Consider the following 57,272-nt stretch of genomic DNA (forward strand, 5'->3'; position numbering starts at 1 on the left):
GGTCTCCCCATGCGAGAGTAGGGAACTGCCAGGCATTAATTAAGTGAAGAGGCCATCCTGAGGGATGGCCTTTTTGCGTTCATGCGCCCGGGCGCAGCCGGATGACGCTGCGCTTATCCTGCCTGCAAAAAACCTGTGCTGCCCGTGTACTATCGTCCCAGCCAACGCAAAACAAATGTAGCGATCTGTGGTATATCATTGATATCTAATAGCGGGACATCCAGGGAAAGCGGAATGTCGCTGGCGACGGCGATCACATGTTCATCAATGGTCAGCTCATCCACTTCATGCCCACACCCCTGTCGGAATAATAAGATCTTCGCCACCGCTTCGTGTTTAAAACCTTCAACAAGCACTATATCCAGCTTAGAAGCATCCATTCGACTCACCAGATACGTTAAATCCAGCTCAGGTTCTTCCGGTGTTTCTGTCATCAGCGCCCAACGTTGCCGACTGGCGACAAGCGTTTGTGCTGCGCCTGCCTTGCGTAACTCGTAACTGTCTTTGCCGGGCTTATCTACGTCCATATTGTGATGGGTATGTTTAATTAATCCTGGGCAAACCCCTCTGGCGCATAACGCTGGAATCAATTTCTTGAGCAGCGTAGTCTTACCGGTGCCGCTCCATGCGGCTATGCCGAGTAGTGGGATCATGATTTCTCCTGCCATCTGGCGAGTTCTTCCGGCGTGTTCACATTCACAAATGCCTGCTTAAAATCACTGAAATCAACAGCATGACCACCGGCCTGGCGCATAAAGACCATGACCCGCCGTTCACCTGACCGGAGATACTCCTGTAAGAAAGGTGCTACGGATCGATTAACCAGTGCAATTGTCGGGTGGTCCCGCTCGCCGTCGTGAACCCATACGACAGGCGCGTTATTACGCTGAGCTTTTAAACGCGCAACCAGATCGCGGGGAATGTAAGGCGTGTCGCAAGGGCAAAACAGAAACCAGTCTCCCTTCTCTTGCTGTAAAACAGACAACATACCCGCCAGAGGACCCGGAAAATCGGCCAGTGAATCGGGGATCACTTTCAGACCGCTTTGTTGATAAATATCCTGATGACGATTCGCGTTAATCACGACGGTTTCAAGCTGAGACGCCAGCGTATCAGCAACATGCTTCCAGAGTGGTTTGCCATCCAGCTCAAGCAGACCCTTATCTGCCCCCCCCATTCGCCTGGCCTTACCGCCTGCCAGCACAACCCCCGTTATTGCACTCTCCAGATTCACTGATATCGCCTCTTTTATTGTGGGATTGACCCTGCTAACGTATCTACATCAAATTAAGGAGCACAGCCATGAAATGTAAACGCCTGAATGAAGTCATTGAACTCCTGCAACCAGCCTGGCAGAAAGAGCCCGATCTTAATCTGCTGCAATTTTTACAGAAACTGGCGAAAGAGTCAGGTTTTGACGGTGAACTGGCGGATTTAACCGACGACATTCTGATCTATCACCTGAAAATGCGTGACTCCGCAAAAAATGCGGTGATTCCTGGCATTCAGAAAGATTATGAAGAAGATTTCAAAACAGCGCTATTACGCGCACGCGGCGTGATTAAAGAGTAAAACCTTGTAAGCGGCGCCACCGAAATCGCCACAAAATGATATCCTGAATCATTCGTAGTATTTTCCGGATGATGGGATGAACGATAACGCTTTTACTTTCCAGACATTACACCCGGATACCATCATGGATGCGCTGTTTGAACAGGGAATCCGGGTGGATTCCGGTCTTACCCCGCTCAACAGCTATGAAAACCGCGTCTATCAGTTTCAGGACGAAGACCGTCGGCGCTTTGTCGTTAAGTTTTATCGCCCTGAGCGTTGGTCTGCCGATCAAATACGGGAAGAGCATCAGTTTGCACTGGAACTGGTAAAAGATGAGGTGCCGGTTGCGGCGCCGCTTGTCCTCAATGGGCAGACGCTACTGAACCACCAGGGATTCCACTACGCGATTTTCCCAAGCGTCGGTGGGCGACAGTTCGAAGCGGATAATATCGATCAGATGGAAGCGGTAGGACGCTATCTGGGTCGCCTGCATCAGACTGGGCGTAAACACCCTTTTGCCTTCCGGCCGACAATGGGCCTGGAAGAGTATCTCATTGAACCTCGTAAACTTTTCGAAGGCGCATCACTGATTCCCTCGGGGCAAAAAGCGGCTTTCCTGAACGCGACGGACACTCTTATTGCCGCCGTTACCGAACGTTGGCATACCCGTTTTGAGACGCTGCGTTTACACGGGGATTGTCATGCCGGAAATATCCTCTGGCGTGATGACCCGCTGTTTGTTGATTTAGATGATGCCCGCAATGGCCCTGCCGTTCAGGATCTGTGGATGCTGCTGAATGGCGATAAAGCCGAGCAGCGGATGCAGCTTGAAACGATTATCGAGGCTTATGAAGAAGTTAGCGAGTTCGATACTGCTGAAATAGAACTTATTGAGCCTTTACGCGCGATGCGTTTGGTTTATTATCTTGCCTGGCTGATGCGTCGCTGGGCTGATCCTGCGTTTCCTAAAAATTTCCCGTGGTTAACCGGGGAAGATTACTGGCAACGGCAGACTGCGACATTTCTTGAGCAGGCAAAAGTGCTGCAAGAACCCCCTTTACAATTAACGCCAATGTATTAAACGGACACATCAGGAGAGAGTTGATCATGAAAAAGATTTGGCTGGCGCTGGCTGGTATGATTTTAGCTTTTAGCGCATCGGCAGCGCAGTTCAGTGATGGTAAGCAATACATCACACTGGATAAGCCCGTTGCTGGCGAGCCTCAGGTTCTGGAGTTTTTCTCCTTCTACTGCCCGCACTGCTATCAGTTTGAAGAAGTGCTGCACGTTTCTGATAACGTGAAGAAAAAGCTGCCTGAAGGCACCAAAATGACCAAATACCACGTTGAGTTCCTGGGCCCATTGGGTAAGGACCTGACGCAGGCATGGGCTGTGGCGATGGCACTGGGCGTAGAGGATAAAATCACTGCGCCGATGTTTGAAGCAGTACAGAAAAACCAGACCGTTCAGTCTGCTGCCGATATTCGCAAAGTATTCGTTGATGCGGGTGTGAAAGGTGAAGACTACGATGCGGCATGGAACAGCTTCGTGGTGAAATCACTGGTTGCACAGCAAGAAAAAGCGGCCGCTGATCTCCAGCTTCAGGGTGTACCGGCGATGTTTGTAAACGGCAAATATCAGGTTAACCCGCAAGGGATGGATACCAGCAGCATGGACATCTTCGTACAACAGTACGCCGATACCGTGAAACATCTGGTTGAAAAGAAATAAAAAAATCGCCGGTCATTGACCGGCGTTTTTGTTTTCCGCTTTAATCTTTTCTATCTGTTCGTCTTTTTCATTCCAGAGTGCATTCAACCAAAGCTGGAAACGGCGTTTGAATCCTTTGTCATTCACATAGTCACCGTGCAGCTCTTCTTTAATCGGCTCCAGATCGATACGTACCACGATGCGCGTCAGTTTACCGCTCAACATATCGTAGAATGGTTTCCGATCGTTTTCCGGGTAGCAGAGGGTAACGTTGAGCAGCTTATCGAACTGAGACCCTAATACGTTTAGCGCCATCGCGATCCCCGCCGCTTTTGGTGGGAGAAGGTTTTTATATGGCGAGCGAGTTTGCCGACGTTTCTCTTCGGTAAAACGCGAACCTTCGACAAAATTTACGATCGTTGTGGGATGCGCGCGAAATTTCTCGCAAGAACGGCGGGTTGTTTCTACATCTTTACCGCGTTGTTCGGGATGACGGAGCAAATAAGCGCGCGAGTAGCGTTTCATAAACGGCATATCCAGCGCCCAGCAGGCCAGGCCGATAAACGGCACCCAGGCCAGCTGCTGCTTAAGAAAGTATTTGTTCATTGGAATGTGCTTACGGAACAGAACGCAAAGCACCACGATATCGGCCCAACTGTGATGGTTACAAATAAGCAGATACCAGTTTTTCTTGTTCAGGCCTTCCAGCCCTTCCACGTCCCATTTAAGCCACGGATTGAGATGCAGCAGCAGCGCCAACCCTTCACACCAGCAGTACATCATGAAATTACAAAAAACGGATACCTTGCGCCAGACGACAGGAATGGGCAAAAGGAGCTTCACGATCCCGGCAAGGATGATCGGCACAGAACAAAAAATAGTGACCAAAATGGTCAATACGATACTCAGCAACAGCGTTATCGCAGCGAGTATTCTTGTCATAATTAAATTATTCAACGGGTTAGCCATAAATAGTGCGCGAAAGAGACGCAAGGGGCTGATTTTATCAGAAAACGCATCAAATGACGGGTCTTAGCGAAACAGAAAAAATATTGATATCTATCCACACACTGAGATAACGCTGAATAATGGGATAAAGTTCTGGTGATTTAATTAACATATTGAAAAATATGATTAAGTTTAATGAAAATTAAATCATCAGAATGAAATTAAATGAAATGTAATAATTTATGCACAAAGTTATCCACAGCGCGCTTTGCGAGCGATCCAGAAGATCTACAAAACTTTTTCGACAAATGCGGCGAAAAACTCATGTTTTCATCCTGTCTGTGGCATCCTTTACCCATAATCTGATAAACAGGCACGGACATTATGGTTCAGATCCCAGAAAACCCACTTATCCTTGTAGATGGCTCATCTTATCTCTATCGCGCGTATCACGCCTTTCCTCCTCTGACGAACAGCGCAGGGGAGCCTACAGGGGCGATGTACGGTGTTCTCAACATGCTGCGCAGCCTGATTATGCAGTATCAGCCGACGCATGCCGCAGTGGTATTTGATGCCAAGGGTAAAACCTTCCGTGATGAGTTATTCGAACATTACAAATCGCATCGCCCGCCGATGCCTGATGACCTGCGTGCGCAGATTGAACCGCTGCATGCGATGGTAAAAGCGATGGGCCTGCCGCTGCTGGCCGTTTCGGGCGTGGAAGCGGACGACGTTATCGGTACGCTGGCGCGTGAAGCCGAGAAGGTGGGCCGTCCGGTGCTGATCAGCACCGGTGACAAAGATATGGCCCAGCTGGTGACGCCAAATATCACGCTGATTAATACCATGACCAATACGATTCTGGGCCCGGATGAAGTCGTGAACAAGTACGGTGTTCCACCCGAATTGATCATCGATTTCCTGGCGCTGATGGGCGACTCTTCCGATAACATTCCTGGCGTGCCGGGCGTGGGTGAAAAAACCGCTCAGGCGCTCCTTCAGGGGTTAGGCGGGCTGGATACCCTGTATGCCGAATCAGATAAAATTGCGGGCTTAACCTTCCGTGGCGCGAAAACCATGGCCGGGAAGCTTGAGCAGAATAAAGAGGTGGCTTACCTCTCTTATCAACTGGCTACCATCAAAACGGATGTCGAACTGGAGCTAAGCTGCGATCAGCTTGAAGTACAACAACCAGCGGCTGAAGAGTTGCTTGGCCTGTTTAAGAAATATGAATTTAAGCGCTGGACCACCGATGTGGAAGCGGGTAAATGGCTACAGGCGAAAGGTGCGAAGCCCGCAGCAAAACCGCAGGAATCCATTGTTATTGATGAAACGCCAGACGTGCCTGCGACCGCGCTTTCTTACGATAACTACGTCACTATCCTGGATGAAGCGACGCTGGAAAGCTGGATTGAGACGCTGAAAAAGGCGCCCGTTTTTGCATTTGATACCGAAACGGACAGCCTGGATAACCATGCGGCGAATCTGGTTGGTCTCTCTTTTGCTATTGAACCGGGCGTGGCGGCCTATGTTCCTGTGGCGCATGACTACCTGGATGCGCCCGATCAGATTTCCCGCGAGCGAGCGCTGGAGCTATTGAAGCCGCTGCTGGAAGATGAGAAGGCGCGTAAGGTTGGGCAAAACCTGAAGTACGATCGCGGCGTATTGCAAAACTATGGCATTGAGCTGCGCGGTATTGCTTTTGACACTATGCTCGAATCCTACATCCTGAACAGCGTTGCTGGCCGCCATGATATGGACAGCCTGTCCGAACGCTGGTTGAAGCATAAGACCATCACTTTTGAAGAGATTGCCGGTAAAGGCAAAAATCAGCTGACCTTTAACCAGATTGCCCTGGAAGAGGCCGGACGTTATGCCGCAGAAGATGCGGACGTTACGTTACAGCTGCATTTGAAAATGTGGCCAGAGCTACAGCAGTACAAAGGGCCGCTGAATGTCTTCGAGAATATCGAAATGCCGCTGGTGCCGGTGCTTTCCCGCGTAGAGCGTAACGGTGTAAAAATCGACCCTGCCGTGCTGCACAAGCATTCAGAGGAGATCACGCTGCGTCTGGCGGAGCTGGAGAAGAAGGCGCATGAGATCGCCGGAGAAGAATTTAACCTCTCTTCTACCAAACAGTTGCAAACCATTCTGTTTGAAAAACAGGGTATTAAGCCGCTGAAGAAAACGCCGGGCGGTGCGCCGTCCACCTCGGAAGAGGTGCTGGAAGAGCTGGCGCTGGACTATCCGCTGCCGAAGGTGATTCTGGAATATCGCGGGCTGGCGAAGCTGAAATCGACCTACACCGATAAACTCCCGCTAATGATCAACCCGAAAACCGGGCGAGTGCATACCTCTTATCATCAGGCGGTGACCGCGACGGGGCGTTTATCGTCTACCGATCCTAACCTGCAAAATATTCCGGTACGTAACGAGGAAGGGCGCCGTATTCGTCAGGCGTTTATCGCTCCGCAAGATTATGTCATCGCATCAGCGGACTACTCGCAGATTGAACTGCGTATTATGGCGCACCTTTCCCGCGATAAAGGTCTGTTGACAGCCTTTGCTGAAGGAAAAGATATCCACCGGGCGACGGCTGCTGAAGTGTTTGGACTGCCGCTGGAGAGCGTTACGGCTGAACAGCGCCGCAGCGCCAAAGCGATTAACTTTGGTCTGATCTACGGCATGAGCGCATTCGGTCTGGCGCGTCAGCTCAATATTCCGCGCAAAGAGGCGCAGAAGTACATGGATCTCTACTTCGAACGCTACCCTGGCGTACTGGAATATATGGAACGCACGCGCGCTCAGGCAAAAGAGCGAGGTTATGTTGAAACGCTGGAAGGGCGTCGTCTCTACTTGCCGGATATTAAATCCAGCAATGCTGCACGTCGTGCCGGTGCGGAACGTGCCGCCATCAACGCTCCGATGCAGGGGACGGCAGCAGACATCATCAAGCGCGCTATGATTGCCGTTGATAAATGGCTGCAAGATGAACAGCCGCGCGTGCGTATGATCATGCAGGTACACGATGAACTGGTGTTCGAAGTGCATAAAGATGATCTCGACGTGGTATCGAAAAAGATCCATCAACTGATGGAAAACTGCACGCGTATTGATGTGCCGTTGCTGGTGGAAGTGGGTAGCGGCGAAAACTGGGATCAAGCGCACTAAGGCTTTACTGAATAACGCGCTTTTTTCGTAACTAAGCAACATAAGATAGAACGTTTTGTGATGATCATTAGAATTCCCTATGTAAAGAATGAAAAAAAATTACAAAAAGTGCTTTCTGAGCTGCTCAAAAAAGAGTAAAGTTATTCGCGTAGGGTACAGAGGTAAGATGTTCTATCTTTCAGACCTTTTACTTCACGTAATCGGATTTGGCTGAATATTTTAGCCGCCCCAGTCAGTAATGACTGGGGCGTTTTTTATTTTGCTCGTCATACTTCAAGCTGCATACGCGTTGGCTTCGAATTATTCGGCTCATCCATGAGCCTCACCCTTACGGGCCGCCGCTTCGCGGCGTTCAAATCTGTTCCAGACAGATTTGTCGCTCACCCTAGTCACTTACTTATGTAAGCTCCTGAGGATTTGCTGTGTTGCCGCCTTAGAGCAAGAATAAAGAACTGTAGGCCGGATAAGACGCGCAGCGGCGCCATCCGGCATATCGGTGGGTTATTCCCCGTCCTGCGTCTCTTCTACGGGAGCTAGATCGTTAAACCAGCTATCCAGTTTCTGACGTAATTTATCCACGCCTTGCTTCTTCAGGGAAGAAAACGTTTCTACCTGCACATCGCCGTTAAAGGCCAGTACTGCTTCACGCACCATATTCAGCTGCGCTTTACGTGCGCCGCTGGCCAGTTTGTCCGCTTTGGTGAGTAAAACCAGAACCTGAATGTTGCTCTCTACGGCCCACTGGATCATCTGCTGGTCGAGATCTTTTAACGGGTGACGGATATCCATCAGTACCACCAGGCCTTGCAGACTCTGACGTTTTTCCAGATATTCGCCTAGCGCGCGTTGCCACTTACGCTTCATCTCTTCCGGGACTTCTGCATAGCCATAGCCGGGCAGGTCAACCAGACGTTTGCCTTCAACCACCTCAAACAGGTTGATGAGCTGAGTACGGCCCGGTGTTTTGGATGTACGCGCCAGACTCTTCTGATTCGTAAGCGTGTTCAGCGCGCTGGATTTGCCTGCATTGGAACGGCCAGCAAAAGCCACTTCGATTCCGGTATCGGAAGGTAAATGGCGAATATCAGGCGCACTCATCACAAAGTGCGTCTGTTGATAATTCAAATTAGTCAAAGCGGTCGTCTCCGTCAGTCAAAGCTTTGCAGCGATTATACCTGAACAGCGGCAAAAGACGGATTTTTCAGCATGGGGATGTGTGTAAGCTAAAACCATGCTCTTTGTGAGATATTGCCGATTGTTCTTATGCGAAATTTCAGAGTAAGCGCAGGTCAAAAATTAAGATAAAATAATAAAATCATAACGTTATGTTTCAGGCAATATTCTGAAAAGTGGACATTCGCGTTTCGATTACTTGTGCGTTTATGCCAGAAGAGTAAAGTAGCATCCATAGCGAGGAAGCTGTCAGGATTACGACTCAGGATGAGGGTCAGGAGCGCCAGGAGGCGAAGACGCAGGATTTGTCAGGAAGACAAACGTTCGGAGACGTTAGTAAAAGGAAATGGAAACAACACGGAATGTTTCAGGCTAAGGGAAAAACAGGGCGTGTTGGTAGCCAACAGGGATCGTAGAGCCCGTTAGGGTTGTTAGACAGCAAAAAAGGCGACAGATTACTCTGTCGCCTTTTTTCTTTATAGGGTTTCTGCTAGATTCCGCGGCAAATGAAACTCGTCATACTTCAGGTTGCATGTGCGTTGACTTCCTGCAACTCGAATTATTTAGAGTATATACTGACTAAAACAGCCAAAGACGAATCACTATGAAATCAACTTCTACACCACGCGGTAAAGGTCCCGCAAAAGCGCGTCGTAAAACACGCGAAGAGCTGAATCAGGAAGCGCGCGACCGTAAGCGTCAGAAAAAACACCGTGGTCATGCGGCGGGGAGCCGTGCGACAGGTGACAACGCGGCTTCAGGCGGTAAAAACCAGAACAAGCAGAAAGATCCACGTATTGGCAGTAAAACCCCCATTCCCCTGGGTGTGACCGAAAAAGTCACCAAACAGCACAAACCGAAGAGTGAGAAACCTATGCTTTCACCGCAGGCTGAGTTGGATTTACTGGAAACGGATGAGCGCCTGGATGCGCTGCTGGAACGTCTGGAAGCAGGCGAAACTCTGAGTGCGGAAGACCAAACCTGGGTAGATGCCAAACTGGATCGTATTGATGAGCTGATGCAGAAGTTGGGCCTCTCTTATGATGACGACGAAGAAGAGGAAGAGGACGAAAAGCAGGAAGATATGATGCGCCTGCTCCGGGGCGGCAACTAACGGGTTTACACCGTGGGCCTTCCCGTCCTGCTTATAACCCTTCCGGTTGTATGTTATCTGGTGTGGTTATTCGTTAAACTACAGCGGTTGTCGCGGCGACAGAAGTGGCTGCGCAACCGGTTTATTACCCGTAGTGGGGTAAAGCCGGTACGCCGTACCCGCCAGCGACGCCATCGGAAGGAGTGAGCATGTCTGAACAGTTGATAGACTGGGATCTGGCCCTGATCCAGAAATATAACTATTCCGGGCCACGATATACCTCGTATCCCACAGCGCTGGAGTTTTCGGAAGACTACGGCGAAGAGGCATTTCAGCACGCTGTGGCGCGTTACCCTGAACGTCCGCTGTCTCTGTACGTTCATATCCCGTTTTGCCATAAATTGTGCTACTTCTGCGGTTGCAACAAGATTGTGACCCGCCAGCAGCATAAGGCCGACCAATATCTCGATGCGCTTGAACAAGAAATTATTCATCGCGCGCCGCTGTTTGCCGGACGTCGCGTTAGTCAACTGCACTGGGGCGGCGGAACGCCAACGTACCTGAATAAAGCGCAAATCAGTCGGTTAATGACGCTTCTGCGTGGAAACTTTCATTTTAACGACGACGTCGAAATCTCGATCGAAGTCGATCCCCGTGAAATTGAGCTGGATGTGCTCGATCATTTACGCGCGCAAGGGTTTAACCGCCTGAGTATGGGAGTGCAGGACTTCAATAAAGACGTTCAGCGTCTGGTTAACCGCGAGCAGGATGAAGAGTTTATCTTCTCGCTGCTCAATCATGCGCGCGAGATAGGCTTCACCTCGACGAATATCGATCTGATTTACGGGCTGCCAAAGCAAACGCCGGAAAGCTTCGCCTTTACGCTCAGACGCGTGGCAGAGCTGAGCCCCGATCGCCTGAGCGTCTTTAACTACGCTCATTTGCCCACGTTATTCGCCGCTCAGCGCAAAATCAAAGAGGCTGACCTGCCCAGCGCGCAGCAAAAACTCGATATCCTGCAAGAGACCATCTCGTCGCTGACGGAGACGGGTTATCAGTTCATCGGGATGGATCACTTTGCCCGCCCGGATGACGAACTGGCCGTTGCCCAGCGTGAGGGCGTTCTGCATCGTAACTTCCAGGGCTATACCACTCAGGGCGATACGGACCTGCTGGGGATGGGCGTTTCCGCCATCAGTATGATTGGCGACAGCTACGCGCAGAACCAGAAAGAGCTGAAGCGCTACTATCAGCAGGTGGATGAGCTGGGGAATGCGTTATGGCGTGGCATTGTGCTGACCCGCGATGACTGCATTCGTCGGGATATTATTAAGTCGCTGATCTGCAACTTCCGTCTCGATTACGCAGCGGTTGAACAGCAGTGGGATCTCAACTTCGCGGCGTACTTTGCGGAAGATTTAGCGCTGCTGGCGCCGCTGGCGAAAGATGGGCTGGTGGATGTGGATGATAAGGGGATTCAGGTTACGCCGAAAGGCCGTCTGCTGATCCGTAACATCTGTATGTGCTTTGATGCTTATCTGCGCCAGAAAGCGCGGATGCAGCAGTTCTCACGGGTGATTTAGTGGCGTTGCCCGGTGGTGCTACCGCTTACCGGGCCTACAAGTTAACATCAACCGTAGGTCGGATAAGCGGTAGCGCCATCCGGCACGCATTTAGCTAAACAGCCCAACCAGCGCTGCACACAGCACTGCGGCAACCGCAGTTTGTGGCGTGTGGCTGTCGACCGCTCCGCTCGATACCAGATTGATTAATGATTCCAGCATGATGATTCCCCCTGTTTTCCGGGCATGATCATACTCAACTCATCGGAACAGTAAAGCGCAAAATAACGGCAATTTGCGCTTAAATATTAATCTTTACACAACGACGAATCGTCACTCCATACCCAGCTCTTTTAGCTTGCGAGTCAGGGTGTTACGACCCCATCCCAGCAGCCGTGCCGCTTCCTGTTTGTGCCCCTGGGTATGACGCAGCGCGGTGGTTAACAGCGTACGCTCCAGCTCAGGCTGCGCTTCAGAAAGCAGGTTTTGATGACCGGAACGCAACGCGCGATCCGCCCACTGCGCCAGCAATGTGGCCCAACTGTCTGACTGTATGTGCGACTGGCTGTCTGGCACCGTGGCTTCAAACAGCTCGCCGGGTAAGTCCTGAATTAGAACCTCCTGTCCGGCGGCCATCACCGTTAACCAACGGCAGGTATTCTCCAGTTGACGCACGTTGCCAGGCCAGGCCAGACGCGTCAGCGCCGCTTCTGTTTCCGGGTGGAGCAATTTGGCTTCGACGCCCAGCTCGCGGGCAGCCACTTGCAGGAAATGCCGCGCCAGGCGTGGAATATCTTCCCGGCGCTCGCGCAGCGGCGGCAAATGTACGCGAATCACGTTCAGGCGGTGGAAAAGATCTTCACGGAACTTACCTTCCTGTACGCGTAATTCCAGGTTCTGATGGGTGGCGGCGATAATCCGCACATCAACCTTCACCGGCGCATAGCCACCAACGCGGTAAAACTGCCCATCGGCTAAGACGCGTAGCAAACGCGTCTGCACATCCAGCGGCATATCGCCGATCTCATCGAGAAACAGTGTGCCGCCGTCGGCCTGCTCAAAGCGCCCCTGACGAATGGTATTCGCCCCGGTGAACGCCCCTTTTTCATGACCAAACAGTTCGGACTCGATCAAATCCTTCGGAATAGCCGCCATATTCAGGGCGATAAAGGGAGCTTTAACGCGTGGGCTATGGCGATGCAGCGCATGGGCGACCAGCTCTTTACCGGTCCCGGACTCGCCGTTGATCAGCACGCTGATAGACGAGCGTGAGAGGCGGCCAATAATGCGAAAGACATCCTGCATCGCGGGCGCTTCGCCGATGATATCGGTTGTCGGGCCGTTGATCTGGACATTGCGCGGCTGTTGCTGCTCCTGATAATGGCTGATCGCGCGTTCAACCAGCGCGACCGCTTCGTCAATATCAAAAGGCTTTGGCAGATAATCAAACGCGCCTTGTTGATAAGCGCTGACGGCGGCATCAAGATCGGAATGCGCCGTCATTATGATGACCGGAAGCATGGGGTGACGCTGTTTGATCTGTTTTAACAGCGCCAGTCCGTCCATTCCCGGCATACGGATATCCGACAGCAGGACATCCGGCGTTTTACTCGCCAGCGCGTCCAGCACTTCGTTGCCGCTTTCAAATGTGGTGCAATGTAATCCCGCCCCGGCGAGCGCACGTTCAAGCACCCAACGGATGGAACTATCGTCATCGACTACCCAGACTATCCCTCGTTGCATAAACGTCACCTTTATTTCCTGATAGGCAGGTAAACCGAGAACTCGGTATGACCCGGCCAACTGGTAAATTCAATTTTGCCGGAATGCTGATCAATCAAATTACGGGCAATGGATAAGCCCAGCCCGGTGCCGCCTTCGCGACCGCTGACCATCGGGTAAAACAGCGTGTCCTGTAAATGGGACGGAATACCCGGCCCGTTGTCCTCAACGTCGATGCGCGCCGCCAGGCGATAACGCACGCCATGCAGCGTCAGCTGGAATGCGGTACGGGTACGCAGAATGATTTCACCGCCTTCCGGCCCTAACGCCTGTAAGGCGTTACGCACGATGTTCAGCAGGACCTGTTCAATCTGGTCCGGGTCGTGAGGCAGTTCTGGCAGACTGGGGTCATAATCACGAATCAGCGTGACGTTCTCCGGCAGCTCCATCGACACCAGTGCGACGACGCGTTCTGCGACTTTGTGGATACTCTCCGTGACGTGCATACCCGGCTGTTGCGGCCCCAGCAGTCGGTCAACCAGATTACGCAGCCTGTCGGCCTGCTCAATAATGACTTTGGTGTACTCCAGCAACGCCGGGTCAGGCAGGGCTTTACTGAGCAGCTGGGCCGCGCCGCGTAAACCACCAAGCGGGTTTTTGATCTCATGCGCCAGACCGCGCACCAGGTCGCGGGCGGCGATTTGCTGGGCATGCTGAAGCTGTTCCTGGCTCAGGCGACGCTGGTTATCCATCGGCGCCATTTCCAGCAGGATGAAGTTATCCGGCAGGCGCTGGGCGGTTAACGAGAGAATATGAGAGCGCCCGTCGATCACCAGCGTGACTTCGTTGTCCGTAAATCCCTGACCTGCTTCCAGGCTTTCGCGCATCAGCCCAATATTTAATGAAAAATAGCTCAACAGCTCAGGCAGCGGCGTACCAAACAGCTTGCGGGCGCTTTGGGCGAGCAGCTGTTGTGCGGCCGGGTTGGCGTAATGCACCGCCAGCTCGTCGTCGACCAGTAAAATGCTGTTGATTAAAGAATTGAGGATCTGCCCAGCATCGGGCTGCGTGCCTGTTGCCATTTAGCAGTCTCCTGGAATAGTTTGCACCAATTTAGTGCATTATAGCTTTTTACGTGTAAAAAGCGCGTGGGATCAGAACGTTGGTGGAGAAAAAAGCCCATCGTGTGATGGGCTACAGATGAGTGGCAAACGTTGTGCCGGATGGCGGCTTTGCCTTATCCGGCCTACAAGGTGATGTTACCGGTAGGCCTGATAAGCTTGCGCCATCAGGCGTCTTATCATTCGCCATCAATCTCAAACCTGCCTGAACAGGCTAAAAGTTCCACGGCAACTCAACGATTAAACGCTGTAGTACAGCTCAAACTCTACCGGGTGCGGCGTCATGCGCACGCGGTCATTTTCTTCAATGCGCAGGGCGATGTACGCGTCGATCGCTTCATCAGTGAACACGCCGCCTGCTTTCAGGAATTCGCGGTCAATATCCAGCTCGTTGAGCGCTTCTTCCAGAGAGCCTGCAACCTGTGGGATCTCTTTCGCTTCTTCCGGCGGCAGGTCATACAGGTTTTTGTCCATCGCTTCGCCTGGGTGGATCTTGTTCTTAATACCGTCAAGACCCGCCATCAGCAGAGCGGCAAAGCACAGGTACGGGTTTGCAGCCGGGTCCGGGAAGCGCACTTCGATACGACGCGCTTTCGGAGAGGCCACAACCGGAATACGGATAGAGGCAGAACGGTTACGGGCGGAGTAGGCCAGCATGACCGGTGCTTCATAACCCGGAACCAGACGTTTGTAGGAGTTGGTGGTCGGGTTCGCCAGGGCGTTGATCGCTTTTGCGTGTTTGATTACGCCGCCGATGTAGTACAGCGCCTGCTCAGACAGACCCGCATATTTGTCGCCGGAGAACAGGTTAGTCCCGTTTTTGGACAGGGACATGTGGCAGTGCATACCGGAACCGTTATCGCCGAACATCGGTTTTGGCATAAAGGTCGCAGTTTTACCGAAACGGTGAGCGACATTGTGCACAACGTATTTGTAGATCTGAATTTCGTCCGCTTTTTTGGTCATGGTGTTGAAGCGGGTTGCCACTTCGTTCTGACCTGCGGTTGCCACTTCGTGGTGGTGTGCTTCTACAACCAGACCCATTTGCTCCATAACGGAACACATTTCAGAACGGATGTCCTGAGAAGAGTCTACCGGCGGAACCGGGAAGTAACCGCCTTTTACTGCCGGACGGTGACCTTTGTTGCCACCTTCGTACTGGGTGGAGGAGTTCCATGCGCCTTCGATATCGTCGATAGCGACGTGGGAACCGGAGATAGAAGAACCGAAGCGGATATCGTCAAACAGGAAGAACTCTGGCTCTGGCCCGAACAGAACGGTGTCTGCGATGCCGGTAGAGCGCAGGTACTCTTCCGCGCGCTTGGCGATGGAACGCGGGTCGCGATCGTAACCTTGCAGGGTGCCTGGCTCCAGGATGTCGCAACGAATAATCAGCGTAGAATCAGCGTAGAACGGGTCAATGACCGCAGTGGATGCGTCCGGCATCAGAACCATGTCGGATTCGTTGATACCTTTCCAGCCACCGATCGAGGAGCCGTCAAACATTTTGCCTTCTTCAAAGAATTCGGCATTCACCTGATGAGCAGGAATCGTGACGTGCTGTTCTTTACCTTTGGTATCGGTGAAGCGCAAATCAACAAACTTCACTTCATGCTCATTCAGCATCGTCAAAACGTGTTCAGCGGACATACTTAACTCTCCCGGATTGGTCATTGTCGTCGTGGTAACGAAGTCTTCAATTCTGCAAAAATTGGCCGTGTCGCCGTAAAAAATACAAAGCGAAATCTGTGCCAACTTTTAAATTGCCCCTAAAAGGCGTTATCATGCGCACCATCGTGCAAAAGGGCCGCACCATAGTGGATATGTTGCACCAATATAGTGCTTTAATGTGAACATTAAGCACCATGTTGGTGCAATGGACAGTGAGTGACCCTTTTAACGCTCCGTGAAAGCGATCACAAAGAAACTCTGCAATACTTGTTTGCGGAGGATCTCTGTGATCCTGTTTTGTAGTGCGATTAATCCGTGTACAATAACGCGCTATTTCTAATGCCTGAGGCAAAGTTGTGATCGAAAATTTGCGTAACATCGCCATCATCGCGCACGTTGACCACGGTAAAACTACCCTGGTCGATAAGCTGCTACAGCAATCCGGTACGTTTGATGCGCGTGCCGAAACTCAAGAGCGTGTGATGGACTCCAACGATTTGGAGAAAGAGCGTGGGATTACCATCCTCGCTAAAAACACTGCTATCAAATGGAATGATTACCGTATCAACATCGTTGATACCCCAGGACACGCCGACTTCGGTGGTGAAGTTGAACGTGTAATGTCCATGGTAGACTCCGTGCTGCTGGTGGTTGACGCATTTGACGGCCCGATGCCGCAGACGCGCTTCGTGACCAAAAAAGCCTTTGCTCATGGCCTGAAGCCGATTGTTGTTATCAACAAAGTTGACCGTCCTGGCGCGCGCCCTGACTGGGTTGTAGACCAGGTATTCGACCTGTTCGTTAACCTCGACGCGACCGACGAACAGCTGGACTTCCCGATCATCTACGCTTCGGCGCTGAACGGTATCGCAGGTCTGGATCACGAAGATATGGCGGAAGACATGACCCCGCTGTATCAGGCGATCGTTGACCACGTACCGGCACCGGACGTTGACCTGGACGGCCCGCTCCAGATGCAGATCTCTCAGCTGGACTACAACAACTATGTTGGCGTTATCGGCATTGGTCGTATCAAGCGCGGTAAAGTGAAGCCGAACCAGCAGATCACTATCATCGATAGCGAAGGCAAAACCCGTAACGGTAAAGTGGGCAAAGTGCTGACTCACCTGGGTCTGGAACGTATTGATAGCGACCTGGCGGAAGCGGGCGATATCATTGCAATCACCGGTCTGGGCGAGCTGAACATCTCCGACACCATCTGCGATCCGCAGAATGTTGAAGCGCTGCCAGCGCTGTCTGTTGATGAGCCGACCGTTTCTATGTTCTTCTGCGTAAACACCTCTCCGTTCTGCGGTAAAGAAGGTAAATACGTGACCTCTCGTCAGATCCTTGAGCGTCTGAACAAAGAACTGGTACACAACGTTGCGCTGCGCGTTGAAGAAACCGAAGATGCGGACGCGTTCCGTGTATCCGGTCGTGGTGAACTGCACCTGTCCGTTCTGATTGAAAACATGCGTCGTGAAGGTTTCGAGATGGCGGTTTCCCGTCCGAAAGTTATCTTCCGCGAAATCGACGGCCGTAAACAGGAGCCGTACGAAAACGTCACGCTGGACGTCGAAGAGCAGCACCAGGGTTCTGTGATGCAGGCGCTGGGCGAGCGTAAAGGCGACCTGAAAAACATGAATCCAGATGGCAAAGGCCGCGTACGTCTCGACTACGTGATCCCAAGCCGAGGTCTGATCGGTTTCCGTTCAGAGTTCATGACCATGACCTCCGGTACGGGTCTGCTGTACTCCACCTTCAGCCACTACGACGATATCCGTCCGGGCGAAGTGGGCCAGCGTCAGAACGGCGTACTGATCTCCAACGGTCAGGGTAAAGCGGTTGCGTTCGCACTGTTCGGTTTGCAGGATCGCGGTAAGCTGTTCCTGGGTCACGGCGCGGAAGTTTACGAAGGCCAGATCATCGGTATTCACAGCCGTTCTAACGACCTGACCGTAAACTGCCTGACCGGTAAGAAACTGACCAACATGCGTGCGTCTGGTACTGACGAAGCAACGGTTCTGGTTCCGCCGATCAAGATGACCCTGGAGCAGGCTCTGGAGTTCATCGATGACGACGAACTGGTAGAAGTGACTCCAACCTCTATCCGTATTCGTAAACGTCACCTGACGGAAAACGATCGTCGTCGTGCAATGCGTGGCGCGAAAGAAGAGTAATACGGGCTTACAAAATCGGCCTGATAACTCCGATTCGTAGGCCGGATAAGGCGTTAGCCGCCATCCGGCAACAAAAAGCCGCTGATTTCAGCGGCTTTTTTATTATCCTGTTCAGAAGAAATATTTTACCCCGACACGAATCTGGTTTTGCTCCCGATGGTAGGGCTCCACATTGCGATCCAACCAACGTAACTCTAAGTACGGCAGCCAGTTCTGGTTAATCCGGTATCTGAAAGTATTGGTAATTTCCCAGTGGTGTTTGGTTCCGTTGCTGCTGTTAAAATCATTCACATTATAAAAATAGTGTGGCTCAAAGGTATAAGAAAATTTATCAGTAATGATGAAATTCCAGTAGTTGCCGATTTCATAGCTATCGTTATTATCTAATTCACCATTTAAATCAGTAGAACTGTAGTTATTATGGTTGTAACGGTTACGAACCGTCAGGTTAAACCACGGCGTGAATTTATAATTGACGTCCAGATAAACAGCGCCGCCAGAACCGATGCTTTTATCGTTTATCAGACCACCGGGTTGAATGGTTAACCGGTCCGTCGGTTTAAATAACGGATACCAACCCTCAATTTCATTATAACCATGCTTTAATTCATCATCACGCTGTAGCGTATAGGTGTTGGTCAACATAATTCCAGCCCCCATATCGGAGTTGTAGCCAACGCGCAGCATGAATTCCATTTGATCGGATGCCAGATTATAGGCCTCGCGGTTTTCCACATAAGCGCCCGCAAAAACAGAAGTGGAGATAACAGAGGATAACAGCATTATTGTGTTCAACGTTTTCATAGTAAATCCATTTTTTAAGCGTAGGGAGCCGCTATCCATCGAAATGGATAGAGCGGCAATTATTTTATTTAATTAGAACAGAGGTTTTTTAATGGCTTACAACGCCGGTTTGTATCGATTGTTTCTTTCGTTGGCTAATTTCCTCAATAATAAAAGCAAAACGTTTTTCATTGAGCTTATAAAAAAAGCCCATTGTGAGTGCGGCGATAATCGCCAGGCCGCATGGCCAGAGAAATATCAGCTGACGCAGGCCAAGTAACGTCTCCGCGCTTTGCGCTATGTTCGGCACGTAGCCAATTTGCGTCAGCATAATGCCGGGCAAGAAACCCGCCAGCGCCGCAGAAATTTTTCGTGAGAAGGTATAACCGGTATAGACCGACCCTTCCGCACGAATACCTGTTTTCCATTCGCCGTAATCGACCGTATCAGGAACCAGCGCCCAGTTCAGGCTGTTAACGAACGCGGTGCCGAAAAACGCCATGCAGGAGAAGATCACGAACAGGAAAGAGGTTCCACCCCAGAGAAAGTTCAGCACATCGCCGATAGCCCACAGCGTCAGGCCGCCGAGATAGACCTGCTTTTTCCCAAACCGTTTTACGGTTACGGGCACCAGCAGTACGCCGACCAGAATGCACCCCATACTGAAAAATCCCATCCATGACAGCAAATGGATGTCGTTCAGCACGTACTGGGTGTAATAGACCTGAATCGCCAGTTTGATGTTAAACGCGGCCAGCGTACATAAGTTGGCCACGCAGAGCACCAGCAGCGGCGGATTGCGGAAAATCGCACAGAAGGATTTAAGAATGCTGGGCTTATGGTGAGCCGGAACGATATCGATATACCGTTCTTTCACCCCGCTGAAACACCACCACATACTGAACAGGCCGCAAACGGAGAAAATCAACGCGGCTACCAGATAACCCAGAGAAGATGACTGGGTAAAGAGCGCCTGAATCGGCATAAAGCCAACGGTACACAGCAACAGACCGAGCGTTGCGCCGCCCTGACGCCATGCTGCGAGTTGGGCGCGCTCATGCGGGTTTCTGGTGATAGCGGGCACCATCGCCCCGTATGAGCAATTCATCAGGCTGTAAAACAGGCCAAACAGCATGAACAGTACGGTTGCCAGCGCTGTTTTGACCGTCAGTGTAAAATCGGTGGCGAGAAACTGCGCGCTGGCAACCAGCGCGACAGGAAATGATGCATACAGAATGAAAGGGCGAAACTTACCTTTAGCGCCAATATGACGACGGGAATCCAGCAGCACTCCCGTCAACATATCGGTGAACGCGGTAAAGAACTTCGCCACCAGAAAGATAATCCCACCGTAATATGCGGGCATCCCCAGTTCATCGGTATAAAACTTAAGCAGATACAGCGTACCGATACACAGCATCAAATTTGAGCCGAAGTCACCCATGCCATAGGCATATTTTTCCCGTAGGCTCAGTTTTAGCGTCAGCGGATCATGGTCAGACATAATCGCTCCTCAATAACGCCCCGAAGGGCGCCTTTATTATCATTGTTAAGCCGTTTGTTTACGGGCTTCTATCTCTTCAACGATGCGGACATACATCTTCTCGTTGAGGTTGTAGAAACACCCCATTGCGATGATGGTTATCACCGCCAGCGCGCACGGATAAATAAAGATCAGCTGCCGCAAACCTTCGACAGTACCTGCCGATTGCACCACATTGGGCACGTAGCCGATTTGGGTCAGCATCCAGCCGGGGAAGAAGCCCGCCAGCGCCTGAGACACCTTACGGAAGAAGGTAAAACCGGTGTATACCGTTCCTTCTGAACGCACGCCGGTGCGCCATTCACCGTATTCCACCGTGTCGGAGACCAGCGCCCAGTTCAGGCTGTTCACAAACGCTGAACCGAAAAACGCCAGGCAGGAAAACGCGACAAAACTGACCGAGCCGCCGCCAAAGAAGTAGTTGAGAAGATCGCCGATAACCCAAACCAGCAGGCCGCCGATGTAGACCTTTTTCTTGCCGAAGCGTCTTACCGCGCCGGGCATTAAAAAGACGCCGATAAAAATGCAGCCCATGCTGAAAAAGCCCATCCAGGAGAGGAGGATCGGGTCATTCAGTACGTACTGGGTGTAATACACCTGGATCGCCAGCTTAACGTTGAAAGCGCCCAGGGTGCAGAGATTCGCGATACATAAAATGAACAGCGGACGGTTCCCGGCAATGGCGCGAAACGACTGGAGCAGCCCCGGTTTTTCGGTCGCTTCAACCGGTTTTACCTCCACATAACGCTCTTTGACGCCTGCGTAGCAGAGCCACATAAACAGCAGGCCAAACAGTGAGAACAGCGTGGCGGCGAAAATATAGCTTAGCTGTGCGTTCCCTTCGATCAGATTCATCACCGGAACAAAACCGACGGTGCACAGCAGCAGGCCGAGCGTGGCGCCGCCCTGACGCCAGGCGGCAAGCGAGGCGCGCTCATCCGGGTTTTTGGTAATGGCGGGCACCATCGCGCCATACGAACAGTTCATCATGCTGAAGAACAGGCCGTACAGCATAAACAGCACCGTCGCCATCACCGTCTTACCGGTGATTTCAAACGGCGTGCCGACAAAGTTGGCGATGGCCAGCAGGGTCACCGGAAACGCGGCATAGAGCACGAACGGACGGAACTTGCCTTTCGGGCCGATTTTACGCCGCGAGTCGAGCATAATCCCGGTGCCCATATCGGTGAAGGCGGTAAAGAATTTGGCGATCAGGAAAATAATACCGCCATACGTGCCCGGTAGACCCAGCACATCGGTATAAAACTTAAGTAAATAAAGCGTACCAATATCCAGCAGGATATTGGAGCCTAAATCACCCATCCCATAGGCAAGTTTTTCTTTAAACGGCAAGCGTAGGGTCGCCGGATTTGATGACGTTTGACTCATTATTTTTCTCCATATGCCCGTGAGTTTCCCCACGGGCGAGCCGTATTAGATAGTGCGTAAAGAGGCAAACAGAGATGCCCACTCGCTCTCTGCACGGTAAAAGACCGGAGGCTTGCCGAGCGGCGCGTCCACGGTAATCTCGCCGCCGCGAAGCGTTTCGCCCGTCCACGCGTTGATCCAGTTATCCTCAGGCAGATATAGCGTCCAGTCGCGGCGTCCTTGTTCGTGGACCGGCGCAACCAGCAGGTCGCGACCCAGCAGATACTGATACTTCAGGGTGTAGGTCTGCGCATCGTCCTCGTAGTGCAAGAACAGCGGGCGCATGACCGGCAGACCGGTTCTGGCGTTCTGCGCCACCGCCTGTTTGAGATACGGTTTCAGGGTGGTAAAGACGGTTGTCATACGGGCAAAGTGGGCGATGGTTTCCGCGTCGCCATCAAACTGCCAGTTATCGCCGGGGCGGTTCCCTTCGTGGGTACGCATCATCGGGGTGAAGGCGCTGAAGTCACACCAGCGCAGCAGCAGCTCTTTGCTGCGCTTCATGTCGAACAGGGTGGTATAACCGCCAATATCGCTGTGATGCAGACCGTGACCCGTCATCGCCAGCGACAATGCGGCAGGCACCACGGAGGCGAGACCGTCGTCCAGACTCCAGTCGACGTTCTGATCGCCCGCCCACATCATGGTGGAGTATTTCTGGCTGCCGGTATAACCCGCACGCATAAAGAACAGGATCTCGCCCAGCTTGCCGGTCTCTTGTAGCGCTTCGTAGTTACATTTCGCCCACAGCGCCGGCCAGGCGTTATGCATAATTTCCGCGCTGACGCCGTTATGCAGGTAAGTGTCGGTTGGCAGGTATTCCCCGAAATCCGCCATCCAGCCGCCGCAACCCAGCTCAATCATGTTTTTCTTGATGACATTCTTGAACCAGTCATAGGCTTCAGGATTGGTCAAATCCACGACGCCGCCATAAAACTCGCCGAACTCAACCAGATAGTCATCGCCCGCAGCGTCTTTTGCCAGATAACCGTGTCTGGCTGCTTCGGCGCAAAGATCTTTATCGCTGGCGACGTAAGGATTGATGTAGGAGAGGAACTGCACGCCTTCTTCTTGCCACTGCTTGATACGGGTATCCAGTTGCGGATAGTTGTCGCTGTTCCACTTCCAGTTCCACATCACGCGTTTGCCGAAAGAGGTCATGCGGATGCCGGACCAGTCCTGCGCCCAGATGCCATTCACCTTCACGCCTGCGTTGCGCATGGTGTCCAGCTTCTGCTGGCAGACGTCGGTGCCGCCCTGAATGCCGAGCGTCACGCCGTCGTAAACCCAGTCCGGCAACACCGGCTGGCGGCCTAACAGCGCCGTCAATTTTTCCAGCAGGGCGATGTAGCTGTCGGCGCATTCAAAACGCAGGGTGGCGTTGTCTTCCCATAGCGCCAGTTCATGGTATTCCGGCGCGCTAAAGTCGAAATTCATGTAGCAGCTGTTATCGACGTGGCAGTAGTACTTTTGCGTGCTGACAAAAGTGGGCTGTGGGAAAAAGGTCCAGTAGTAATCCCCGCCCGCGTTTTCTTTGCAGTCCGCCTGCCAGGTGACATAGCTGTTTTTGTTACGCCCGACGCCTTGTTCGCTGGTCCAGAGCGGGAAAGGCTTGCCGCGCAAATCGAAATAAGAGAACTGTTCGCCGCAGCCATAGATGTGATCTTCTGGCTGGGCGGCCAGGCGTAACCAGATGCGGTTATGGGTAAGAGCGCTGTTTTGCAGTTTCAGCGTCAGGCGGCCCGCCTCATCGGTGGCGATGTGTAACGCCGCGCTGATGGCATCGCCGCGATTGAAATGGATCAACCAGCCATCCGGGGACTGGCTTATCGTTGCGTCAGTCAGCGCGATTTTCTCATTCAGCTTATCTTTTATGCTGAAATTACCGCGAAACATGTCGATATCGGCGACGCCGGCGCCGATCCACAGGCAGGGATTTTCTGCGCTGTGGGATAGCAGCAGACGATCTTGCCAGCTCAGGGTGAAGCCGTCATCGGTTGTTGTCAGGGTGATATTGTGTAGGGTATGCATAAGTTTTCTATCCTCAATGTTGCCGGACGGCAGCGCTCTTGCCTACGGTTAGCACGGCGCTCGTCGGCCGGATAAGACGCCTTAACGTCGCCATCCGGCATGTCATATTGTTATTTCGCGTTGCTATCCAGCAGGCCCGCAGCAACGGCGGGTGCCAGCCCCGGCGCCAGCGGCAGGCGCGGGATCACCAGGCAGTGCAGCAGGTGGTAAATATCCTGCTTGCCGTCCCACACTTTGGTGGTCACCTGGTTATTGGTATCCAGCTCCTGCCACCACGAACCGTTCTCGTAGTCCATCAGATAAGTGATGCAGTAATCCCACCACTTCTGATACCAGGCTTCGTATTGGCTATCGCCGGTGAGGGTATACAGGGCGTAAGCGGTGCCCATTGCTTCCACAATCGGCCAGCGCACTCTTTCACGTACAATCGGTTTGCCGTCCCAGTCCACGGAGTAGACGAAGCCGTCTGCGCCATCGGGCGCCCAGGCGTCGCGAAGGGTGGCGTGGAATAACCCTTTGGCATCTTCCAGCAGCCAGGCGGGAGGAGTTTCAAAACGCGCTTCCAGGGCCGCATGCAGGTGCAGCATCAGGCGACCCCACTCGATCCAATGCCCCGGCGTGCCGCCGTAAGCGCGGAAACGGTGGGCAGGGTTATCTTTGTTGTAATCGCGGATGGGGTTCCACTGCGCATCGAAGTGCTCGTTGACGCGGTAGTCGCCGTTGCGGGCCACATCGTGAATAATGACGGAGGCGATGCGCAGCGCGCGGTCGAGCCATTTACGATCGTGGGTCACGTCGTACACGATCAAAAAAGCCTCTACGGCATGCATGTTGGCGTTGCCGCCACGGTAATCTTCGGTCTGGCTGAAGGCTTCGTCCCAGGACTCCAGGCACATTTGCTCCTCTTCGCTCCAGAAGTATTTTTCGATGACCTCGATCGCGTCATCCAGCAGTTTTCTGGCCTGTGGATGGCCCGTGGTGACGGCGCTTGCCGCCCCTAACAGGACGAAGAAATGCTGATATCCCTGTTTGGAGGCGTCCATCACGCCTTCATCGTTTACACAGGCATACCAGCCGCCGTAGCGCCGATCGCGTAACGCGCCGTTCAGCGCGTTAATACCATGGTCGACTAACTGATATGCGCCCGGACGGCCCATCGATGCGGCAACGGAATAAACGTGCAGCATACGGGCGGTAATCCACAGGTGCGTACCCATCTCCGCTCTGATCTGTCCCTGGTTTCCCAGCCAGCCGAAACCGGTAGGTACTGCGGATTTTTTCCCAAAGTCAAAAATGCGATCGGTTTCTTGCTCCAGCCAGCGGTTGTGGCTCAACGTGTTAAACCATTTCATGCTTTCATCCTCACATTAACGACGGCGGGCCATCATTTCGTCGACGATCTCACCCAAACGCTGCAACTTAGGCACAGAAATATCACGCAGCATCAGTTCGGTATCCGGCAGGCCAATCACCGATGACCAGACGGCGCGACCCGCCAGAAAACCGGATGCGCCCGCGGTCATTGCGACTCTGACCGCCCGAGGGAACAATTTTTCATCAATACCGGAGGAGAGGATGACCCACGGCATATTGATATGCTCGTTCAGGCGCTGTGACGCGGCGAGAAGGTCGTGCTGCGCGCCTTTGCCGTACAGCGGCATTTCAACTTTGTAGAGATCCGCGCCGCTGTCGCCCAACTCTTTTGCGGCATCAATGATGGCCTGTTCGCGGTCGAACTTATCGCCACGGCGAGGTGGGCGCACAACCGGTTCGATAATGCTCACCAGACCATTGCTGTGGCACATCTCATTAAATTCTTTGACCATATCAAGACGCTGTTGGGCGTCTTCATCGCTGCGCCAGAGCACCAGCAGTTTTAGCGCTTTACCGCCATCTTGCTTTATCGCTTGTGGATTGATTTTTTTATCAATGACGACGCTATCGACAGGAATGCCATTGCCGGGGATGAACGCATCGGCGGCGACGATCATGGCGCAGTTTTTCGCAATCGCGTTTTGCTCCATCACCTGGCGGTAACAGAACTGTTGGTCAATCAGAATGGCGGAGGCATAAGGAGACAGCACTTTTGCGGCATTCACTTTGAAATCCGTCAGTACGCTGTCGGCAACAGGAGACTTCGCACCAGCAGCTGCAAACATTAAGCGCATCGCTTCACGCTGATCGACCGCCAGCATGGCAAAGCCGCCGGATGCGCGCGTAATGTCTTTGATGGTGTAGTTGTTCATTCAGTTTTCCTTTATTCAGTCGTTACATTTTGAATTTGTTCGGTAATCCGGCGCTGTTACGCACCTGTTCGAGAATGGCTGTCCAGTCTTCCCGGCCACGACCGGCGGCGCGAGCCTGGTTATAAACTTCACGGGATGCGGCGCCGAGCGGCATCGGCACATGCAGTTGGTTGGCAACATCCAGCGCAATCCCCAGGTCTTTGTGCGCCAGATCGATCATGAAGGAGGGAGAAAGGTCGCCTTTCAGCACTTTGTTGGGCCAGGAGGTGGTGAAGTGGCCTTTGCCTGCCGGGGTTCCGCTCATCACTTTTAACGCGACGTCGAAGGAGAGGCCCAGCGCTTCGCATAACGCGGCGGCTTCGGCAGAAAGCGCATTCAGCGCGATGCTCATATAGTTATTGATAAGCTTTACGCGAATCCCCATGCCGGGGCCGCCAGCGTTAATCAATTCATTGCCCATCGCCATCAGTACCGGCGTTGCGCGCTCCACCTGTTCTGCGCTGCCGCCTGCCAGTAATAGCAACGTCCCCGCAATGGCGTGATCGGACGTTCGACCGACCGGGACATCCATCATGCTGAACCCTCTGGCGCGCATATCTGCGATAAGTTTGTCCGTCTGTAGCGGATGGATGGTGGACATATCGATCACCAGCGCGTCCTGTGACAAGCCTTCGCAAACGCCTTGATCGCCGAATAACACGCTGCGAACGAGATCGCCATTAGGCAGCATTGTGATGACAAACTCGGCCTCTTTCGCCGCCTGCGCCGGGCTGCTGGCAGGACGAGCGCCTTTTTCCACCAGGGTCTGTATGGCGTCGGGGTTCACATCAAAGACGCTGAGCTGATGGCCCTGCTTGAGCAAATTACTCGCCATGGGCGAACCCATCTGGCCTAATCCGACAAATGCAATCACTGCCATATCGTTCTCCTGAAACGTGGATGTCATTTTTTGTCACTTGTGTGACGCTGATTTTGTCTGTTTTTGATCGTATTTGTAATTTATGGTCAAAAAATTGACAGCCGTCACTTTTTAAACATTTTGCGAAATTAAAATAATCGCATCCCGAAATGCTTAAGGAATGACCATGATTCGTGTTGCTTGTGTGGGTATCACCGTGATGGATCGCATCTATTACGTTGAAGGTTTACCGACTGAAGGAGGTAAATATGTGGCGAAACGTTATACGGAAGTGGGCGGCGGGCCTGCTGCAACTGCCGCAGTGGCTGCGGCGAAACTGGGGGCGCAGGTGGACTTTATTGGGCGTGTGGGAGATGACGACACCGGAAACAGCCTGCTGGCGGAGCTGGAATCCCTGGGGGTAAATACCCGCTATACCCGGCGTTACGCGGGGGCGAAGTCCTCACAGTCTGCGGTCATCGTCGATGCGAAAGGGGAGCGGATTATCGTCAATTATCCCAGCCCGGATTTATTGCATGACGCTGACTGGCTTAATGAGATCGACTTTTCTCAATGGGATGTGGTGCTGGCGGATGTTCGCTGGCATGAAGGGGCGAAACGGGCGTTCACGCTGGCGCGCCGGGCCGGAGTCATGACGGTTCTGGATGGAGATGTGACGCCACAGGACATCAGCGAGCTGGTGGCGTTAAGCGATCATGCCGCCTTCTCTGAACCGGGTCTGACGCGCCTGACGGGAATACAGGATACCGTAAGCGCGTTAAAAAAATCACAAATGCTCACAAATGGACATGTCTATGTCACGCGCGGCAGTGAAGGATGCGACTGGTTAGACGATAATGTCTTTCGGCATCAACCCGGATTCCCGGTAGAGGTGGTTGACACCACCGGCGCGGGGGATGTTTTTCACGGTGCGCTCGCCTTTAGCCTGGCGGGCGGAGCGCCAGTCGAAGAGGCCGTCAGGTTTGCCAGCGGCGTGGCCGCATTGAAATGCACCCGACCAGGCGGGCGTGCTGGAATCCCTGACTGTGATCAAACCCGATCTTTTCTGTCACTTTTTGTATAAAATGTAAGGCAATGGTTTTTCGAGGAATTTGCATGAGTCTTACTGAACTGACCGGTAACCCACGGCATGATCAGTTGCTGGCGCTGATTGGCGAGCGCGGTTACATGAATATTGACGAACTGGCTGGCCTGCTGGATGTGTCCACGCAGACCGTGCGTCGCGATATCCGCAAACTGAGCGATCAGGGATTGATTACGCGTCATCACGGTGGCGCGGGACGGGCTTCCAGCGTTGTGAATACCGCCTTTGAGCAGCGAGAAGTCTCCTGGACGGAAGAGAAAAAAGCCATCGCGGAAGCGGTGGCGGACTATATTCCAGACGGCTCCACGGTCTTTATCACCATTGGTACGACCGTTGAGCAGGTAGCGCGGGCGCTGTTAAACCACAATCATCTGCGAATTATCACTAACAGCCTGCGTGTGGCGCATATTCTGTACAATAATCCGCGTTTTGAAGTGATGGTGCCCGGCGGAACGCTTCGCCCGCATAACAGCGGCATTATCGGCCCTTCTGCGACGGCGTTTGTGGCGGGGTTTCGTGCGGACTATCTTGTCACCAGCGTCGGCGCGATAGAAAGCGATGGCGCGTTGCTGGAGTTTGACGTCAATGAAGCCAGCGTGGTGAAAACCATGATGGCTCACTCCCGGCATATCCTCCTTGCTGCCGATCATACGAAATACCATGCTTCCGCAGCGGTAGAGATTGGCAACGTGTCGCAGGTAACGGCGCTGTTTACTGATGAGTACCCTGGCCCGGCATTGCATAACCTGCTTCAGTCACAGCAGGTTGAGATTGTCCAGGTTAGCCCAGGCCAGGATGACGCAACGTCAGTCTGAAGGGGTTATAAACAGAACCGTCTTTTTAGACGGTTCTTTTTCACCTTTTTGCTAAATATATAATCATCCTGGTGGTGATATAAAAATCTTAAAATAAAAGCCACCTGCTTATTGTTACCCTGATAGCTGTTGTTTTATAAGGCATTTATTTTCCTGCCGGAGATGCTTTTATTTTATAAAAATAGTCATTAAGAATAATGCAAATAAATAAGGTGCATTTTATTTACTGTTATCTCATGGGCCCCTGCCGTACATTGACAGATTAAATGAATACTTGTATTTATTCTGCTAAGGTGACAATTCATTACGCCTTTGAACTCTGACTCTTTAATTATTTAAAGATGAGCGGATGGATTTCGCCTTTTATAAATATCTTATGCACGCGTCTTTGATGCTTTTATCCGAATAAAAAAGCCTTACGGAAAAGGTGGCTCTCATGAAATCTTCTCGTCTTATTCAAAAAACGCCGATCCCGGCAAAGCTTGCGCTCTGTATCGCCAGTGCACTGGCGTTGAGCGGGCAGGCTGTAGCAGGATGTAGTTACACGTCTACCGCACAACTATTTTGTGACAATACAACTATATATCACTATGGTAATCCGCTCGGAGGAGCTGCAAGGGATTACAGTGGATTTGATGAAGTCCGTATTGATACTACCTCAGAAGGAACCACTTCAGGATTAACTGGCTGGGGTGTCTATATTGATAACATTGGCTATAAATTTAAAAATTTGGTTATCAATACAACAGGCACCGCAGCAGATGGAATCCACTCTAAAAATGCAGGCGGTAAACTGGTCGCAGATAATATCTATATTACCGCAACAGGAAGTAGTGCTGATGGAATAAATATTGGTCGCGAATTACAGGCTGATTATTCAATTGTTGAAGTCAATGGTGATGTAACGGTTGATGCTGAAAATGGAATGGGGCTACGCGCCAATGCGTCTGCGAATAAAGACAACGCCCAGTCATCAATAATTATCCATGGTGATACTGATATTGTTACCCGTGGTCCTGGTGGTGCGAATACGGGATACGGGATCTATGCAGGTAGAGATCCCGCGCAATTTACAGGTACAGCAAAAGGCGATGCGAGTATTACGGTTAATGGCACCGCATCAGTCGCGACGTCAGGGCGTAGTGCTCATGCGGTATATGTGGCCCGTAAGGGGTTAATAAACCTTAATAATGTGGATTTGAAAACCTCCGGCGTGAGCGCACATGGCGTTTATGCGTATTCATCTACTGATTCTGCAACGGTGAACCTTAGCGGTGATAGTAAAATTCAGGTTACTGATAGCGGCGCTTATGCCATTTACGCCTATGGTTCACAGGCGTTGGTTCGCTCGTGGGATTATGCTACCGATAGTGCTGGCTCTGGCGTATACGACATTGAAGGAAATTTACGCGCATATTACGGCGGTACGATGGATCTGCGGATGGAAGAGGGGAGCCGTTTTGTGGGGCAAACGGATTCTTCACAACAAAATAGTAACGCGAACTACCATGGTACGCTGGATCTGGATATAAACGGTGCTAACAGCGAATGGACGATGACCGGGAACTCTGTGGTCTCTACTCTGACGCTGAACCAGGCCACATTGCGTTATAGAGCAGACGGCGTGTCCCGCGATGACGAAAGTACCTTTAAAACCCTGACTGTGATGGGCAACCACACCGGCACAGATGCGTTACTGGTGTTGAACACCGTGCTTGAAGGCGATGACTCTTTTACCGATAAACTGATCGTCAAAGGGGATACCTCCGGCAATACCAACGTAGGCATCAATAACATCGGCGGTGTGGGCGATCTGACCCTTAACGGCATTGAGATTGTGGACGTTGAGGGCGTTTCCGACGGAACGTTCACCAAAGCCGGACGTATTGTGGCGGGCGGCTATGACTATGACGTGGTGAAAAATGCCAGTAACTGGTATCTCACCAGCCAGCTAAGCCCGGTGGAGCCAGAACCAGAACCTGAGCCGGAGCCGGAACCAGAAAACCCGGACCCGGTCGATCCACCAACACCGCCGGGACCGGTTGACCCGGTGGACCCGCCGGCACCACCAGGGCCGGTTGATCCCGTGGAACCACCAACGCCGCCAGGACCGGTCGATCCTGTTGATCCCCCTGCGCCACCAGAGCCGCCGCTGCCGCCAGCGCCTGAACCTGGTGAACATCAATACCGCCCTGAATTTGGTAGCTATCTGGCGAACAACTATGCCGCTAATACGCTGTTTATCACCCGTCTGCACGATCGCCTGGGTGAAACCCAGTACACCGACATATTAACGGGCGAGCAGAAAGTGACCAGCATGTGGATGCGTAACGTAGGTGGTCATATGCGCTTTACTGATGGCAGCAAGCAGCTGAAAACGCAGGCTAATCGCTATGTATTGCAGATTGGCGGCGACCTGGCGCAGTGGAACAGCGATGGTCTCGACCGCTGGCATCTGGGTGTGATGGCAGGTTACGCCAATCAGAAAAGTAAAACGCATAACACCCATAATGGCTACGCTTCACGCGGTCATGTGAACGGCTACAGCGCGGGGTTGTATGCGACGTGGTATGCGAATGAAGCGGATAAAACCGGGACGTATCTGGATAGCTGGGTGCTCTATAACTGGTTTGATAACACCGTGCAGGGTGACCATCTTGCCAGTGAAAAATACAAATCTGACGGTATCACGGCATCCATCGAAGGGGGATACACCTTCCTGATAGGCGAAAGCGAGCGTACGAGTTACTGGCTCCAGCCAAAAGCCCAGGTGATCTGGATGGACGTGCAGGCTGACTCGCACCGTGAAAGCAACGGCACTCAGGTGAAAGACAAAACTGACGGCAACCTGATGACCCGACTCGGTGTGCGTGCATACCTGAAAGGCCATAACGCCATTGATGACGGCAAAGACCGCGAGTTTCAGCCGTTTGTTGAAGCAAACTGGCTCCACAATACCCATAACCAGAGCGTCCAGATGGGGGCGATCCGGGATGAAATCAGCGGCACCAAAAATATTGGTGAGTTGAAAGTTGGTGTGGAAGGGCAAATTAACCCGCGTTTGCAGGTGTGGGGGAATGTAGCTCAGCAGGTAGGCGACAACAGTTACAGCGATACCGCAGCGATGTTGGGGGTGAAATACAGTTTCTGAACCATAATGGCAGATAGCTTACCGGGCCTACGGACTGTTTTGTAGGCCGGATAAGGCAAAGCCGCCATCCGGCGAAAAGTGTTAAGGCGATGCATTGCATCGCCTTTTTTCCGTTTGCGTTAGTCGATTTTTTCCCTGTCCGGCGCATAGTCAAACTCCTGCTTTCCCGCTACAGTTATTCATCCACGGCTTGCAAGGAGAGGATCATGCTCTATATCTTTGATTTAGGTAATGTGATTGTCGATATCGACTTCAACCGCGTGTTAGGTGCATGGAGTGACCTGAGCCGTGTCCCGCTGGCTTCGTTGAAGCAAAGTTTTACGATGGGAGAGGCGTTTCATCAGCATGAGCGGGGGGAGATCACTGATGAAGCCTTCGCAGAAGCATTGTGCCATGAGATGGCGTTGCCGCTGAGCTATGAGCAATTTTCCCACGGCTGGCAGGCGGTATTTGTCGCATTACGGCCCGAGGTTATCGACATCATGCATAAGCTTCGCGAGCAGGGGCATCGTGTCGTCGTATTGTCTAATACCAACCGTCTGCATACGACCTTCTGGCCAGATGAATACCCTGAAGTTCGCCAGGCTGCCAATCATATTTATCTGTCCCAGGAATTGGGCATGCGTAAACCTGAGGTGCGGATTTACCAGCATGTTTTGCAGACAGAAGGTTTTTCCGCTGCCGATACGGTCTTTTTTGACGACAACGCCGATAATATAGAAGGGGCTAACCAGTTGGGGATCAGCAGTATTCTGGTGACGGATAAAACGACCATCCCGAATTATTTCGCGAAGTTGTTATGCTAAAAAACGTGCATCAAAAAGCCAGGCATCATACGCGTCCAGTCAGGGCCTGGCTTAAACTGTTGTGGCAGCGCATTGACGAGGACAATATGACCACCCTGGCGGGGAACCTGGCCTATGTCTCGTTGCTCTCGTTAGTGCCGTTGATCGCCGTCGTTTTTGCGCTTTTCGCCGCCTTTCCCATGTTTTCCGATGTCAGCCTCCAGTTACGCCATTTTATTTTTGCTAACTTCATCCCGGCGACGGGAGATGTTATTCAGCGTTATATTGAGCAGTTCGTCGCAAATTCCAACAAAATGACGGCGGTAGGCTCTTGTGGACTGATCGTCACGGCGCTGTTGCTGATGTATGCCATCGACAGCGCCCTGAACACCATCTGGCGTAGCAAACGCACGCGTCCAAAGGTGTATTCCTTTGCCGTTTACTGGATGATTCTGACCCTGGGGCCACTGCTGGCGGGCGCCAGCCTGGCGATCAGCTCCTATCTGCTTTCTCTGCGCTGGGCCAGCGAGCTCAACACGGTTATCGATAACGTCCTGAGGGTATTCCCTCTAATTCTCTCCTGGATTTCGTTCTGGCTGCTGTACAGCATTGTGCCGACCACGCGCGTACCAAACCGCGATGCCGTCGTCGGCGCTTTTGTCGCAGCGGTACTGTTCGAAGCAGGAAAGAAAGGATTCGCGCTTTATATCACCATGTTCCCGTCATATCAGTTGATTTACGGCGTGCTGGCGGTTATCCCCATTTTGTTTGTCTGGGTGTACTGGACATGGTGTATCGTCTTGCTTGGTGCCGAAATAACTGTCACTCTCGGGGAATACCGCAAACTCAAACAAGCCGCAGAACAAGAAGAAGCAGACCAATCATGATTGCATTAATTCAGCGCGTAACCCGTGCCAGCGTCACCGTGGAGGGCGAGGTGACGGGTGAAATCGGCCAGGGACTTTTAGTGTTATTAGGTGTCGAAAGGGATGATGACGAACAGAAAGCGAATCGTCTGTGCGAGCGCGTGCTCGGTTATCGAATTTTTAGCGATGCCGAAGGCAAGATGAATCTCAACGTGCAACAGGCGGGGGGAAGCGTGCTGGTGGTGTCGCAATTTACGCTGGCCGCCGATACCGAACGCGGTATGCGACCGGGCTTCTCAAGAGGCGCCGTGCCGGATCGCGCCGAAGCGCTGTATGAATACTTTGTTGAGTGCTGCCGCCAACAGGAAATGAACACGCAAACCGGACGTTTCGCTGCCGATATGCAGGTCTCGCTGGTCAATGATGGCCCCGTAACGTTCTGGCTACAGGTATGAGCCAGCTTCCGGCGTGGCCGCGGGTAACAAGAGAGAGTACAGCTATGTATCACCTTCGAGTACCGCAAACAGAAGAAGAATTAGCGCGTTACTACCAGTTTCGCTGGGAAATGCTGCGCAAACCGCTCCACCAGCCGAAAGGTTCCGAACGCGATGCCTGGGATGCGATGGCGCATCATCAAATGGTGGTGGATGAAGAGGGGAACCTGGTTGCGGTAGGGCGTTTGTATATCAATGCGGATAACGAAGCCTCTATTCGTTTCATGGCCGTTGAACCGTCTGTTCAGGATAAAGGGCTGGGAACGTTGATGGCGATGACTCTGGAGTCTGTAGCGCGTCAGGAAGGGGTAAAACGCGTCACCTGTAGCGCCCGTGAAGATGCGGTAGCGTTCTTCGCCAAACTTGGCTTTGTGAATCAAGGGGAAATCACGACCCCACAAACCACGCCGGTTCGCCATTTTCTGATGATTAAACCGGTTGCGACGCTGGATGACATTTTGCACCGTGGCGACTGGTGTGGGCAGCTTCAGCAGGCCTGGTATGAGCACATCCCGTTAAGTGAAAAAATGGGGGTGCGCATTCAGCAGTACACTGGTCAGAAATTTATTACGACCATGCCTGAAATGGGCAATCAGAATCCGCACCACACGTTGTTTGCCGGGAGTTTGTTTTCACTGGCGACGCTTACCGGCTGGGGGCTGATCTGGCTCATGCTGCGCGAGCGTCATCTGGGCGGTACGATTATTCTCGCCGATGCGCATATTCGCTACAGCAGGCCCATCAGCGGCAAACCCAGCGCAATTGCCGATCTGGGGTCGTTGAGCGGCGATCTGGACAGGCTGGCGCGAGGCCGTAAAGCACGCGTGCAGCTGCAAGTGGAGTTGTTTGGCGACGAGACGTCAGGCGCAGTTTTTGAAGGTATCTATATCGTATTGCCGGCAAAACCGTTTGGCCCCTATGAAGAGGGCGGCAACGAGGAAGAGTAGGATAAAGGGGGTAATCCTCCTTTATTCGATAAAGGCTTCAGCAGGAAGTTTAAAGCGCTCAGAGAGAGCGCTTTTATATGAGCGACGGTCATCCAGGCATTGATTGAGTGCTCTGAACTCTGGCGCGTGCTTTTCGTAATCACGGATGCGGGCAGATAGCAGCTCAAACAACGGGTTTTCCAGATCGTTACGGTCAACCAGAAACTCTATCAACGACAATGTCCTACGGTATGTTTTCAAGATGAAAACAAAAGTGGATATTAATAAATCGTCCCTGTAGATGGGTTTCCAATACGCCAGGCGATATCCCGCATTACATTTCGTGCGGCATGGCTAACGCCGCCCAACTGGAAAAATCCATGAATCACGCCGAGGTAGCGTTGGCAGGTACAATCAACGCCCTGTTCCGTGAGCCGTTGATAAAGTGCTTCACCCTCATCGCAAAGTGGGTCAAATTCTGCCGTAATAATATGTACTGGCGGCAGAGTGCTGAAATCATCCCGCCAGAGAGGACTAACTTCAGGATGTTGACGGTCAGTCTGCTGTAAGTACATCTCATAGCCGGAAAGCAGCGTATCTCGGGTGATGATGTAATCCAGACCATGACGGGTGTAGCTGTTAAACCCTGCGGTTGCGTCAAGCATGGGGTAGATAAGCACAAGCTGTACGGGTTGCCAGTGATTTGCCTGCTTCAGGCGTAATGCGGTGACCAGTGCCAGGTGTCCACCAGCGCTGTCGCCAGCAAGGGTAATACGCTTGCGATCGATGCCAAGCTCTTCAGCATGATTCCAGATAATGTTTGCCCCTTTTTCAGCATCGTCATGCGCGGCCGGGAAAGTATGCTCAGGGGCAAGGCGATACTGTACCGCAATAATCCGGCAACCGCTGTGGTACGCCAGTTGTCGCAGTTGGTTATCATGTGTAGCAAACCCGCCGCTGACGAAGCAGCCGCCATGATAGTAGATAACGCAGGGCAGCGTTTCAGAAGAGGCCAGTGGCGAAACCACGCGAAATGTCATTGCATCAATTTCAATATCGTCAACCTGTACACGCATTTCTGTCTCTCCGGCAAGTACTGTACTGGCGATATAGCCAGCCCTCCGATCATCAATATCTTGCGCCCGTGAAGAGGGGCGACCCGCAGCGATAAACGCCTCAACCAGCTGTGCAATACCGCTTTCCAGTGCCATTTTTACTCCCTTTATCTGTATGGATATACAGCGTTATAACTTGGTTTTTAGCGAAAAGAAACGGGGAGTGCTGACGAGGTTGCAATTCTGGAAAGCGGCTCGTAAAAGCAAAAATCGCGCTCATAAAGTCTTTTTTCTGGTCTTTCATCGGTGTATGTTGTTTGAAAATTAATCGCCAATGATATACTGGAGGTATATATGAGTATGATGGCTGGGATGGAAATGGGCAGAATATTACTTGATTTATCAGATGAGGTTATCAAGCGGCTTGATGACCTCAAACAACAGCGTAATCTTCCGCGAGCAGAGCTATTACGCGAAGCAGTTGAACAATACCTGGAAAGGCAGGGACAAGCCGAAACCACTATTTCCGATGCGATGGGGCTCTGGCAAGGTTGCGAAGAAGATGGCGTTGAATACGAAAGGAAGCTTCGCGAGGAGTGGTGATGATTAAAGGTCCGGTGTTGTTTGACACCAATATTCTCATTGATTTATTTAGCGGGCGTGGTGAAGCGAAGAAGGCTCTCGAAGCTTACTCACCCCAGAATGCCATTAGTCTCATTACCTGGATGGAAGTGATGGTAGGGGCAAAAAAGTACCATCAGGAATCCCGCACACGTATAGCATTGAGCGCTTTTAACGTTATCGGCGTTTCACAGGATATTGCCGAAAGAAGTGTCAGTCTCAGGCAGGAATACGGGATGAAGTTGCCGGATGCGGTTATTCTGGCTACAGCGCACATTCATCGTTTTGCGCTCGTGACGCGCAATACAAAGGACTTCGCGGGGATTCCGGGAGTCATTACGCCTTACCATTTATAAGCCGGGCGGCACGCGCCACCCGACCTGACGTCAGAATTACTCCCCTTCGCCCGGGAACAGGAACGGGTTGATGGAGCTGCGGGCAAAGCCCTCTTGCTCCATGCGCGCGTCCAGCACCAGTGAGGCGAGATCGTCGGCGACGGCTTCCACTTTCGGGTCTTTTTCCTGATACAGAATTTTCAGGTAAGTACCGCAGTCACCACAGCTTTCTGCTTTAATCGACGCCTGTTCGTTATCCAGCGACCAGTAGTGCAGATCGCGACTCTGCTCGCAGTTGCTGCATTTGACGCGCACCACATGCCACTCGGTTTCGCACAGGTTGCAGTGCAGGTAACGCAGACCCTGCGTGGTGCCGATTTGCACCATGCTGGAAACCGGCATTGAGCCGCATACCGGGCAATACTGACGCTGTTCGCCGTACTCCGCACGGGCTTTACCGGGGATCAGGCTGGCCATTTGCGCCCAATAGAGCGACAGCGCCGCCCAGATAAACGGGGCCTTATCACTGCTGACGGAGGCAAAATCGGATTCAAACAGCGCGCTCGCCATTTGCTCCAGTTCCTGTTCCGAAGCCTTCTCCAGATTTTCGATTACCGCCAGCGCGGGGCCGCTCATCTCCGGTTTCAGCTCAGCAATCAGCGAATGCAGCAGTTTCTGCCAGTGCTTATCGCGCGGTAAAACGTGAATATCCAGCGGCGGTTTGCCCTGCGCGTTCGCTTCTTTGATGCGCGCGGTCAGATCCATCTCCAGCGGATGGTCGTACAGCACCACTTCCTGGGCATGTGCGATCAGCGCGGCAAAGCGCAGGTAATCGCCCAGCGGGTTGTTTTCGGCCAGCTCGCGCAGACGCTCGGCGCGGCGGTTATACAAATTTTTGAGCCGGGGGAACAATAACGGCGGAATCATATCCGCCGTACGTTTCTCGCTCTTCTCCAGCTCATCTTGCGGGATTATGCGAATACTCATTCAGATGACTTTTCCTGTTTCTGGCGGACTTCACGGTACCAGCGCGGGTGATGTTTCTTCGCCCATGACCGGGTTACCCATCCCTCCACCATCGCGGTAATGGTGCCTTTCACCCAGAGGGCGGCGTAAATGTGCACCATGATAACCACAATTAACGCTACTGCGGCAAATGAATGCAGCATTAACGCGAATCGGATCACCGGGATTGAGAAAGCAGGCGCAAAATACGGACGCCAGATGATCACTCCGCTGACCAGCAACAGGACCAGGAAAATAATCGCCGCCCAGAATACGCATTTCTGGCCGAAGTTATAACGTCCGGTGTCGCCGACTTCCTCGTTGACGACGATCTTACGAATATTCTTCGCCCAAAAGATATCATCCCGATTGATTAGATTGTGGTGCCAGTAACGGAAAAACATGATGATGAATGAGGCGAACATGATCACGCCCACGAACGGGTGCACAATGCGCGCCAGCTGTGGGGTGCCCATGATATGCATCAGCCAGTTGAAGGACGGGAACAAAAAGCCCAGTCCGCTCACCGCCGCCAGTACGAAACAGAAGGCGGTTACCCAGTGGTTGATGCGTTCCGGCGCCGTATAGCGCACGATGGTGTCACGTCGTTTCATTTGCGCACCTCGTCTTTCTCTTCATGCAGATTGTCTTCTTCCTCATCTGCACGGTTCGGGCCGACACCGACATAGTGGAAGATGCTGGCCGCAAAGGTCGCAGCAAAGCCGACCGCTGCGAGAGGTTTCCAGATGCCTTTCCAGAATTTCACCGTCGCGCTGATTTCCGGGTTTTCCGGCAGACCGTGGTACAGATTCGGTTTGTCGGCATGGTGCAGCACGTACATGACGTGAGTACCGCCGACGCCTGCCGGATCGTACAGACCTGCATTGTCGTAACCACGGGTTTTCAGCTCAGCCACACGTTCGCCTGCCAGCGTTTTCATCGCCTCTTTGGAACCAAAGTGGATAGCACCAGTCGGACAGGTCTTCACGCAGGCCGGTTCTTGCCCCACCACCACGCGGTCAACGCACAGCGTACATTTATAAACGCGGTTGTCGTCCGGGTTGAGGCGCGGCACATCGAACGGACAACCGGCGATGCAGTAGCCGCAGCCGATGCACTGTTCAGACTGGAAGTCGACAATGCCGTTGGCATACTGAATGATAGCCCCTTCTGCCGGACATGCCTTCAGGCAGCCCGGATCGGCGCAGTGCATACAGCCATCCTTACGGATAAGCCATTCCAGTTTGTCGTCTTGCTCCACTTCCGAGAAGCGCATCACCGTCCAGGATTTTGCGGTCAGATCAGCCGGGTTGTCGTACACCCCGATGTTGCTGCCCACTTCATCACGGATGTCGTTCCATTCCGAACAGGCCACCTGACAGGCTTTACAGCCAATACAGGTGGTGACGTCGATAAGCTTCGCCACCTCTTGCTGGTGATCCCGCGCCTGTGGCGCGGGAGTGAAACCGTTAGTCGCGGAACGACGAATGATGTCTTGCGATTGATAAGCCATAGGTCGTCTCCGTTACACCTTTTCCACATTCACCAGGAAGGACTTGAACTCCGGCGTCTGCGTGTTCGCATCACCGACGAATGGCGTGAGCGTATTGGCGATAAAGCCTTTTTTCGCCACCCCTTCGTAGCCCCAATGAATAGGAATACCGATGGTATCGATATCCTTGCCGTCTGCTTTCAGCGTGCGAATGCGCTTGGTCACTACCGCCTTGGCTTTGATATAGCCACGGTTGGAGGAGACTTTTACGGTATCGCCATGCGCGATGCCGAGCTTGTTCGCCAGCTTCTCGCCGATCTCCACAAACTGTTCCGGCTGCGCGATAGCGTTAAGCAGCGCGTGTTTGGTCCAGTAGTGGAAGTGCTCGGTCAGACGGTAAGTTGTTCCGACGTAAGGGAACTTATCGGCTTTACCCAACGCCTCTGCGTCGCCTTTAAAGATACGGGCGGCAGGGTTGGAGATAACGTTCGGGTGCAGCGGGTTCGTCCCCAGCGGCGTTTCAAACGGCTCGTAGTGTTCCGGGAACGGCCCTTCCGCCATCTTGTCGAGCGCGAACAGGCGACCCATCCCTTCCGGCTGCATGATGAACGGCCCGACGTTGCTACCCGGCGCAGCGGCGCTGTAGTCCGGGATATCCATCCCGCCCCATTTCGCACCGTCCCATTTCAGGATTTGGCGCTTCGGATCCCACGGGTTGCCCTGTGGATCGGCGGAGGCGCGGTTATACAGAATGCGGCGGTTCAGCGGCCATGCCCATGCCCACCCCAGCGTATTGCCGAGGCCTGACGGATCGGAGTTATCGCGGCGCGCCATCTGGTTGCCTTCCGGCGTCCAGCTACCGGCGAAAATCCAGCATCCGCTGGACGTGGTGCCATCGTCACGTAGCTGGGCGAACGAGCTGAGCTGTTGGCCTTTCTTCACGATCACCGCCCCCGTTGCCGGGTCGATAAGATCGGCCAGCGCCTTACCGTTACTTTCCATCGCCACTTCTTCCGAAGACGGTTCATGCGGCGTGGAGTAGTTCCAGGTCATATTCAGCACCTGTTCCGGGTTCGCGCCGCCTTGCTCGGCGTACATCTTACGCAGGCGTAAGAAGATACCGGCCAGGATCTCGCCGTCGGTTACGGCGTCGCCGGGGGCGTCCGCGCCTTTCCAGTGCCATTGCAGCCAGCGGCCGGAGTTGACGATAGAGCCGTTCTCTTCGGCGAAGCAGGTTGACGGCAGACGGAACACTTCGGTCTGGATTTTCGACGGATCAACATCGTTCGACTCACCGTGGTTTTGCCAGAAGGTGGACGTTTCGGTATTGAGCGGGTCGATAGTCACCAGGAACTTCAGTTTAGAGAGTGACGCAACCACTTTGTTTTTGTTCGGGAATGAGGCGACCGGGTTAAAGCCCTGGCAGAGATAGCCATTGACCTTGCCTTCGTTCATCATCTCGAAGTATTGCAGGACGTCGTACCCTTTGTCCCACTTCGGCAACCAGTCGAAGCCCCAGTCGTTGTCCTTCGTCGCGTTATCGCCAAAGAAGGCTTTCATCATAGAAACGAAGAATTTCGGGTAGTTGCTCCAGTAGTTGACCTGACCTTCCAGCAGCGGTTTTGGCGTGTTGGCGGCAAGGTAGGTTTGCAGGTCGGTCTGTTTTTCGCTGGGCAGCGTCATGTAACCCGTCAGGCTTTGCGACAGCAACCCTAAGTCAGTCAGCCCCTGAATGTTGGAGTGACCGCGCAGCGCGTTGACGCCGCCGCCAGCCATCCCCATGTTGCCGAGCAACAGTTGGATCATCGCCATCGTGCGGATGTTTTGCGCGCCGATGGAGTGCTGCGTCCAGCCGAGGGCATACAGGAACGACGCGGTTTTATCTTTGACGCTGGTTTCCGCAATGTATTCGCATACTTTCAGGAAATCGGCTTTCGGCGTGCCGCAGATATTTTCCACCACCTCCGGCGTATAGCGGGAAACGTGCTGCTTGAGCAGGTTCCACACGCAGCGAGGATGTTGCAGCGTGGTATCGCGTTTAGCGAAGCCATTTTCATCCAGTTCGTAGGCCCAACTGGTTTTGTCGTACTTGCGTTTATCCGCGTCATAGCCCGTAAACAGGCCATCTTCGAAGCCAAAATCTTCACGCACGATCAGGCTGGCGTTGGTATAGGCTTCGGTGTATTCGCGGTTGTATTTTTCATTGTTCAGCAGGTACAGCAGTACGCCTGACAGGAAGGCAATGTCAGTACCGGAACGGATAGGGGCATAGAAATCGGCCACCGACGCCGTACGCGTGAAGCGAGGATCAATCACAATCAGCTTCGCGCCGTTGTGAATTTTAGCTTCCATCGCCCAACGGAACCCTACCGGGTGGGCTTCAGCGGCGTTACCGCCCATCACCACGATGAGGTTGGCGTTCTTCATGTCGACCCAGTGGTTGGTCATCGCACCGCGACCAAATGTTGGAGCAAGACTTGCTACCGTTGGTCCGTGTCAGACACGCGCCTGGTTGTCGACCGCGAGCATACCGAGCGCGCGGGAGAATTTTTGCGTTAAATAGCCGGTTTCGTTACTGGATGCGGAAGCGCACAGCATCCCGGTTGAGAGCCAGCGGTTAACGGTCACGCCTTCGGCGTTCTGCGCAACGTAGTTGGCGTCGCGGTCCTCTTTCATCAGTTTGGCGATGCGGTCAAATGCCTCATCCCAACTGATTTGCTGCCATTTATCTGAACCTGGCGCGCGGTATTCCGGGTATTTCAGGCGGCTTTCGGAGTGAATGAAGTCCACCAGACCGGCCCCTTTCGGGCAAAGCGCGCCACGGCTGACCGGATGATCCGGATCGCCCTCGATGTGGAAGATAGATGCTTTGGCGTTTTTTGCACCGTCGCCGAGGCTGTACATTAACAGCCCACAACCAACGGAACAGTAAGTGCAGGTGTTACGGGTTTCGCGGGTGCGCAGCAATTTATATTGCCGTGTTTCCGCTAGCGCTACGCTGGGTGCGAAACCCAGTGCCGCCGCCGTGGTGCCTGCCATACCGCCAGCGCAGATCTTAAAGAACTGCCTTCTGCTGACCTGCATGGTTTGCTCCTTGTTTCGACATTGCTATGTAGTTTTACTTTGCGGACCACCATGAAACCGGCCGCAAAGGGAAGAATTTGCGCATTCCCTCAGTTCCGGGAGGGATATAACTCAGGATACCATAATGTTGGTAGGTGTGTTCTGTTGCGGTTAAATAAAAGTGAATGAGTTTTCATGATGGCAACATGAAAATGTGATGTTTATCACATTGATGCATAATGACTGACGATCTTTGCAACCGAAAAAGCAGGAACTAATACTTTGGAGTTAATAAATTTCGCTGCGTAATCATCACTATGTTAAATAATTGTGTTGTTGTTCGAAAAGAGATGAGGTATCAGCATTCTTTATCGGTAGTTCTGGATGGATCGACTTTTCTGGCGGTAGATAATATTTATTATTTATACAATAACGGGATTTAATCTTTTATATGAATCATTGTATATGTTTGGTGAATATATATAAGGATTTCCTTTGAGGATTTTCCTGGAATAAATTCTTAAAAATAATCTTTCGATTGTATGGTTTTTTGACAAATGATAAATTTCGCCAACCAATATTGTATGTTGGTGTCATGTCAATTTTTTGAAATATGCAGAGGTCATCATTATATAAAGTGGCTTCTTTTATAAGGAAATAAAAATGAATGTTTTTTTTAAAAAAAGCCTGATGGTGTCTGTGCTGGCGCTGACGGCTTCTTCCGTTATGGCGGCACCGAGCGTTGATATTAAAGTATCAGGGAAAATTGTTCCTGCTTCCTGTATTCCGTCATTCCCAAGCGGCGGCGGTATCGCTGATTTTGGCACCATCAAAGTGGCGTCATTAAATTCAACTGCGCCAACCGCGCTGCCTGACATTAAAACCGTGCCAGTCGCCATTACCTGTGAAGGAGATACGCGTGTCGGCGTTTCTTTTACTGATATGCATAGCGCTTCTGCACCGACCACCGGTTATGCCATTAATTTCGCATCGACTGATTTCATTTCTTCTGCTAATTATCTTTTTGGCCTGGGGCTGTACGGTAGCCAGAAAATTGGGGCATATGCGCTGGGTATTCAGATTGATTCAGGAACGCTGACTAACGGCAATGGCGATAACCTGGTTGCCTATTTCTCAGCAAATGACGGCACTACCTGGGGAACAAAAGCAGGCAACAGCTATATGCAGATCATAAATAATAACAGCGAGGTTTACAGCTTTGGTAAAAGCTCGGCTTCTGCGCCAGAACCGCAAACAAAAGTCAACTTTAACGTCGGTGTGTCCGCGATTATCAACCCGACAGACGATCTGCAAATTACCGATGAAGCGACGCTTGACGGCTTAACCACCGTAGAGCTGGTATACCTGTAATTACACTGCACGTATCGTAGATGCTCCCCATATTACTATGGGGAGCAGTTATGAATATTAATGGACTAATATTATGCTTTCCTTCAAGAAAACATTAATCTGCGCCTGTTTATTGGCGTCATTTAACTGTCTGGCTGCCGGGATGGTGCCCGACACGTCGCTGCTGCTGATTAATGAAGAAGAGCAAGGCGGCAGTATGGATGTCAAAAACACCGATGCTGATGCCCAGCTCTTGTATACCAAAATCGTCAATCTTCCAGACGATCCTCAGCCTGGTCTGATTGTCACGCAACCCGTTACGCGTGTTGATGCCGGTAAGACGCAACGTGTGCGATTCGTTCTTAAAAATAGCGCGGAGCCGTTAAAAGTTGAGCATTTGAAGCGCGTTATTTTTACGACCATCCCGCAACGGGATAAAAACAAAGTTAAAGTGGTCTTTAGCCAAAACCTTCCCGTCATTATTCATCCTTCGGGTTTAGACGTGAATATGGAGCCGTGGAAAGATCTCCAGTGGCATATGCGCGGCGGAAAACTCAGCGTGGAAAATAAAACGCCTTATGTTATCCGTCTGGAGCAGAAAGTAAAATTATTGCCATCAGGCGCGCACGCTGATTTACCAAAGGCTTATATTCTGCCGGGTGAAACAATAAGTGCCCATGCCTCGACCACATTATCCGCACTGGATAAAAATATCGAAATGTATCCTGCTACGCGCTATGGCTATAAGGCGAAGAGTTTTGTTGCAGAAATAAAATAATTAATCTCAGTTTATTGTAAAACACATGGAGTGGTTATGATTCGCGGTTCCGCTAAAAAAGGAATTATTGTGTTTTGTCTGACGGCAATCGCTTTCAGTATACGGGCGGAAATAATGCCGACCTCTACTGGAACGATGGAGTTGGCGAGAGCGGTATTTGATACTGATGCATTAGAATCTAATGGTCTCGATCCTGTGATTGCTGATTATTATTCCTTAGCGTCCCGGTTCACTCCTGGTGTCCATAATGTGACCGTTATTATTAATGGCAAGAAACACAGTGTCATGTCGGTTAAGTTTAATGAGGAATGGCAGCCCTGTATTGATAAAGCATTTCTGGAAAGCGCAGGACTCATCACGAAAATAAAAAGAGAAACCTGCCCGCTGATCCATCAATACTGGTCTACGGCAACCGTTAGCGCTACGCCTGAAACGGAAGAAATGTCGCTGGTTGTTCCGCAGGAAGCGATTGATCCAGATAATAACCGACAGGTCGCGGACGTTCGCGGTGGTCATGCCGCAATGCTGAATTACTCCATGTTTGGCACGCATTATAAATATGACGGCGATAATTCAGACCGCTTTCAGTCAACGTTTGAACTTGGTTTTAATGCGGGTGACTGGATTGTGCGCAGCACGCAATTCGTCAGCGACGGCAGCGACCAGGAATTAGAGACCGACTCGTATTATACCTACGCGCAACGCACTTTCGCTGACTATGGCGTGATGGTGCAGGGCGGGCAAATCAACATTGCCAACAGCCGCTTTAGTATTCCGTCGGTCTACGGTGTGCAAGTCATGCCGGATAATACCCTGCTGCCGAACGAGGGGAGCGGCATCGAGGTGACGGGGATCGCCAGATATTCTCAGGCGCGCGTGGATATTCGCCAGGGCGGGCAGATCATCTATTCAACGCTTGTTCCCGCTGGCCCCTTTACCTTAACCGATGTACCCATTGCTAACCTCAACACCGACCTGAATGTCACGGTGACGGAGACCGATGGAAGCGAAAGCCATTTTACCGTATCGGCGAGCACGTTTCGTAGCAACCATGTCGGCAGGGCGCCGGGCTTTTCTCTGGCCGTGGGGCGTGCGGAAGATATGGACACGAATTTTGAGCAGCCCTGGATTGTGTCGGCGTCTGATGGCTGGTCAGTGAATAATCGTATGAATCTCATGGCCGGAATGGTGATGGCGGATAACCACTATTACGGTTTCTCTGCCAATGTGGATACCGTTCCCGTACAGAATTTATATGCCTCGCTCGGGTTTCTTGGGTCGATCGATAACCGTAGCCAGACTGATGGGCACAAAACCACGCTGGATCTTGGGTATTCCTTGCCCTGGGGGATGGGGATTTCGCTGGGCGGTAGCTACGGCACGGCGGACTATCGCGAAATGCAGGAACTGTATAGCGACGACGATGATTACTCCCCAACGAAATACGATACGAACGTCGCGGTCAGTTGGTCGGATACGCTTCTGGGGCGTTTTTCGCTCGGCTACTACCGTAATGAGGCCTGGGACAGCGACTATAATAGCCGCCGCATTATCTCTTCCTGGTCGCAAACCTATAAATATTTCAGCGTCAGCGTGAACTGGGAATCGGATATCAGTCGTGGGGATGAGAGCGATCGCGATATGTTCTACGTGAACGTTTCTGTTCCGTTAGGCCGTACCGGTGTTTCAACGAACTCGTGGTATCGCGAGAGTGAAGGAAGAAGCTCTTATGGCACGCGGGCGATGGGGTCGCTGAATGACGACAACCAATACACGGTCGGCGTGTCTCGCGATCAGGACGAAAGTGTTACCGACTGGGATAGCTCGCTCAACAGCAATCTTCACTATACCACGCTGTCCGTGGCGGCTGGCGGCGATAACGACAGCAATACGAACTACTCTGCCGCATTGAGTGGCGGCATTGTGGCGCATGACGATGGCGTGACCTTCTCACCGTATCCGGTCGCGGACACGTATGCCATTACCCAACTGGACAAGCCTGTTGCCGGTATCGAAATCGTGACGTCGCGCGGGCCCGTCTGGACCGATAAATGGGGCCAGGCCGTCGTCCCGTCATTGACGCCGTTCCATGAAAGTACGCTGGAACTTAATACCCAAAGTCTTCCGGGCAATCTTGACGTCAATAATGGCCGGACGGCGATTAAAGCGTCGCACGGGGCGGTCGCGAAATGGCAATTCACCACGCTGAGTCAGCGGCGCGTGCTGCTCTCTGTCATGCGTGCAGACGGTACTCCGTTGCCGAAAGGCGTCTCCATTGTCAACGACGCCGGGGAATACATCACTTCCGCGCCAGAGGACGGTTTGATCTTCCTGAATGATATCTCAGCAAGCCATCAGCTGTATGCGAAGGTGGACGGTGGACGATGCAAACTGAACTACACCCTGCCGGAAGCCGATCCGCAGAAATTCTATGAGGAGATAAAAGGGAAATGTCTCTAATGAAACAGGGAGCTGGCTCCATGAAACACCTTAGCGTTTTTATGCCTGTATTACTGGCGGGTTTCTTGTGTGGGAATGTGCCATCCGCACTGGCGGAAGAAGGCGACTGTCAGATTTTATCTTCGACAAAACAGGTCGACTATGGGCGGTTCCGCAGGGAGGATATGAGGGAGGGGAGCACCGAATACGCCGGGAATATGTATCACGGTTATGCCTCCGTCACCCGGGAGTTACAGGTCTCCGTCATCTGTACTGATGAACATAAAATTCGGCTCTTTGTGGATGGCCCCGCCCGGCAGGGGCAGGCCTGGCAGTTTTCTGACAACGGCGCGATGTCGATTAAAATGAAAAATGCCAGAGTCGATAACGCTCCCGTTCAGTTGGCTTCGGTTCCCCGGGGCGCGGCGCAGGTATCGGGCGGCGCTGCGGAAATGACGCTGTTGCCGGATATGTCCGCTGCTGCGGTAAACGGCCAGGAAGTGGATGGAAAACAGTTGGTTGCAACACTGATGATCACCACTTATCTTGCCGATAAAGCTTTCCAGACCAGCAATACGCAGGATCTGGAAGAAACCTACACTGTGTCGTTTGACGCTCTCGCGGCTAACTAGCGTTCTCATCCTGCCGACCGGGGCGGTTTTGCCCCGGTTTTGACCTCACAAAAATAATGGAGGACAATAACCGCAGTTAAATGCGCAAAGGCGCTCTCATCCTGCCTGAACGCAATCTCTCTTATCGTGAGTCCATACCAGGAAGCTGCTTTGTCTGACCATCAAAATTCATCCCCGGAGGGCGCTGTTTCTCATGCCGTCTGGACGCGCGGGTGCCTGACGCAATCAAAACCGGATATGCTGGCGACGGAAGTTCCTGTCGCGCTGGTCTATAACGGCATTTCCCATGTGGTGATGATGACCACGCCGAAAGATCTGGAGCAATTCGCGATCGGTTTTTCACTGTCGGAAGGCATTATTGAATGTCCGCAGGATATTTATGGCATGGACGTCGTTCCTTCCTGCAACGGCCTTGAAGTGCAGATTGAGCTTTCCAGCCGCCGCTTTATGGGGCTGAAAGAACGTCGTCGCGCCCTGGCCGGGCGTACCGGCTGCGGCGTTTGCGGCGTGGAGCAGCTGAATGACATCGGCAAACCCATTACGCCGCTCCCGTTTACCCAAACCTTTAACCTGGCGAATCTTGATCGCGCGCTGAAGCATCTGTCTGATTTTCAACCGGTCGGTCAGCTTACCGGCTGTACTCACGCGGCGGCGTGGGCGATGCCGTCCGGTGAATTAGCGGGCGGGCATGAAGATGTCGGTCGCCATGTCGCGCTGGATAAACTGCTGGGGCGCCGGGCGACGGAAGGCGAAAGCTGGCAGCAGGGCGCGGTGCTGGTCTCCAGTCGCGCCAGCTATGAAATGGTGCAGAAATCGGCGATGTGCGGCGTTGAAATCCTGTTTGCCGTCTCCGCAGCCACCACGTTAGCGGTTGACGTGGCTGAGCGCTGTAACCTGACGCTGGTGGGCTTTTGCAAGCCGGGCAAGGCGACAATTTATACGCATCCACGGCGTTTGATGGCAGGTTGAATTTTATTCAGTAAATTTGAAAAAGAATAGCAAATCCTTCCGCTTTTAGTTGTTCGAATACCGGCCTATTATTTATCACATCAAGGCACGGTGCCTTACTCAAACAACTAAGTTAAAGGGTTTATATCATGAAAAGCATCAAAACTTTTGTCGCAGTTATCGCTCTCGCTACTTCTTTCGGTTCTTTCGCCGCTCAGTCTGTTACCGCGACGGGCTCTACTCTGGAAAGCGCAGAAGCAAAAATCGCCGCTCAGGCTCAGCAGGCTGGCGCCAGTGATTACAAAATCACTTCCGCATACTCCGGTAACCGCGTGCATATGACCGCTGAACTGCTGAAATAAGTGATCCAAAACTGTCGAAAGAGCGCCTTCAGGGCGCTTTTTTCGTTTCTGCGTTTACTGTTTTACTATTCCGATAAATGCCTCATATTTAGTGCATACCCGCCAGCCTTAGCAGCGCTGTCACCACCGCCGCAGCGATAATCACCACAATCAGCGGCATTTTGCGCCACGCCAGGAAAACAGCGAACGCGACGCCCAGTACCCTCGCCATTCCGGCAAAATGTTCGCCTTCATAAAACGTGGTTGCCAGCGCCACTGAAAACAGCAATACCGTTGCCGCATCCGACAATAGCGCCTGAGAACGTTCGGAGAGCGCCAGCCGGTTGCCGAGCTTTGCTCCGCCAAGACGCATCAGATAGGTGCCTGCCGATAACACAGCAATACCGACGATAAACAGCGTCATGTTGCCCATTATTTTTTCCTCGTCAGTAAGCCAAGCAGAGAGAGCAGTACCGGCAACCCGACCGGTGCGAAGGGGACGGCGGCAAGCGACAGCCCGGCGCCGCTACAGGCGCGGATCAGCGTGGTGCGATTCCTGAACGCCGGGATCACTAACGCCAATAAAATGGCGGGAAATACCGCGTCCAGACCGATGGTTTCCGGTGCCGGGAGCAGTTTGCCGACCATCGCGCCAAGCAGTGCGCCCAGTGGCCAAAAAATTGCGACGCCCGCGCCGCACAGCCAGTAGGCGGCTTTGCGCTGTTGCCGTGTTTTTTGCGACAGACCAAAGACGACGCTTTCATCATTCATGATATGGCAGCCCAGAAAGCTGGCGGCGCGGGTGCCTACCAGTTCACGTACCGTTACGCCGAATGGAATATGGCGGGCATTCACCAGCAAACCGGCAGCGGCGGCGGCCAGTGGGTTCCCGCCGCTGGCGACAATGCCGATAAACATAAATTCGGACGCCCCCGCCAGGACAAAAATGGAGAGTACAAACGGCACCCAAATCGGGAAGCCGTAGGCCATCGCCAGCGATCCGTAGGACATCCCGACGACGCCAACGGCCAGACACACTAAAAATATCGCTTTTATCGTGTCTCCGCTGAGACATGAGAGGTGATGTTTCATACTATTTTAGCCATATCGAACGAATTTCCATTATAATGAACGTAACAGAATTGATTTACAAGTCGAACGATTCGTTCGATATAAAGAACGCGGAGTCGTGAATGACACAGCCCATTAGCGTGATCGCGAAAAGCCTGGTGCGCGAACGTCAGCGTACCGGCCTGTCGCTGGCGGAAATCGCCCGGCGTGCGGGGATTGCGAAATCTACCCTGTCGCAACTGGAAGCGGGCAATGGAAATCCTAGCCTGGAAACGCTCTGGGCGCTTTGTGTGGCCCTGGATATTCCCTTTGCACGTCTGCTGGAGCCGCAGGCGCAAAAAACGCAGGTGATTCGTCGCGGAGAAGGGACAAAAGTGGTGGCGGAACAGGCCCACTATCAGGCTATTTTACTGGCTGCCTGTCCGCCAGGGGCGCGGCGCGATATCTACCTGCTGCTGACGCAGCCGGGGGCGGATCGTATTTCACATCCACATCCGCCGGGATCGGTGGAGCATATTATTGTGACGCAGGGGAAAGCGCTTGTCGGGCTGACAGAGGCGCCGGAAGAGTTAGGCGAGGGCGATTATATTTGTTATCCCGCCGATCAGGAGCACATTTTTAAAGCGCTGGAAGCGGATACGCAGGCGATCCTGGTGGCCGAGCAAAATTAATTCCGCGCGATGAGGTTTATGATGCCGGATGGCGCTGACGCTTATCCGGCCTACAATTTCGTGCCGTTTGCTACCTGTAGGCCGGATAAGACGCGTTAGCGTCGCCATCCGGCGTTGAGCCATCCGACTTCAGACCGCCTACGCCAGGTAAAACACTTCTTTCAGCTCTGCGCTCACCGGGCTGTTATCCGGGTTGGCAGGCATCACGTCGCGCATATGCTTCCACCAACGCTGGCACACGTCGGTACTGGCGATGGCATTCCAGCGCTCTTCCGATTCGATCTCGACGGTCGCGAACAACAGGTTGCGTTCTTTATCGAGGTAAATCGCATAGTGATGCGCGCCATGCGCTTTCAATACGCTTTCCAGCTCCGGCCAGATGGGATTATGGCGACGCTGATACTCCTCGTGTGCGTCGGCATTCACCTGCATCACAAACGCTTTGCGGATCATAGCGCCTCCAGATACAACTCGCGGACGTCATCGCGGCTGGCGGTGCGTGGATTGCATGGCGCACACGGATCTGCCAGTGCTTTGTCCAGCCAGCCTTCAATATCGTCTTTCGTGACGCCCAGTGTGCTGAAACCTTCAGGAATGCCGACGCGTTTGCTCAATGCGCGGATTGCATTGATCGCTTCCATACTCGCCGCCTCAATGCTCATACCTTGAGTATCGACGCCCATCGCCTGGGCGACGCGGGCAAAACGCGCGACCGCGTTCGGGCGGTTAAAGTTCTCAATGATCGGCAGCAGGATGGCGTTACAGACGCCGTGCGGCAGGTTGTGCGTGGCGCCTGGCTGATGCGCCAGCGCGTGTACCAGACCAAGACCAGCGCTGTTGAACGCCATACCTGCCAGATACTGGCCAAACGCCATCTGCTCACGCGCTTCGAGGTTGTGGCCGTCATCAACCGCTTTCGGCAGCCACAGATTAATCAGCCGAATGGCTTCCAGCGCGTTGGCGTCGGTAAGCGGATGCGCGCCAACCGAGACATAGGCCTCAATGGCGTGGGTCAGCGCATCCATGCCGGTGGCGGCAGTGACGGATGGCGGGATGTCCAGCATAACGCTGGCGTCGTCCACCGCGATATCAGGGATGATATTCGGGTCGATGATGACCTCTTTGACCTGGCGCGCGGAGTCGATAATGACGGCATTGCTGGTCATTTCCGCTGCCGTACCGGCGGTGGTATTAATCGCTACCAGTGGAACGCCCGCGTTTTTGACTTTGCCGACGCCTGAATAGGCGGTAGAGGGGCCAGGATTCGCCGTCAGAATTTTGACCGCTTTGGCGGTATCGATCGGGCTGCCGCCGCCGAAGGCGATGATGTAATCACACTGCGCGTCCTGATATGCCGCATACCCTTTTTGCACCAGTTCTTCAGTGGGGTTCGGGAAAACCTCGTCGAAAAGGTGGTACGACATCTGATGCGCGTCAAGCGCGGCAAACAGGCTGTCCAGCAGGCCCAGTTTTACCAGTTGCCCGTCAGTGACGACCAGCGCTTTACCCCATTGCTTGTTCGCGACGAGGTTAACCATATCGCCGATTGCGCCTGCGCCATGCAGGCTAATTTTGGGAAGTGCCAACATGAAGCTCATGAATATTCTCCTTAAGATTGACGCGTTACCCTATTGCCCGATGACGTTGCGCTTATCGGGCCTACGGCATAGGCCGGATAAGGCGAAGCCGCCATCCGGCATTGGATTGCGGGAAGAATCAGTACAACGCTAATGCACTGGCAAGCGGAGTCACGCCAAAGCGTTTGCCAAGCGCTACCAGTTCTTCACGCGTGATGGTTTGCTTCATACCGCCCATTGAATAGATTTTGACCAGCACCTCCGCAGACTTCTCGGCGGTATCGATCAGGCCGAATGTTTCATCCAGCGTCGGGCCGCTGCCGAACACGCCGTGGAAGGGCCACAGCACCAGCGAATGCTTCTGCATTTCCTGCGCGGTGGCCTGACCGATCTCATCGGTGCCCGGCACCATCCACGGCAGAATGCCGACGCCGTCCGGGAACACCACCAGGCACTCGGTGCTGCCTTCCCACAGTTTGCGGGTGAAAAGCGGCGTGTTGTTTTCCAGCACGTAGGTCAGCGCGATCAGGTTGGTGGCGTGGCAATGCATAATCACGCGGTCTTTGCCGTCGGTGGCGTTAATGCGCTCGCAGTGGGAGAGGAAGTGAGCCGGCAGCTCGGAGGTTGGAACCGCCTCATGATTCAGCCCCCACAGAATGTGGTAGCCCGCGCCGTCGCTGTCCACTTTCACCACGCCTAAATTCGCTGCCGGATCGAGCTGTACGTTGCGGAAGAATTTGCCGGAGCCGGTGACGATAAACGGCGTGTTCGCCAGCAGCGGCATTGGCTGACTCAGCGCGATATAGCGTGGCTCCTGGTGGAAATCGTCGGTAAACGGCGCGATATCCGCCTCATCCAGACGCAGCGTCAGGTTGCCGCCGTTGCGTTCGTCCCAGCCCTTCAGCCAGGCGTCGGAGGTGGCTTTGATCATTCCCTGGACAAACCAGGAGTGGGTAATGTTCTGCATGTTCGGTGTTCCCATTTATTGCCCGAACGTTATCGGGTCTTACGTAGGCCGGATAAGCGCAGCGCCATCCGGCAATCGTGTTTCATTTATTGCCGGATGGCGACGCGGAACGTCTTATCCGGCCTACAAGTCAGGCGTCGCGGTTAGCTACGTTTGCTCAGAATCTCTTTTTCATAGGCACGGACGCTTTCCAGCCACTGGCTGCCGGCTGGCGTGTCGTGACGCTGGCAATACATTTCCCAGACGGCTTGCCACGGCAGGGATTTCTGCTCTTCCAGCAGCGCCAGGCGGGCGGTGTAATCGCCGCTGGCTTCTAACTGACGCAGTTGCCCGGTTGGTTCCAGCAGCGCGCGCAGCAGCGCTTTCTTCATATTGCGCGTGCCGATAACCCACGCGGCGATACGGTTGATGGAGGCATCGAAGAAATCGAGGCCGATATGCACGCGGTCAAACAGGTTATGACGCACGATTTCGCTGGCAATTGCCTGGGTTTCATCATCCAGCAGCACGACGTGGTCGCTGTCCCAGCGTACCGGGCGGCTGACATGCAGCAGCAGGCGCGGCACATACAGCATGGCGGCGGAAATCTTGTCGGAAATCACTTCGGTCGGATGGAAGTGGCCCGCGTCGAGGCACAGCGCGGTCTGGCGGCTGGTGGCGTAGCCCATGTAGAACTCGTTGGAGCCGACGGTATAGCTTTCCGCGCCAATACCGAACAGTTTGCTTTCCACGGCGTCGATGTGATGCGCCGGATTCAGTTTTTCGCTGATCACCTCGTCCAGCGCCTCCAGCAGGCGTTGGCGCGGCGCTAAGCGGTCAACGGTGATGTCTTTCATGCCATCCGGGACCCAGATGTTCATCACCGACGGCGTGCCCAGTTGCTCACCGAAGTACGCGGATACGCGGCGGCTGGCCTTGCAGTGGTCAATCCAGAACTGGCGAATGTTGTCGTCCGCGTGCGCCAGGGTGAAGCCGTCAGCGCTCAGCGGGTGAGAGAAGCAGGAAGGGTTGAAGTCCAGCCCTAACTGGTTCGCTTTTGCCCATTCCACCCAGTTTTTGAAGTGCTCCGGTTTGATCTGGTCGCGGGACACCGGCGTGTCAGACTCCAGATAGATTGCGTGTAAGTTCAGGCGTTTTGGCCCCGGGATCAGGCTTAGCGCCTGTTCCAGGTCGGCGCGCAGCTCGCTGGCGCTGCGCGCTTTACCGGGATAGTTACCGGTGGCCTGAATACCGCCGGTGAGCGATCCTTCCGGGTTTTCGAATCCGGCGACGTCATCGCCCTGCCAGCAGTGCATCGATACCGGCAGACGATCGAGCTGGCGTAACGCCTCCTCGACATCAATACCTACCGCAGCAAAACGTTGTTTCGCCAGTTCCCAGGCTTGTTCAAGTTGAGTGGTCATGCGCAAAGCTCCTTTGTCTGTCGTTTTGATTGAAACTGCGCAACGTGGCGGGCAATTTCACTGTCAGGATTTGGGGTAAAGGTCGTCAGGTCGTAGTTGGTTCTCACCACCTGACGGAAGTCGTCAACGTTGTTCAGTTCGTCCAGCGTCATGAGCTGGATGCCGATATTGCCGAGGGTGGAAGCCTCAATCGGCCCGGCCATCACGCGAATGCCGCAGGCATCCGCGCACAGCTGGTTCAGCAGGGCGTTCTGGCAACCTCCTCCAACGATGTGCAGCTGGCTAAAGGCTTCACCACGCAGGTTCGCCAGCTCCTGCAACACATCGGCATACAGCAGCGCCAGACTGTCGAAAATGCAGCGTGCCAGTTCGGCGTTACGGGTGGGTTCCGGCTGGCCGGATTCACGGCAGGCCGCCTGAATCTCCGCGCTCATATCGGCGGGGTTGATAAAGCGATCGTCATTCGGGTTTATCAGGAAACGGCAGGCCGGAAGCGACTGGGTCTCGGCGATCAGCGCGGGCAGGTCGGTAATCTGGCGCTCTTTCAGTACGCGCTGAAGCAGCCAGAGTCCCATGATGTTTTTCAGCACCCGGTAGCGGCCTTCTGCGCCGCCTTCATTGGTGATGTTCGCCGCCAGCGCCGCGTCATCGGTGTAAGGCGTTCTGCTCTCGAAGCCCATCAACGACCAGGTGCCGGAAGAGAGATAAGCGCTGTTTTTATCGGCCAGCGGAGAGGCGATCACCGCGCTGGCGGTGTCGTGACTGGCGACAGCGACCACCGGAATCTGATTTTTCTGTGGGCAGATCCAGTAGCCGATCACGTTGCCCGGATGGGTAGGTCTGCCAAACCAGGCTTTGTTGGCGCCGGTCCAGTCCAGCAGGGCATCGTCCCAGTCATCGCTGTTGATATTGACGAGCTGCGTGGTGGTGGCGTTGGTGTATTCCCAGTTCATTTCGCCCGTCAGGCGGAAACTGAAATAGTCGGGGATCAGCAGGGCATGCGCCACCTGCGGGATAAGTTCAGGCTGTTGTTCAACCAGCGCGCGGAGCTGATACAGCGTATTGAACGGCAGAAACTGAATGCCGCTGCGGCGATAGATATCATGCTTACCGAGCTGCGCCAGCGCCTGCTGCATCACCCCCGTGGTACGGTTGTCGCGATAAGATACGGGCAGACCGACGCGCTGGCCGTGCTTGTCGAGCAGCACATAGTCCACGCCCCAGGTATCAATGCCGATGCTGTCAATACGGATACCTTCATCGCAGACTTTCTCCAGTCCAAGGCGAATTTCATTTTCCAGGCTGTCGATATCCCAGGCGTCGAACCCGTCTGTTTTTTGCAAACAGTTCGCGAAACGGTGGATTTCACGCAGCGTCAGGGCGTGTTGTTCACTGTCGTAACGCGCCAGCATTACGCGCCCGCTGGATGCCCCGAGATCGACAGCGACACAATGGCGAAAAGTCATGGTGAAGTCCTTCTGAGTTTCATTGCACTCAGTCTAAGAACCCCCAGGAAGGCGTACCTTCCTGTTACTGACAGGTTAAATTGGCCGCTGGCAAGGAGGCAAAGGTGAACGTGATAGCGTTCACAATTTCCGTTTATCAGCGTGAATTGGCCGGATGTGACGGCGTCCGCATTTCCTGATCTTTCCCGTCCTTTCTTGAAAAAACGACCGGGTTTGCGCGCTTTGGCGTTAAAAATTTAAGGTGAGGGTAGTAACCCTTAATTACTATTTCTGACATGTTTCTCATATCAGGAAGCCATCATGACCGTACTGCATAGCGTGGATTTTTTTCCGTCAGGTAAAGCGCCCGTGGCCATTGAACCCCGGCTTCCTCAGTCTGCTTTTCCTGAACATCATCATGATTTTCACGAGATTGTGATTGTTGAACATGGCACTGGCATTCATGTGTTCAATGGGCAGCCCTACACCATTAGTGGCGGTACGGTCTGCTTTGTTCGCGATCACGACAGACATCTGTATGAACACACCGACAACCTGTGTCTGACGAATGTGCTCTATCGCTCGCCGGACGCGTTTCAGTTTCTGGCAGGGCTGAACCAGCTCTTGCCGCAGGAACAGGATGGGCAGTATCCGTCACACTGGCGCGTGAATCAGAGCGCGTTGCAGCAGGTGCGGCAACTGGTGGCGCAGATGGAAAACGCCGGAGACGAGATGGACACACCTGCGGTCGCCAACCGTGAAATTCTGTTTATGCAGTTGCTGGTGCTGCTGCGTAAAAGCAGCCTGATGGAAGGGGCGGCCAATAACGATGCGCGGCTGAATCAGTTGCTGGCCTGGCTGGAGGATCATTTTGCTGAAGAGGTGTGCTGGGAATCGATAGCCGACAAGTTTTCGCTCTCGCTGCGCACGCTGCATCGTCAGCTCAAACAACAGACCGGCCTGACGCCGCAGCGCTATCTTAACCGTCTGCGGCTTATCAAGGCTCGCCACCTGCTGCGTCACAGTGATGAAAGCGTCACAGATATCGCGTATCGCTGCGGTTTTGGCGACAGTAACCATTTTTCGACGCTGTTTCGCCGGGA

The 57,272-nt window shown here is 53.1% G+C and carries 52 protein-coding genes and 2 pseudogenes (1 of these 54 running past the window's edge); 26 read left to right on the plus strand and 28 right to left on the minus strand.

The genetic code is table 11. The annotated features are described in order from the left end of the window. Positions 1 to 149: 149 nt before the first annotated feature. Together mobB and mobA are read right to left on the minus strand one after the other, a co-directional pair. Complete coding sequence (gene mobB / locus OGX75_RS13935; protein WP_115626163.1) at positions 150 to 653, minus strand: molybdopterin-guanine dinucleotide biosynthesis protein MobB; 504 nt, start codon at positions 651 to 653, stop codon at positions 150 to 152. After that, positions 650 to 1,234 (minus strand): molybdenum cofactor guanylyltransferase MobA, encoded by a 585-nt coding sequence (mobA, locus tag OGX75_RS13940; protein ID WP_012133953.1) that lies wholly within the window; start codon positions 1,232 to 1,234, stop codon positions 650 to 652. The genes mobB and mobA overlap by 4 nt, the downstream gene beginning before the upstream one ends. A gap of 68 nt (positions 1,235 to 1,302) precedes the next feature. On the opposite strand from mobA, the gene OGX75_RS13945 reads away from it, so the two are divergent. The 3 genes from OGX75_RS13945 to dsbA all read left to right on the plus strand — a co-directional run bounded on the left by OGX75_RS13945 (position 1,303) and on the right by dsbA (position 3,285). Continuing rightward, on the plus strand, positions 1,303 to 1,572 hold the full coding sequence (locus OGX75_RS13945) for a YihD family protein (RefSeq protein ID WP_286450876.1): 270 nt from the start codon (positions 1,303 to 1,305) through the stop codon (positions 1,570 to 1,572). Positions 1,573 to 1,648: 76 nt separating this feature from the next. Further along, positions 1,649 to 2,635, plus strand: coding sequence for a serine/threonine protein kinase (locus OGX75_RS13950; RefSeq protein WP_286450877.1), 987 nt, complete (start codon positions 1,649 to 1,651; stop codon positions 2,633 to 2,635). 26 nt (positions 2,636 to 2,661) lie between these two features. Continuing rightward, positions 2,662 to 3,285, plus strand: a complete 624-nt coding sequence (gene dsbA / locus OGX75_RS13955) for a thiol:disulfide interchange protein DsbA (protein ID WP_012133950.1) — start codon at positions 2,662 to 2,664, stop codon at positions 3,283 to 3,285. 12 nt (positions 3,286 to 3,297) lie between these two features. Here dsbA and yihG read toward each other — a convergent pair whose 3' ends face one another. Beyond that, positions 3,298 to 4,233 (minus strand): 1-acylglycerol-3-phosphate O-acyltransferase, YihG family, encoded by a 936-nt coding sequence (gene yihG / locus OGX75_RS13960; protein ID WP_047459928.1) that lies wholly within the window; start codon positions 4,231 to 4,233, stop codon positions 3,298 to 3,300. A 363-nt stretch (positions 4,234 to 4,596) separates the two neighbouring features. Between yihG and polA the strand changes: the two genes are divergently transcribed. Together polA and spfP are read left to right on the plus strand one after the other, a co-directional pair. Continuing rightward, positions 4,597 to 7,383 (plus strand): DNA polymerase I, encoded by a 2,787-nt coding sequence (polA, locus tag OGX75_RS13965; RefSeq protein ID WP_049009351.1) that lies wholly within the window; start codon positions 4,597 to 4,599, stop codon positions 7,381 to 7,383. Between the two features lie 166 nt (positions 7,384 to 7,549). After that, positions 7,550 to 7,597, plus strand: coding sequence for a small protein SpfP (gene spfP, locus OGX75_RS21325; protein ID WP_071892919.1), 48 nt, complete (start codon positions 7,550 to 7,552; stop codon positions 7,595 to 7,597). A gap of 287 nt (positions 7,598 to 7,884) precedes the next feature. Here spfP and yihA read toward each other — a convergent pair whose 3' ends face one another. Next, a complete protein-coding gene (gene yihA / locus OGX75_RS13970) occupies positions 7,885 to 8,517 on the minus strand; it encodes a ribosome biogenesis GTP-binding protein YihA/YsxC (protein WP_024130677.1) in 633 nt (210 codons plus the stop codon). Between the two features lie 240 nt (positions 8,518 to 8,757). Between yihA and OGX75_RS13975 the strand changes: the two are divergent. From OGX75_RS13975 to hemN, 3 genes and pseudogenes are all read left to right on the plus strand, one after another. Then, a pseudogene (locus OGX75_RS13975) lies at positions 8,758 to 8,982 on the plus strand (hypothetical protein). Positions 8,983 to 9,160: 178 nt separating this feature from the next. Beyond that, positions 9,161 to 9,670 (plus strand): Der GTPase-activating protein YihI, encoded by a 510-nt coding sequence (gene yihI, locus OGX75_RS13980; RefSeq protein ID WP_012133944.1) that lies wholly within the window; start codon positions 9,161 to 9,163, stop codon positions 9,668 to 9,670. Between the two features lie 188 nt (positions 9,671 to 9,858). Then, positions 9,859 to 11,232, plus strand: coding sequence for an oxygen-independent coproporphyrinogen III oxidase (hemN, locus tag OGX75_RS13985; RefSeq protein ID WP_071259434.1), 1,374 nt, complete (start codon positions 9,859 to 9,861; stop codon positions 11,230 to 11,232). 90 nt (positions 11,233 to 11,322) lie between these two features. On the opposite strand, the gene OGX75_RS13990 is transcribed toward hemN, so the two are convergent. The 4 genes from OGX75_RS13990 to glnA form a co-directional block, all read right to left on the minus strand. Further along, a complete protein-coding gene (locus tag OGX75_RS13990; protein WP_096753919.1) occupies positions 11,323 to 11,433 on the minus strand; it encodes a YshB family small membrane protein in 111 nt (36 codons plus the stop codon). Positions 11,434 to 11,544: 111 nt separating this feature from the next. Continuing rightward, positions 11,545 to 12,954: a nitrogen regulation protein NR(I) gene (glnG, locus tag OGX75_RS13995; protein ID WP_012133942.1), complete on the minus strand. Its 1,410-nt coding sequence runs from the start codon at positions 12,952 to 12,954 to the stop codon at positions 11,545 to 11,547. 11 nt (positions 12,955 to 12,965) lie between these two features. Beyond that, the gene (glnL, locus tag OGX75_RS14000) at positions 12,966 to 14,015 is read right to left on the minus strand and encodes a nitrogen regulation protein NR(II) (protein WP_047459914.1); all 1,050 of its coding nucleotides are present in this window, start codon (positions 14,013 to 14,015) and stop codon (positions 12,966 to 12,968) included. A 279-nt stretch (positions 14,016 to 14,294) separates the two neighbouring features. After that, complete coding sequence (gene glnA, locus OGX75_RS14005; RefSeq protein ID WP_024130676.1) at positions 14,295 to 15,704, minus strand: glutamate--ammonia ligase; 1,410 nt, start codon at positions 15,702 to 15,704, stop codon at positions 14,295 to 14,297. Positions 15,705 to 16,081: 377 nt separating this feature from the next. Here glnA and typA point away from each other — a divergent pair, with 377 nt between their 5' ends. Further along, positions 16,082 to 17,905 carry a ribosome-dependent GTPase TypA gene (gene typA, locus OGX75_RS14010; protein ID WP_012133937.1) on the plus strand — a complete coding sequence of 608 codons (1,824 nt, stop codon included), beginning with the start codon at positions 16,082 to 16,084 and terminating at the stop codon, positions 17,903 to 17,905. Between the two features lie 111 nt (positions 17,906 to 18,016). Here the strand turns inward: typA and ompL are convergent, their stop codons facing one another. The 7 genes from ompL to yihU all read right to left on the minus strand — a co-directional run bounded on the left by ompL (position 18,017) and on the right by yihU (position 26,855). Next, positions 18,017 to 18,709 (minus strand): porin OmpL, encoded by a 693-nt coding sequence (gene ompL, locus OGX75_RS14015; protein WP_024130675.1) that lies wholly within the window; start codon positions 18,707 to 18,709, stop codon positions 18,017 to 18,019. An 88-nt stretch (positions 18,710 to 18,797) separates the two neighbouring features. Continuing rightward, a complete protein-coding gene (locus tag OGX75_RS14020) occupies positions 18,798 to 20,192 on the minus strand; it encodes an MFS transporter (RefSeq protein ID WP_012133935.1) in 1,395 nt (464 codons plus the stop codon). Between the two features lie 45 nt (positions 20,193 to 20,237). Beyond that, complete coding sequence (locus OGX75_RS14025; RefSeq protein WP_012133934.1) at positions 20,238 to 21,620, minus strand: MFS transporter; 1,383 nt, start codon at positions 21,618 to 21,620, stop codon at positions 20,238 to 20,240. A 45-nt stretch (positions 21,621 to 21,665) separates the two neighbouring features. Next, positions 21,666 to 23,690, minus strand: a complete 2,025-nt coding sequence (locus OGX75_RS14030) for an alpha-glucosidase (RefSeq protein WP_115615286.1) — start codon at positions 23,688 to 23,690, stop codon at positions 21,666 to 21,668. A gap of 110 nt (positions 23,691 to 23,800) precedes the next feature. After that, a complete protein-coding gene (gene yihS, locus OGX75_RS14035) occupies positions 23,801 to 25,042 on the minus strand; it encodes a sulfoquinovose isomerase (RefSeq protein ID WP_047459905.1) in 1,242 nt (413 codons plus the stop codon). Positions 25,043 to 25,057: 15 nt separating this feature from the next. Further along, positions 25,058 to 25,936, minus strand: coding sequence for a sulfofructosephosphate aldolase (yihT, locus tag OGX75_RS14040; protein WP_114848727.1), 879 nt, complete (start codon positions 25,934 to 25,936; stop codon positions 25,058 to 25,060). A 22-nt stretch (positions 25,937 to 25,958) separates the two neighbouring features. Next, entirely contained in the window at positions 25,959 to 26,855 is an 897-nt protein-coding gene (yihU, locus tag OGX75_RS14045; protein WP_024130674.1) for a sulfolactaldehyde 3-reductase, read from the minus strand. A 166-nt stretch (positions 26,856 to 27,021) separates the two neighbouring features. On the opposite strand from yihU, the gene OGX75_RS14050 reads away from it, so the two are divergent. The 7 genes from OGX75_RS14050 (at position 27,022) to fabY (ending at position 34,997) form a co-directional block, all read left to right on the plus strand. Next, the gene (locus OGX75_RS14050) at positions 27,022 to 27,918 is read left to right on the plus strand and encodes a sugar kinase (protein WP_114848728.1); all 897 of its coding nucleotides are present in this window, start codon (positions 27,022 to 27,024) and stop codon (positions 27,916 to 27,918) included. Between the two features lie 32 nt (positions 27,919 to 27,950). Next, the gene (locus tag OGX75_RS14055) at positions 27,951 to 28,754 is read left to right on the plus strand and encodes a DeoR/GlpR family DNA-binding transcription regulator (RefSeq protein ID WP_012133927.1); all 804 of its coding nucleotides are present in this window, start codon (positions 27,951 to 27,953) and stop codon (positions 28,752 to 28,754) included. A 436-nt stretch (positions 28,755 to 29,190) separates the two neighbouring features. Next, positions 29,191 to 31,905 carry an autotransporter outer membrane beta-barrel domain-containing protein gene (locus tag OGX75_RS14060; RefSeq protein WP_286450878.1) on the plus strand — a complete coding sequence of 905 codons (2,715 nt, stop codon included), beginning with the start codon at positions 29,191 to 29,193 and terminating at the stop codon, positions 31,903 to 31,905. 206 nt (positions 31,906 to 32,111) lie between these two features. Then, on the plus strand, positions 32,112 to 32,711 hold the full coding sequence (gene yihX, locus OGX75_RS14065) for a glucose-1-phosphatase (protein ID WP_286450879.1): 600 nt from the start codon (positions 32,112 to 32,114) through the stop codon (positions 32,709 to 32,711). Further along, positions 32,705 to 33,577, plus strand: a complete 873-nt coding sequence (locus OGX75_RS14070) for a virulence factor BrkB family protein (protein WP_286450880.1) — start codon at positions 32,705 to 32,707, stop codon at positions 33,575 to 33,577. Before yihX ends, OGX75_RS14070 begins: the two co-directional genes overlap by 7 nt. Further along, on the plus strand, positions 33,574 to 34,011 hold the full coding sequence (gene dtd, locus OGX75_RS14075; protein ID WP_286450881.1) for a D-aminoacyl-tRNA deacylase: 438 nt from the start codon (positions 33,574 to 33,576) through the stop codon (positions 34,009 to 34,011). The genes OGX75_RS14070 and dtd overlap by 4 nt, the downstream gene beginning before the upstream one ends. A gap of 44 nt (positions 34,012 to 34,055) precedes the next feature. Then, the gene (gene fabY, locus OGX75_RS14080) at positions 34,056 to 34,997 is read left to right on the plus strand and encodes a fatty acid biosynthesis protein FabY (RefSeq protein ID WP_199972378.1); all 942 of its coding nucleotides are present in this window, start codon (positions 34,056 to 34,058) and stop codon (positions 34,995 to 34,997) included. A gap of 21 nt (positions 34,998 to 35,018) precedes the next feature. Here fabY and OGX75_RS14085 read toward each other — a convergent pair. Both OGX75_RS14085 and OGX75_RS14090 read right to left on the minus strand, forming a co-directional pair. Beyond that, a pseudogene (locus tag OGX75_RS14085) lies at positions 35,019 to 35,228 on the minus strand (helix-turn-helix domain-containing protein); the annotation flags it as partial. Positions 35,229 to 35,257: 29 nt separating this feature from the next. Then, positions 35,258 to 36,187 carry an alpha/beta hydrolase gene (locus OGX75_RS14090; RefSeq protein WP_286450882.1) on the minus strand — a complete coding sequence of 310 codons (930 nt, stop codon included), beginning with the start codon at positions 36,185 to 36,187 and terminating at the stop codon, positions 35,258 to 35,260. A gap of 204 nt (positions 36,188 to 36,391) precedes the next feature. Here OGX75_RS14090 and OGX75_RS14095 point away from each other — a divergent pair, with 204 nt between their 5' ends. Continuing rightward, a complete protein-coding gene (locus OGX75_RS14095) occupies positions 36,392 to 36,634 on the plus strand; it encodes a ribbon-helix-helix domain-containing protein (protein WP_286450893.1) in 243 nt (80 codons plus the stop codon). Next, positions 36,634 to 37,008, plus strand: coding sequence for a type II toxin-antitoxin system VapC family toxin (locus tag OGX75_RS14100; protein ID WP_012133919.1), 375 nt, complete (start codon positions 36,634 to 36,636; stop codon positions 37,006 to 37,008). The genes OGX75_RS14095 and OGX75_RS14100 overlap by 1 nt, the downstream gene beginning before the upstream one ends. Before the next feature lie 36 nt (positions 37,009 to 37,044). Here the strand turns inward: OGX75_RS14100 and fdhE are convergent, their stop codons facing one another. Genes fdhE through fdnG form a run of 4 tightly spaced genes read right to left on the minus strand, consistent with a single transcriptional unit; the run spans position 37,045 to position 42,568 of the window. Further along, the gene (fdhE, locus tag OGX75_RS14105; RefSeq protein WP_047459875.1) at positions 37,045 to 37,974 is read right to left on the minus strand and encodes a formate dehydrogenase accessory protein FdhE; all 930 of its coding nucleotides are present in this window, start codon (positions 37,972 to 37,974) and stop codon (positions 37,045 to 37,047) included. Then, positions 37,971 to 38,606 (minus strand): formate dehydrogenase cytochrome b556 subunit, encoded by a 636-nt coding sequence (gene fdoI, locus OGX75_RS14110; RefSeq protein ID WP_049011887.1) that lies wholly within the window; start codon positions 38,604 to 38,606, stop codon positions 37,971 to 37,973. Before fdoI ends, fdhE begins: the two co-directional genes overlap by 4 nt. Next, entirely contained in the window at positions 38,603 to 39,505 is a 903-nt protein-coding gene (gene fdoH / locus OGX75_RS14115) for a formate dehydrogenase O subunit beta (RefSeq protein ID WP_012133916.1), read from the minus strand. The genes fdoI and fdoH overlap by 4 nt, the downstream gene beginning before the upstream one ends. A gap of 12 nt (positions 39,506 to 39,517) precedes the next feature. Then, positions 39,518 to 42,568, minus strand: a complete 3,051-nt coding sequence (gene fdnG / locus OGX75_RS14120) for a formate dehydrogenase-N subunit alpha (protein ID WP_081353215.1) — start codon at positions 42,566 to 42,568, stop codon at positions 39,518 to 39,520. Positions 42,569 to 43,210: 642 nt separating this feature from the next. Between fdnG and OGX75_RS14125 the strand changes: the two genes are divergently transcribed. The 6 genes from OGX75_RS14125 (at position 43,211) to OGX75_RS14150 (ending at position 49,056) form a co-directional block, all read left to right on the plus strand. Next, complete coding sequence (locus tag OGX75_RS14125; protein WP_286450883.1) at positions 43,211 to 43,918, plus strand: DUF1120 domain-containing protein; 708 nt, start codon at positions 43,211 to 43,213, stop codon at positions 43,916 to 43,918. 73 nt (positions 43,919 to 43,991) lie between these two features. Then, positions 43,992 to 44,675, plus strand: coding sequence for a fimbria/pilus chaperone family protein (locus OGX75_RS14130; RefSeq protein WP_012133912.1), 684 nt, complete (start codon positions 43,992 to 43,994; stop codon positions 44,673 to 44,675). Positions 44,676 to 44,711: 36 nt separating this feature from the next. After that, positions 44,712 to 47,135, plus strand: a complete 2,424-nt coding sequence (locus OGX75_RS14135) for a fimbrial biogenesis outer membrane usher protein (protein ID WP_286450884.1) — start codon at positions 44,712 to 44,714, stop codon at positions 47,133 to 47,135. After that, a complete protein-coding gene (locus tag OGX75_RS14140) occupies positions 47,135 to 47,746 on the plus strand; it encodes a DUF1120 domain-containing protein (protein WP_286450885.1) in 612 nt (203 codons plus the stop codon). The genes OGX75_RS14135 and OGX75_RS14140 overlap by 1 nt, the downstream gene beginning before the upstream one ends. A gap of 216 nt (positions 47,747 to 47,962) precedes the next feature. Continuing rightward, on the plus strand, positions 47,963 to 48,715 hold the full coding sequence (gene fdhD, locus OGX75_RS14145; RefSeq protein WP_338417166.1) for a formate dehydrogenase accessory sulfurtransferase FdhD: 753 nt from the start codon (positions 47,963 to 47,965) through the stop codon (positions 48,713 to 48,715). A gap of 128 nt (positions 48,716 to 48,843) precedes the next feature. Beyond that, complete coding sequence (locus tag OGX75_RS14150; RefSeq protein ID WP_012133908.1) at positions 48,844 to 49,056, plus strand: YdgH/BhsA/McbA-like domain containing protein; 213 nt, start codon at positions 48,844 to 48,846, stop codon at positions 49,054 to 49,056. A gap of 88 nt (positions 49,057 to 49,144) precedes the next feature. Here OGX75_RS14150 and OGX75_RS14155 read toward each other — a convergent pair whose 3' ends face one another. Beyond that, positions 49,145 to 49,468, minus strand: a complete 324-nt coding sequence (locus OGX75_RS14155; RefSeq protein WP_012133907.1) for an AzlD domain-containing protein — start codon at positions 49,466 to 49,468, stop codon at positions 49,145 to 49,147. Continuing rightward, the gene (locus OGX75_RS14160; protein ID WP_047459858.1) at positions 49,468 to 50,127 is read right to left on the minus strand and encodes an AzlC family ABC transporter permease; all 660 of its coding nucleotides are present in this window, start codon (positions 50,125 to 50,127) and stop codon (positions 49,468 to 49,470) included. Before OGX75_RS14160 ends, OGX75_RS14155 begins: the two co-directional genes overlap by 1 nt. Before the next feature lie 101 nt (positions 50,128 to 50,228). Here OGX75_RS14160 and OGX75_RS14165 point away from each other — a divergent pair, with 101 nt between their 5' ends. Next, complete coding sequence (locus OGX75_RS14165; protein WP_012133905.1) at positions 50,229 to 50,777, plus strand: helix-turn-helix domain-containing protein; 549 nt, start codon at positions 50,229 to 50,231, stop codon at positions 50,775 to 50,777. Between the two features lie 138 nt (positions 50,778 to 50,915). Here the strand turns inward: OGX75_RS14165 and rhaM are convergent, their stop codons facing one another. The 5 genes from rhaM to rhaB all read right to left on the minus strand — a co-directional run bounded on the left by rhaM (position 50,916) and on the right by rhaB (position 56,190). Further along, positions 50,916 to 51,230 (minus strand): L-rhamnose mutarotase, encoded by a 315-nt coding sequence (rhaM, locus tag OGX75_RS14170; protein WP_012133904.1) that lies wholly within the window; start codon positions 51,228 to 51,230, stop codon positions 50,916 to 50,918. Beyond that, the gene (gene fucO / locus OGX75_RS14175; protein WP_058668376.1) at positions 51,227 to 52,375 is read right to left on the minus strand and encodes a lactaldehyde reductase; all 1,149 of its coding nucleotides are present in this window, start codon (positions 52,373 to 52,375) and stop codon (positions 51,227 to 51,229) included. The genes rhaM and fucO overlap by 4 nt, the downstream gene beginning before the upstream one ends. Before the next feature lie 118 nt (positions 52,376 to 52,493). Continuing rightward, positions 52,494 to 53,321, minus strand: coding sequence for a rhamnulose-1-phosphate aldolase (rhaD, locus tag OGX75_RS14180; protein WP_012133901.1), 828 nt, complete (start codon positions 53,319 to 53,321; stop codon positions 52,494 to 52,496). Positions 53,322 to 53,464: 143 nt separating this feature from the next. Further along, the gene (gene rhaA, locus OGX75_RS14185) at positions 53,465 to 54,724 is read right to left on the minus strand and encodes an L-rhamnose isomerase (protein ID WP_012133900.1); all 1,260 of its coding nucleotides are present in this window, start codon (positions 54,722 to 54,724) and stop codon (positions 53,465 to 53,467) included. Next, positions 54,721 to 56,190 (minus strand): rhamnulokinase, encoded by a 1,470-nt coding sequence (gene rhaB, locus OGX75_RS14190; RefSeq protein WP_115615276.1) that lies wholly within the window; start codon positions 56,188 to 56,190, stop codon positions 54,721 to 54,723. The genes rhaA and rhaB overlap by 4 nt, the downstream gene beginning before the upstream one ends. A 300-nt stretch (positions 56,191 to 56,490) precedes the next feature. Here rhaB and rhaS point away from each other — a divergent pair, with 300 nt between their 5' ends. Next, positions 56,491 to 57,272, plus strand: the 5' portion of a protein-coding gene (gene rhaS, locus OGX75_RS14195; RefSeq protein WP_012133897.1) for an HTH-type transcriptional activator RhaS. Its footprint extends 55 nt past the window's final position; only the first 782 of its 837 coding nucleotides appear in the window; its start codon is at positions 56,491 to 56,493; its stop codon lies off the right edge, out of view.

Origin of the sequence: Citrobacter sp. CK199 (assembly GCF_030333285.1) — a bacterium.
Taxonomy (GTDB): Bacteria; Pseudomonadota; Gammaproteobacteria; order Enterobacterales; family Enterobacteriaceae; genus Citrobacter_B; species Citrobacter_B koseri.

What these genes read in the sequence shown, in the direction of transcription:
- polA (WP_049009351.1), top strand. Translation starts at nt 4,597, where the DNA reads ATGGTTCAGATCCCAGAAAACCCACTTATCCTTGTAGATGGCTCATCT.
- OGX75_RS14155 (WP_012133907.1), bottom strand. Translation starts at nt 49,468, where the DNA reads ATGGGCAACATGACGCTGTTTATCGTCGGTATTGCTGTGTTATCGGCA.
- OGX75_RS14060 (WP_286450878.1), top strand. Translation starts at nt 29,191, where the DNA reads ATGAAATCTTCTCGTCTTATTCAAAAAACGCCGATCCCGGCAAAGCTT.
- yihU (WP_024130674.1), bottom strand. Translation starts at nt 26,855, where the DNA reads ATGGCAGTGATTGCATTTGTCGGATTAGGCCAGATGGGTTCGCCCATG.
- OGX75_RS14050 (WP_114848728.1), top strand. Translation starts at nt 27,022, where the DNA reads ATGATTCGTGTTGCTTGTGTGGGTATCACCGTGATGGATCGCATCTAT.
- OGX75_RS14130 (WP_012133912.1), top strand. Translation starts at nt 43,992, where the DNA reads ATGCTTTCCTTCAAGAAAACATTAATCTGCGCCTGTTTATTGGCGTCA.
- ompL (WP_024130675.1), bottom strand. Translation starts at nt 18,709, where the DNA reads ATGAAAACGTTGAACACAATAATGCTGTTATCCTCTGTTATCTCCACT.
- OGX75_RS14125 (WP_286450883.1), top strand. Translation starts at nt 43,211, where the DNA reads ATGAATGTTTTTTTTAAAAAAAGCCTGATGGTGTCTGTGCTGGCGCTG.
- OGX75_RS13950 (WP_286450877.1), top strand. Translation starts at nt 1,649, where the DNA reads ATGAACGATAACGCTTTTACTTTCCAGACATTACACCCGGATACCATC.
- fucO (WP_058668376.1), bottom strand. Translation starts at nt 52,375, where the DNA reads ATGAGCTTCATGTTGGCACTTCCCAAAATTAGCCTGCATGGCGCAGGC.
- OGX75_RS14030 (WP_115615286.1), bottom strand. Translation starts at nt 23,690, where the DNA reads ATGCATACCCTACACAATATCACCCTGACAACAACCGATGACGGCTTC.
- OGX75_RS14160 (WP_047459858.1), bottom strand. Translation starts at nt 50,127, where the DNA reads ATGAAACATCACCTCTCATGTCTCAGCGGAGACACGATAAAAGCGATA.
- yihG (WP_047459928.1), bottom strand. Translation starts at nt 4,233, where the DNA reads ATGGCTAACCCGTTGAATAATTTAATTATGACAAGAATACTCGCTGCG.
- dsbA (WP_012133950.1), top strand. Translation starts at nt 2,662, where the DNA reads ATGAAAAAGATTTGGCTGGCGCTGGCTGGTATGATTTTAGCTTTTAGC.
- OGX75_RS14090 (WP_286450882.1), bottom strand. Translation starts at nt 36,187, where the DNA reads ATGGCACTGGAAAGCGGTATTGCACAGCTGGTTGAGGCGTTTATCGCT.
- fdhE (WP_047459875.1), bottom strand. Translation starts at nt 37,974, where the DNA reads ATGAGTATTCGCATAATCCCGCAAGATGAGCTGGAGAAGAGCGAGAAA.
- yihI (WP_012133944.1), top strand. Translation starts at nt 9,161, where the DNA reads ATGAAATCAACTTCTACACCACGCGGTAAAGGTCCCGCAAAAGCGCGT.
- glnG (WP_012133942.1), bottom strand. Translation starts at nt 12,954, where the DNA reads ATGCAACGAGGGATAGTCTGGGTAGTCGATGACGATAGTTCCATCCGT.
- fabY (WP_199972378.1), top strand. Translation starts at nt 34,056, where the DNA reads ATGTATCACCTTCGAGTACCGCAAACAGAAGAAGAATTAGCGCGTTAC.
- OGX75_RS13945 (WP_286450876.1), top strand. Translation starts at nt 1,303, where the DNA reads ATGAAATGTAAACGCCTGAATGAAGTCATTGAACTCCTGCAACCAGCC.
- OGX75_RS14165 (WP_012133905.1), top strand. Translation starts at nt 50,229, where the DNA reads ATGACACAGCCCATTAGCGTGATCGCGAAAAGCCTGGTGCGCGAACGT.
- OGX75_RS14055 (WP_012133927.1), top strand. Translation starts at nt 27,951, where the DNA reads ATGAGTCTTACTGAACTGACCGGTAACCCACGGCATGATCAGTTGCTG.
- glnL (WP_047459914.1), bottom strand. Translation starts at nt 14,015, where the DNA reads ATGGCAACAGGCACGCAGCCCGATGCTGGGCAGATCCTCAATTCTTTA.
- mobB (WP_115626163.1), bottom strand. Translation starts at nt 653, where the DNA reads ATGATCCCACTACTCGGCATAGCCGCATGGAGCGGCACCGGTAAGACT.
- fdoI (WP_049011887.1), bottom strand. Translation starts at nt 38,606, where the DNA reads ATGAAACGACGTGACACCATCGTGCGCTATACGGCGCCGGAACGCATC.
- OGX75_RS14150 (WP_012133908.1), top strand. Translation starts at nt 48,844, where the DNA reads ATGAAAAGCATCAAAACTTTTGTCGCAGTTATCGCTCTCGCTACTTCT.
- OGX75_RS14070 (WP_286450880.1), top strand. Translation starts at nt 32,705, where the DNA reads ATGCTAAAAAACGTGCATCAAAAAGCCAGGCATCATACGCGTCCAGTC.
- hemN (WP_071259434.1), top strand. Translation starts at nt 9,859, where the DNA reads ATGTCTGAACAGTTGATAGACTGGGATCTGGCCCTGATCCAGAAATAT.
- OGX75_RS14095 (WP_286450893.1), top strand. Translation starts at nt 36,392, where the DNA reads ATGATGGCTGGGATGGAAATGGGCAGAATATTACTTGATTTATCAGAT.
- yihS (WP_047459905.1), bottom strand. Translation starts at nt 25,042, where the DNA reads ATGAAATGGTTTAACACGTTGAGCCACAACCGCTGGCTGGAGCAAGAA.
- OGX75_RS14025 (WP_012133934.1), bottom strand. Translation starts at nt 21,620, where the DNA reads ATGAGTCAAACGTCATCAAATCCGGCGACCCTACGCTTGCCGTTTAAA.
- fdoH (WP_012133916.1), bottom strand. Translation starts at nt 39,505, where the DNA reads ATGGCTTATCAATCGCAAGACATCATTCGTCGTTCCGCGACTAACGGT.
- rhaA (WP_012133900.1), bottom strand. Translation starts at nt 54,724, where the DNA reads ATGACCACTCAACTTGAACAAGCCTGGGAACTGGCGAAACAACGTTTT.
- OGX75_RS14020 (WP_012133935.1), bottom strand. Translation starts at nt 20,192, where the DNA reads ATGTCTGACCATGATCCGCTGACGCTAAAACTGAGCCTACGGGAAAAA.
- OGX75_RS14140 (WP_286450885.1), top strand. Translation starts at nt 47,135, where the DNA reads ATGAAACAGGGAGCTGGCTCCATGAAACACCTTAGCGTTTTTATGCCT.
- rhaB (WP_115615276.1), bottom strand. Translation starts at nt 56,190, where the DNA reads ATGACTTTTCGCCATTGTGTCGCTGTCGATCTCGGGGCATCCAGCGGG.
- rhaM (WP_012133904.1), bottom strand. Translation starts at nt 51,230, where the DNA reads ATGATCCGCAAAGCGTTTGTGATGCAGGTGAATGCCGACGCACACGAG.
- OGX75_RS14135 (WP_286450884.1), top strand. Translation starts at nt 44,712, where the DNA reads ATGATTCGCGGTTCCGCTAAAAAAGGAATTATTGTGTTTTGTCTGACG.
- dtd (WP_286450881.1), top strand. Translation starts at nt 33,574, where the DNA reads ATGATTGCATTAATTCAGCGCGTAACCCGTGCCAGCGTCACCGTGGAG.
- rhaD (WP_012133901.1), bottom strand. Translation starts at nt 53,321, where the DNA reads ATGCAGAACATTACCCACTCCTGGTTTGTCCAGGGAATGATCAAAGCC.
- glnA (WP_024130676.1), bottom strand. Translation starts at nt 15,704, where the DNA reads ATGTCCGCTGAACACGTTTTGACGATGCTGAATGAGCATGAAGTGAAG.
- yihX (WP_286450879.1), top strand. Translation starts at nt 32,112, where the DNA reads ATGCTCTATATCTTTGATTTAGGTAATGTGATTGTCGATATCGACTTC.
- OGX75_RS13990 (WP_096753919.1), bottom strand. Translation starts at nt 11,433, where the DNA reads ATGCTGGAATCATTAATCAATCTGGTATCGAGCGGAGCGGTCGACAGC.
- yihT (WP_114848727.1), bottom strand. Translation starts at nt 25,936, where the DNA reads ATGAACAACTACACCATCAAAGACATTACGCGCGCATCCGGCGGCTTT.
- OGX75_RS14100 (WP_012133919.1), top strand. Translation starts at nt 36,634, where the DNA reads ATGATTAAAGGTCCGGTGTTGTTTGACACCAATATTCTCATTGATTTA.